48 protein-coding genes, 4 pseudogenes and 2 riboswitches are annotated in these 43,137 nt (G+C 29.1%); of the genes and pseudogenes, 11 read left to right on the top strand and 41 right to left on the bottom strand.

The genetic code is table 11. From position 1 onward, the window contains the following. Positions 1–59 precede the first annotated feature (59 nt). Positions 60–176: riboswitch (SAM riboswitch) on the bottom strand. 71 nt (positions 177–247) lie between these two features. Continuing rightward, a riboswitch (SAM riboswitch) is annotated at positions 248–354 on the bottom strand. A gap of 124 nt (positions 355–478) precedes the next feature. The 6 genes from BM119_RS14875 to BM119_RS14850 are packed head-to-tail and all read right to left on the bottom strand — an operon-like array spanning position 479 to position 4,108. Beyond that, positions 479–1,654, bottom strand: a complete 1,176-nt coding sequence (locus BM119_RS14875; protein ID WP_242948442.1) for an MFS transporter — start codon at positions 1,652–1,654, stop codon at positions 479–481. Next, complete coding sequence (locus BM119_RS14870) at positions 1,630–1,839, bottom strand: hypothetical protein (protein ID WP_090042528.1); 210 nt, start codon at positions 1,837–1,839, stop codon at positions 1,630–1,632. The genes BM119_RS14875 and BM119_RS14870 overlap by 25 nt, the downstream gene beginning before the upstream one ends. Before the next feature lie 26 nt (positions 1,840–1,865). Continuing rightward, positions 1,866–2,081 carry a hypothetical protein gene (locus BM119_RS14865; protein ID WP_090042527.1) on the bottom strand — a complete coding sequence of 72 codons (216 nt, stop codon included), beginning with the start codon at positions 2,079–2,081 and terminating at the stop codon, positions 1,866–1,868. Between the two features lie 22 nt (positions 2,082–2,103). Then, complete coding sequence (locus BM119_RS14860) at positions 2,104–2,796, bottom strand: ABC transporter permease (RefSeq protein WP_090042526.1); 693 nt, start codon at positions 2,794–2,796, stop codon at positions 2,104–2,106. Further along, positions 2,796–3,518 (bottom strand): ATP-binding cassette domain-containing protein, encoded by a 723-nt coding sequence (locus tag BM119_RS14855; protein WP_090042525.1) that lies wholly within the window; start codon positions 3,516–3,518, stop codon positions 2,796–2,798. Before BM119_RS14855 ends, BM119_RS14860 begins: the two co-directional genes overlap by 1 nt. 11 nt (positions 3,519–3,529) lie before the next feature. After that, positions 3,530–4,108: a TetR/AcrR family transcriptional regulator gene (locus BM119_RS14850; RefSeq protein ID WP_090042524.1), complete on the bottom strand. Its 579-nt coding sequence runs from the start codon at positions 4,106–4,108 to the stop codon at positions 3,530–3,532. 520 nt (positions 4,109–4,628) lie between these two features. Here BM119_RS14850 and BM119_RS14845 point away from each other — a divergent pair. From BM119_RS14845 to BM119_RS20610, 4 genes are all read left to right on the top strand, one after another. Then, entirely contained in the window at positions 4,629–4,970 is a 342-nt protein-coding gene (locus BM119_RS14845) for a PadR family transcriptional regulator (RefSeq protein ID WP_090042523.1), read from the top strand. Beyond that, positions 4,960–5,622, top strand: coding sequence for a DUF1129 domain-containing protein (locus BM119_RS14840; protein ID WP_090042522.1), 663 nt, complete (start codon positions 4,960–4,962; stop codon positions 5,620–5,622). Before BM119_RS14845 ends, BM119_RS14840 begins: the two co-directional genes overlap by 11 nt. A gap of 251 nt (positions 5,623–5,873) precedes the next feature. Further along, positions 5,874–6,317, top strand: a complete 444-nt coding sequence (locus tag BM119_RS14835) for an NUDIX domain-containing protein (RefSeq protein WP_090042521.1) — start codon at positions 5,874–5,876, stop codon at positions 6,315–6,317. 88 nt (positions 6,318–6,405) lie between these two features. Beyond that, entirely contained in the window at positions 6,406–6,549 is a 144-nt protein-coding gene (locus tag BM119_RS20610; protein ID WP_423231010.1) for a UDP binding domain-containing protein, read from the top strand. Between the two features lie 58 nt (positions 6,550–6,607). On the opposite strand, the gene BM119_RS14825 is transcribed toward BM119_RS20610, so the two are convergent. From BM119_RS14825 to BM119_RS14800, 7 genes are all read right to left on the bottom strand, one after another. After that, entirely contained in the window at positions 6,608–7,366 is a 759-nt protein-coding gene (locus BM119_RS14825; RefSeq protein WP_090042520.1) for an N-acetyltransferase, read from the bottom strand. Between the two features lie 404 nt (positions 7,367–7,770). Beyond that, on the bottom strand, positions 7,771–8,496 hold the full coding sequence (locus tag BM119_RS14820; protein ID WP_090042519.1) for an MBL fold metallo-hydrolase: 726 nt from the start codon (positions 8,494–8,496) through the stop codon (positions 7,771–7,773). A 76-nt stretch (positions 8,497–8,572) separates the two neighbouring features. After that, positions 8,573–9,358, bottom strand: coding sequence for an alpha/beta hydrolase (locus tag BM119_RS14815; RefSeq protein ID WP_090042518.1), 786 nt, complete (start codon positions 9,356–9,358; stop codon positions 8,573–8,575). Between the two features lie 206 nt (positions 9,359–9,564). After that, positions 9,565–9,729 (bottom strand): response regulator, encoded by a 165-nt coding sequence (locus BM119_RS20000; protein ID WP_177199447.1) that lies wholly within the window; start codon positions 9,727–9,729, stop codon positions 9,565–9,567. A 206-nt stretch (positions 9,730–9,935) separates the two neighbouring features. Continuing rightward, the gene (locus BM119_RS14810) at positions 9,936–10,160 is read right to left on the bottom strand and encodes a hypothetical protein (protein ID WP_090042517.1); all 225 of its coding nucleotides are present in this window, start codon (positions 10,158–10,160) and stop codon (positions 9,936–9,938) included. Positions 10,161–10,195: 35 nt separating this feature from the next. Then, positions 10,196–10,648 carry a hypothetical protein gene (locus BM119_RS14805; RefSeq protein WP_090042516.1) on the bottom strand — a complete coding sequence of 151 codons (453 nt, stop codon included), beginning with the start codon at positions 10,646–10,648 and terminating at the stop codon, positions 10,196–10,198. Next, positions 10,649–10,855: a helix-turn-helix transcriptional regulator gene (locus BM119_RS14800; protein ID WP_090042515.1), complete on the bottom strand. Its 207-nt coding sequence runs from the start codon at positions 10,853–10,855 to the stop codon at positions 10,649–10,651. It lies immediately after the preceding gene. Between the two features lie 414 nt (positions 10,856–11,269). Between BM119_RS14800 and BM119_RS14795 the strand changes: the two genes are divergently transcribed. Next, positions 11,270–11,548 carry a CD3324 family protein gene (locus tag BM119_RS14795; RefSeq protein ID WP_090042514.1) on the top strand — a complete coding sequence of 93 codons (279 nt, stop codon included), beginning with the start codon at positions 11,270–11,272 and terminating at the stop codon, positions 11,546–11,548. 290 nt (positions 11,549–11,838) lie between these two features. Next, positions 11,839–12,498, top strand: a complete 660-nt coding sequence (locus BM119_RS14790; protein ID WP_090042513.1) for a FusB/FusC family EF-G-binding protein — start codon at positions 11,839–11,841, stop codon at positions 12,496–12,498. 428 nt (positions 12,499–12,926) lie between these two features. Here the strand turns inward: BM119_RS14790 and BM119_RS14780 are convergent, their stop codons facing one another. The 12 genes from BM119_RS14780 to BM119_RS14725 all read right to left on the bottom strand — a co-directional run bounded on the left by BM119_RS14780 (position 12,927) and on the right by BM119_RS14725 (position 24,534). Beyond that, a complete protein-coding gene (locus BM119_RS14780) occupies positions 12,927–14,123 on the bottom strand; it encodes an ABC transporter permease (RefSeq protein WP_090042511.1) in 1,197 nt (398 codons plus the stop codon). Between the two features lies 1 nt (position 14,124). Then, positions 14,125–14,835, bottom strand: coding sequence for an ABC transporter ATP-binding protein (locus BM119_RS14775; protein WP_090042510.1), 711 nt, complete (start codon positions 14,833–14,835; stop codon positions 14,125–14,127). Then, the gene (locus BM119_RS14770; protein ID WP_090042509.1) at positions 14,835–15,941 is read right to left on the bottom strand and encodes an efflux RND transporter periplasmic adaptor subunit; all 1,107 of its coding nucleotides are present in this window, start codon (positions 15,939–15,941) and stop codon (positions 14,835–14,837) included. Before BM119_RS14770 ends, BM119_RS14775 begins: the two co-directional genes overlap by 1 nt. Before the next feature lie 296 nt (positions 15,942–16,237). Next, positions 16,238–16,645, bottom strand: a complete 408-nt coding sequence (locus BM119_RS14765; protein WP_090042508.1) for a hypothetical protein — start codon at positions 16,643–16,645, stop codon at positions 16,238–16,240. Between the two features lie 249 nt (positions 16,646–16,894). Then, on the bottom strand, positions 16,895–18,145 hold the full coding sequence (locus tag BM119_RS14760; RefSeq protein WP_090042507.1) for a sensor histidine kinase: 1,251 nt from the start codon (positions 18,143–18,145) through the stop codon (positions 16,895–16,897). After that, a complete protein-coding gene (locus BM119_RS14755; RefSeq protein WP_090042506.1) occupies positions 18,138–18,818 on the bottom strand; it encodes a response regulator transcription factor in 681 nt (226 codons plus the stop codon). Before BM119_RS14755 ends, BM119_RS14760 begins: the two co-directional genes overlap by 8 nt. Further along, positions 18,811–19,350, bottom strand: coding sequence for a UBA domain-containing protein (locus BM119_RS14750; RefSeq protein WP_090042505.1), 540 nt, complete (start codon positions 19,348–19,350; stop codon positions 18,811–18,813). Before BM119_RS14750 ends, BM119_RS14755 begins: the two co-directional genes overlap by 8 nt. A gap of 522 nt (positions 19,351–19,872) precedes the next feature. Further along, complete coding sequence (locus tag BM119_RS14745) at positions 19,873–20,421, bottom strand: DUF4342 domain-containing protein (RefSeq protein ID WP_090042504.1); 549 nt, start codon at positions 20,419–20,421, stop codon at positions 19,873–19,875. 422 nt (positions 20,422–20,843) lie between these two features. Next, complete coding sequence (locus tag BM119_RS14740; protein WP_090042503.1) at positions 20,844–21,947, bottom strand: sensor histidine kinase; 1,104 nt, start codon at positions 21,945–21,947, stop codon at positions 20,844–20,846. Then, positions 21,937–22,629, bottom strand: a complete 693-nt coding sequence (locus tag BM119_RS14735) for a response regulator transcription factor (protein WP_090042502.1) — start codon at positions 22,627–22,629, stop codon at positions 21,937–21,939. Before BM119_RS14735 ends, BM119_RS14740 begins: the two co-directional genes overlap by 11 nt. 20 nt (positions 22,630–22,649) lie before the next feature. Beyond that, positions 22,650–23,363, bottom strand: coding sequence for a M15 family metallopeptidase (locus tag BM119_RS14730; RefSeq protein WP_090042501.1), 714 nt, complete (start codon positions 23,361–23,363; stop codon positions 22,650–22,652). Positions 23,364–23,607: 244 nt separating this feature from the next. After that, positions 23,608–24,534: an Rpn family recombination-promoting nuclease/putative transposase gene (locus BM119_RS14725; RefSeq protein ID WP_090042500.1), complete on the bottom strand. Its 927-nt coding sequence runs from the start codon at positions 24,532–24,534 to the stop codon at positions 23,608–23,610. Positions 24,535–25,118: 584 nt separating this feature from the next. On the opposite strand from BM119_RS14725, the gene BM119_RS14720 reads away from it, so the two are divergent. Next, entirely contained in the window at positions 25,119–25,706 is a 588-nt protein-coding gene (locus tag BM119_RS14720; RefSeq protein ID WP_090042499.1) for a hydrolase, read from the top strand. A gap of 610 nt (positions 25,707–26,316) precedes the next feature. On the opposite strand, the gene BM119_RS14715 is transcribed toward BM119_RS14720, so the two are convergent. Continuing rightward, a complete protein-coding gene (locus BM119_RS14715) occupies positions 26,317–28,170 on the bottom strand; it encodes a glycosyl hydrolase family 18 protein (RefSeq protein ID WP_090042498.1) in 1,854 nt (617 codons plus the stop codon). A gap of 287 nt (positions 28,171–28,457) precedes the next feature. On the opposite strand from BM119_RS14715, the pseudogene BM119_RS14710 reads away from it, so the two are divergent. Both BM119_RS14710 and BM119_RS14705 read left to right on the top strand, forming a co-directional pair. After that, positions 28,458–28,970, top strand: a pseudogene (locus tag BM119_RS14710) (GyrI-like domain-containing protein); the annotation flags it as partial. Positions 28,971–28,982: 12 nt separating this feature from the next. Beyond that, a pseudogene (locus BM119_RS14705) lies at positions 28,983–29,267 on the top strand (DUF5131 family protein); the annotation flags it as partial. Positions 29,268–29,417: 150 nt separating this feature from the next. On the opposite strand, the gene BM119_RS14700 reads toward BM119_RS14705, so the two are convergent. From BM119_RS14700 to BM119_RS14655, 10 genes and pseudogenes are all read right to left on the bottom strand, one after another. After that, positions 29,418–30,161 carry an ABC transporter permease gene (locus tag BM119_RS14700; protein WP_177199446.1) on the bottom strand — a complete coding sequence of 248 codons (744 nt, stop codon included), beginning with the start codon at positions 30,159–30,161 and terminating at the stop codon, positions 29,418–29,420. Continuing rightward, positions 30,148–30,879 carry an ABC transporter ATP-binding protein gene (locus BM119_RS14695; protein ID WP_090042496.1) on the bottom strand — a complete coding sequence of 244 codons (732 nt, stop codon included), beginning with the start codon at positions 30,877–30,879 and terminating at the stop codon, positions 30,148–30,150. Before BM119_RS14695 ends, BM119_RS14700 begins: the two co-directional genes overlap by 14 nt. Positions 30,880–30,930: 51 nt before the next feature. Further along, the gene (locus BM119_RS14690) at positions 30,931–31,695 is read right to left on the bottom strand and encodes a MerR family transcriptional regulator (protein WP_090042495.1); all 765 of its coding nucleotides are present in this window, start codon (positions 31,693–31,695) and stop codon (positions 30,931–30,933) included. Positions 31,696–31,925: 230 nt separating this feature from the next. Continuing rightward, positions 31,926–32,324 (bottom strand): annotated as a pseudogene (locus tag BM119_RS20260) (PD-(D/E)XK nuclease domain-containing protein). 74 nt (positions 32,325–32,398) lie between these two features. Next, on the bottom strand, positions 32,399–32,659 hold the full coding sequence (locus BM119_RS14680) for a hypothetical protein (RefSeq protein ID WP_090042493.1): 261 nt from the start codon (positions 32,657–32,659) through the stop codon (positions 32,399–32,401). 26 nt (positions 32,660–32,685) lie between these two features. Beyond that, positions 32,686–33,603 carry an ATP-binding protein gene (locus BM119_RS14675; RefSeq protein WP_242948441.1) on the bottom strand — a complete coding sequence of 306 codons (918 nt, stop codon included), beginning with the start codon at positions 33,601–33,603 and terminating at the stop codon, positions 32,686–32,688. Between the two features lie 481 nt (positions 33,604–34,084). Beyond that, positions 34,085–34,963, bottom strand: coding sequence for a nucleotide-binding protein (locus tag BM119_RS14670; protein ID WP_090042492.1), 879 nt, complete (start codon positions 34,961–34,963; stop codon positions 34,085–34,087). Continuing rightward, entirely contained in the window at positions 34,908–36,167 is a 1,260-nt protein-coding gene (locus BM119_RS14665) for a hypothetical protein (protein WP_090042491.1), read from the bottom strand. Before BM119_RS14665 ends, BM119_RS14670 begins: the two co-directional genes overlap by 56 nt. A gap of 345 nt (positions 36,168–36,512) precedes the next feature. Continuing rightward, positions 36,513–36,773 (bottom strand): annotated as a pseudogene (locus BM119_RS14660) (lipoate protein ligase C-terminal domain-containing protein); the annotation flags it as partial. Between the two features lie 202 nt (positions 36,774–36,975). Next, on the bottom strand, positions 36,976–37,506 hold the full coding sequence (locus BM119_RS14655; protein WP_090042490.1) for a PadR family transcriptional regulator: 531 nt from the start codon (positions 37,504–37,506) through the stop codon (positions 36,976–36,978). 122 nt (positions 37,507–37,628) lie between these two features. Here BM119_RS14655 and BM119_RS14650 point away from each other — a divergent pair, with 122 nt between their 5' ends. Together BM119_RS14650 and BM119_RS14645 are read left to right on the top strand one after the other, a co-directional pair. Beyond that, a complete protein-coding gene (locus tag BM119_RS14650) occupies positions 37,629–39,026 on the top strand; it encodes an MATE family efflux transporter (RefSeq protein WP_090042489.1) in 1,398 nt (465 codons plus the stop codon). Between the two features lie 43 nt (positions 39,027–39,069). Beyond that, entirely contained in the window at positions 39,070–39,258 is a 189-nt protein-coding gene (locus BM119_RS14645; RefSeq protein ID WP_090042488.1) for a cysteine-rich KTR domain-containing protein, read from the top strand. A 117-nt stretch (positions 39,259–39,375) separates the two neighbouring features. Here the strand turns inward: BM119_RS14645 and BM119_RS14640 are convergent, their stop codons facing one another. From BM119_RS14640 to BM119_RS14620, 5 genes are all read right to left on the bottom strand, one after another. Next, a complete protein-coding gene (locus BM119_RS14640) occupies positions 39,376–39,648 on the bottom strand; it encodes a CD3324 family protein (protein ID WP_090042487.1) in 273 nt (90 codons plus the stop codon). Positions 39,649–39,720: 72 nt separating this feature from the next. Next, on the bottom strand, positions 39,721–40,527 hold the full coding sequence (locus BM119_RS14635) for a M23 family metallopeptidase (protein ID WP_090042486.1): 807 nt from the start codon (positions 40,525–40,527) through the stop codon (positions 39,721–39,723). A gap of 635 nt (positions 40,528–41,162) precedes the next feature. Beyond that, positions 41,163–41,579: a class I SAM-dependent methyltransferase gene (locus tag BM119_RS20515; RefSeq protein WP_341465759.1), complete on the bottom strand. Its 417-nt coding sequence runs from the start codon at positions 41,577–41,579 to the stop codon at positions 41,163–41,165. 360 nt (positions 41,580–41,939) lie between these two features. Further along, positions 41,940–42,395, bottom strand: coding sequence for an AraC family transcriptional regulator (locus BM119_RS14625; RefSeq protein ID WP_090042485.1), 456 nt, complete (start codon positions 42,393–42,395; stop codon positions 41,940–41,942). 134 nt (positions 42,396–42,529) lie between these two features. Next, positions 42,530–43,137, bottom strand: a 608-nt coding sequence (locus BM119_RS14620; RefSeq protein WP_143087334.1) for a GyrI-like domain-containing protein, incomplete at its 5' end; no start/stop codon positions are given.

The following is a 43,137-nucleotide window of genomic DNA, read 5'->3' as shown; positions in this document are numbered from 1 at the left end:
CCCTTTCCCAAAATTACTTTTGACGAAAGAGAGCTACACTTATTAAGTATGCACAATCTCTCTCATCTTTTTTTAGATAAAACATCTAAAATAGGAATTGGCACCATATATGCGAATGATACATACTGGTTGCCGAAGCTTCACAGGGCCTTTCCCTCCACTTCTCTTGATAAGAGTTAAATTATTTAATTTTATCGATCTATCTACCTAAACAAAAAACCTCTTTGTTAAAAGAGGTGGCGTCATCTGCTTATCTTTCAACACTTGTTGTAGGATTTAGCACCATATATGTAAATAAAACATACTGGTTGCTGGGCTTCATAGGGCCTTTCCCTCCACCACTCTTGATAAGATCCATATTTAAATTATTATAACTTTACCAAATTTTATTTAATATGTCAATGATAATTTTAAAAAAATATGGTAAAAAATAATTAAAGGTTTTGATTATTTACCTTATTAAGGCTATATGTATTATCTAAAAATTTGCTCTTTTAGAGCTTAATGTTATCTTTGCAACAAACCCCATAACCAAGGTAAATGCTCCGGCAATTAAGACAGTTATATAAACCCTATCACTAAAGCTATCCAGCAATGTACCATAAATAATTTGACCTAATGGAGTTGCACATGTAGCCGCTGCAAAAAGTATTAGCATAGCTGATACTGTGAAAAAGATAAAGGGTATCCAGAATCCTAAATTTGATGTAACTAGTTTAACGGACAATGCCATTGGAATGAATAAAAGTCCACAAGCAACAAACCACAAATACAGGTTATCTATTTTTAGTTTTTTACTAATAACCCCGATTCCTATGGCTGCCAAAATTGTACTAAAAGATATTGCTCCCTGTGCTATGCCAAATAATGTACTATCAGCGCCCATTACAATCTTCACAATATAAGGTACACCTACTAAAATCATTGGAGCTAAAAATAAGTTTATCCCAGCCACAATGAACATGGTTTTTAAGATAAAACGATTTTTATTTAATATGTATCCTAAACCTTCTTTAATATCCATAAAAATTGCCGTTACAATATTCCCTCCATACGACTTCTTTGTAAATGGTATTTGTATGAATATTTCCATTACTGCTGACAAGAAAAATGCAATGCAGCTAACAATTACAACAGCTTCAAGTCCTACAAGTCCATATAATAAACCTCCTAAAATTGGACCAACGATTCCTGTTAATGCACTTACACCAGATACAATTCCATTTGCCTTTATCAAGTTATCCTCATCAACCAATACTGGAATTGATGCTTGGACAGCAGGCTGATACATAGTGCTTACAACAGACAGCAACGTCATTATCACACCTATTAAAAACACTGAATTATTCCCCCATAACAAAGATAGCATTAAGGCTAAAACAATGGTACTACTTAAAAAATCAAAAATCACCATTAAGTTTCGACGATTGAATCTATCTGCAATAGCACCAGCGATTGGTGAAAGTATTATAACTGGTATAGTTGAAATAGCTAAGATTGTAGCAAAATCTTCCGCTTTACCTGTTAAATCAAGGATATATAGGGATAAAGAGAATTTTAATATCGCTGCTCCAAAAAGTGATATAATCTGCCCTAAAACCATTAAATTAAAATTTCTATTAAATGTTTTCATTTTTGGCGGTTCACCCCCCATAAATTTGATAGGATTACTGCAACACCAAAATAAATTGGAATCTCAATTTTCCTAAACACACCAAGTAAAACAAGGAAAACTCCCACTATGATACTCATAATTGAACCGAAGAATATTATTGAATGTCTGGGCAACTCTACTGATACATGAAAAAAGCGGTTTAATTCATTTACAAATTTATCCATGATATGATTTTCCTCCATATAAAATTCTATATGCGCCATATAATTTGCATAAGATTTGATAAAATTGCAGCAATCCCAATTCCAATACAAATCCATGCACCTGTACTTTTACCTTGTGTTTTCTTTTTTCTTAATAAGCCAAACATTATAAGAAAAATTCCTATTACTATGCTAATGATTGAAGTAATTAATAATAATTGTGGGTCAAAAGATACATTGAAATAATTATCTAAGTTACTCATGGCAGCTCCTCCTCATAAGAATTTAATATAAATCATTGTTTACAATATTTTTTATGGCTATTGTGGCAAAAAACACCCCAATAGCACCTAATGCTAATGAAATTGGTATTATAGAAATTAATCCTCCGGTACCTACTTGCGCATTAACTACTATACTAACAATGAAAATGGATGAAATAATGGTTGCAATAGTGGATTTTCGTATCATTCCAATATACAGGGGTAGCATTCCCAATAAAGTTGCTGTAATTGTTGTTATTACAACATTAAAAACATCTTTAGGGGTAATCCCATAACTAACAAAACTCAATATCTTGCTAATTCCAAATATGCATATGTTTTGAAACAATTCCGAAATAGCAATAGAAACAAATGTGACTAGCAATATCAGTACTAATTTAGTGGCTATCAACTTTTTTCGGTTAATTGGATAAGTAAAAAGTAATGACATTGTTTTACTTCTAAATTCTTCAATGATGATCGTTGCTATTAGAACAGATTCCCATACCAAAAAAGTAGCTTTCATTAACATACTACTAATGCTTATTGTATCGAGTTCAACAGATGGCAAATTGGTTTGTGGAATTTCACCCATTGAAAGCATATATGTCATAAACACACTAAAAAATAAAATAACTATATTGGCAATCATTACACCAAAAACATGATTCTTTAGGTTAAATCTTCTTAGTTCAAGCTTTATCAAATTTGTCATTATTTCCTCACCCCCTCTAATAGCTGCAAATAGTATTCCTCTAAATTAATATTCTTTGCCGTAATATCACTCATTGACACTTCCTCCAGAATAATCCCATTGTTAATAATGCCGATGGTATTCGCAATTTTCTCCATTTCACTTAGAATATGGCTTGATATTAAAATTGTCGTTCCTCGTTCCTTATTAATTTTAATAAGCAATTCCCTCATGTCTGATATACCTTTAGGGTCAAGACCATTAATTGGCTCATCCAATATTAGAATTTCTGGATCTGTCAATATTGCTCTGGCTATTGCAAGTCTTTGTTTCATCCCCAGTGAGAAATTTTTCACCTTTTTATTACCTGTATCTGATATTTCAGCCATTTGTAAACACTTTTCAATGTTTGCCTTATAATCAATTCCCATATAGTCACAATGGAGTTCAAGATTTTGTCTAGCTGTTAGATTTAGGTAAAAAACAGGCATTTCAATAATACTACCAATTTTGCAGAAAACATTGTTACTACTGTCCAGTTCCTGTTGGCTCAATAATTTAATTGTACCGGAGGTTGGCTTTAGTATTCGAAACAATACTTTCATCAAAGTGGTTTTACCCGCTCCATTTGCTCCTAAAAATCCATAGATTTCACCTTTTTTAACTTTCATATTTACATTTGATAATATGGGCTGATTATCAATTACTTTGCATAAATCATGTACTTCTATTGCATAGTCCAAAACATCACCTCCTATTCAAAAATTTCTTCTATCATATTGTCAAGCATAAAGTTAAATACTTCAAAGTGATCGTAAATAAGGTGCTCTTTACGCATGTTTATAGACAAAAGTGTGTCAAAAACTGCCATAGCCTTTTTTTCTTCAACTTTAAGAGTTAGTTTAGATTGCTTAATAATTTCGTGTATGCCGCTTAAAGAATTAAGTTGATGCTTGGATAGCCATTCTTTTGGGACTTTATTTATAAACGCTATAAAATCTGGGTTATCAAAATCAAAGATAAGGTTTCCCTTGTCATACTCCCAATATATTAATTTTAACGCTTTTGCAAAGTCGTATTTCGTAGGTGTTCCAGCCATAGTTTCTTGAATTATCAAAATCAATCGATCTTGAATGACATCAACAACATCGCAAAATAATTCCTCTTTTGAATTGTAAAACAAATAAAAAGCACCTTTGGATATTCCTACTTTTGCACAAAGACTATCAAGATTAGTTCTTTTATAACCAAATTTAGCCCAACTTTTTTCACATTCTGCAATTAATTTTTCTCGTATATTCTCTTTTTCAGTTTCAGTAAAACTTTTAGCCATTATAATACCTCCTTTAAAATTACCGTATGACCAAATAAATTTTATAAGTCATACAGTAATAATAGATCATAGGATTAAACTTGTCAACAAAATAAATAATTTTTATATACCCCTAATTATTTATAAATTATTGGCTGATGAGAGACATTATAAGATTTAATCTGTATATATTGCAAAAAGAAAAAGCACCCATCAAATAAAGATTAGCGTGCTTCTTTCTTAATTTAGCTTGTTCAATTTATTCAATAGCTCTAAAACATAAAACCATCATTTCATCATTTTTTTAAATAAAATATCTCCATTTATATAATAACTCTATTCTTTTTCCTTTAATTTTATTGGAAACAATAAATCTACTTGATGTTCATCTCTTTCTGGCCAATTAAGATTTGAATGATAAACATAAAAAATATTATAATCTTACATTTTTTCTTGTAATATATTTACACCACATCTACCTTGTGCTACAATATAGCTAAGTACTTTACGGTACAAGGTAGTGGAAAGAAGGTGATTAATTTTGAATGATAAATCTCAGCTCATGCGTGGAACAATAGAAGGCTGTATTTTACAAATAATTAATATAAAAACAACTTATGGTTATGAAATTGTAGAAAAGCTTCAACAATATGGCTTTAAAGAAATAAGAGAAGGAACTATTTATCCGCTTCTTTTAAGACTGGAAAAAAAGAATCTCATTAATTCAGAATTTCGACCCTCACCATTAGGGCCATCTAGAAAATATTATTCACTAACAAAAGAAGGAATTTTAACTTTAGAAGAGTTCCATAAAAACTGGACTGAAATTTCTAAATCTGTAAATACAATATTATCTATGGGGGGTATAAATAATGGCAAATGAATTAAATACATTAAAAACACAAAATGAAACTACTACTGAAAAACTAACTGATATAAATCAAGAAATTTTGTCTCGCATTTTAAAATATGTACAAATCTCTAGAATTGGAGCCTTTGATAGAGAAATTATTAGAAAAGATTTAATTGGAATGGCTATAGAAGCTGAAAAACGCGAAAAAACTTTATCTGATATAATCGGTGATGATGAAAAATCTTGGTGCGATTCTATTGTGGATGGCTATGGAAAGGTTTCACTTAAAGAATTAATTCTTTCAATCCTAAATCAAATATCACTTTGGTGGTTTATGTGGGGAATTATGTTCTTCAATTTAACCCCTTCAGTTGTTAAATTTGATGTAGGACATTTATCATTGTTCTTATTATATGCTTTAATCCTTTCTAGTTATACTTTTTTTATATCATATAAATTTGCATTTCAATCTTTAACTAAACGACTTTTAATTAACTCTATGTTTTTTATTGTAGTAACTATATTAATCGCAATACCTTCAAGAACTTTAAAGGGAATTGTTTTATTTTCTATTCCAAATTATGTGATACACTTAGTCTTTGGTACTATATGGGCATCATGTACATTCCTATACAAAGATTTAATTCATAAACAAGCAAAGAAAATAAATTGGATGGAATAGAATATTTACATTATATAAACTATAAAATCAAAGCACAAACCTTGTAAGAAACCCTGTACAAAGTTTGTGCTATTTTTAATGTATGCTTACCTATTCGTACAACTCAATGTTATAATTTATTATAAACCTCTTCGTAAGCGCCAAATAACTCGTCACCTAGCATAAGCAGTAACTTGATGTAATAATATTCCTATATCAATATAAGGCAGTGACTTAGGGTGGCAAAAAGAAGATCTAAGGAAGTGAGAGTATTGTCAAAATTAAGAGCTAGAGCAATTATTCCATATGAAGAGTGCATTCTACTCATACACAGAATAAGAGAAGAACAAGGTGCAAAGTTGGACTACTATGTATTTCCAGGTGGTGGTGTAGAAGATGGAGAAAATGAGGAGCAATGTGTTATAAGAGAAGTATACGAAGAGTTAGGCATTGATATCAAGGTCTGTAGAGAAATTTATAGATTACGCAATAATGGAGAAGTTGAAATATTTTTCTTAGCCGAATATATCGGAGGAGAAATTGGAACTGGAAATGGGGCAGAATTCTTATGTAAAGATAATGGGGTATATATACCAACTATTGTTCCGATTAACAAACTAAAGGATATTCCCCTAATTGATGTGGTTAGAGATACTCTTGTAAGCGACTTGTATAGGTATAAAAGATTTGATTGTATCAAAAAAAGAGAATTATAAGATGTTAACTGTTTTATGAAAATATTGTTTATTCTCTAGAACTTTATAACTAATAGTATAATAAGAAATAAAATGATTATTTCATTTAATGGAGCAGAATGTAGTTATTCTTGGAATAACTTTTAAAGAAAACTGTCCTGACACTAGAAATTCCAAAGTTGCTGATATAATAAAGATATTAAATTTATTTGGAAATTACGTAAGCACTTTAACATATGACATCTATAAATAGCACTTAAGCGGTTAATACCTTGTCTAGGTGACGAGATATTAACCGCTTACATTTAAAATTATAAATTATTTTCATCAAGAAATTTAATAAATTTCTTTTCACTTAAAATTTCATTAGTTATAAAGTCTCCATTAAAGAAAAAGCTATAGGTTGTAAATGGTGATGGAGCATTTTGAGCTTGTTCCTTGTTTTCATACTTATTTATTTGTAAATCTACATCTCTACTATCTGCTATTTCTTTTATTATTTCAACATACTTTTCCGTATAGGGGCATTGATTGCAATAATATAGCTTCAATCCTTGTTCTTCTATTTCACCCTTTTTGGCGCATGATTTAATTGTTGGTACCGTCTCACCTTCTTTAAATGGAAGGTATAAAAGTTCATAATGGGGTGCTACAGTATCTGCTACCTTAAACCCTTTGTGTTTTAAATAATCTCCATCGCTCAAATATGGAACTTTCTTTTTAGATGATAGTACAACTATACCTCTTTTCCCTTGTAGTTTACTATCTTTAATACATTCATCTAATAATAAATTTGAGATTCCTTTACCCTTATATTTCCCTGATACCCAAAAACAATTTATAACCATATATCCATCTGCATTAAAGGGATACCAAGCTTTTTCAGCTGGTATATATTCTATAAAAACCTTACCTCTTACATTTAATTTTTTAAAAATCAGTCCATCCTTCAATCGTTCCTTCATCCAATCTTTTTTGGACTTAATACAACTCTCACCTTTCTTTTCAGTTATTGCACAACATATATGTTCTTTATCAATATTATTTTCAGTTATTTTAATAAATTCCATATCATACTCCTTATGCTTTTTAATAAATTATATAAAACCAAATATGACACCATTATGTCTTATTACAGTAATAAATTACAATACAAACTCAAGAACAAAAGTGGCTGCGCCCTTTTTAGTTGAAAGTGGATAGTGGAGGGTTGAAAGTTTAGGATAAAAATCACAGATTTTCTTTAATAAGATTAAGCCATAAACTACATAAAATAGTCTATAGCTTATTAAAGCTTTATCTAGATTTTTTTTAAAATATGAGAAGGTTCCGTAATATCATTGGCTATAAACCAAGTATCATCGCTCTTCATCCCTACATATTTCTATATTACATATATAAGATTTAGCTGTTAATTTTATATTAGAAAAATTTTTTGTTCGACCTTTTAAAGTAATTTTATCTTCTAACTTTTTTATTTTAGCTTTTTTAATTCGTTTATTAAATATGTAATTGATTCATCCTTCGTTTGTGGTTCATCATGTCCCAAAACATAAGTATTGAAATCTCTTTCTTTTATTAGTGAAATAAAAGACTCTAACTTATCCTTATCATACCGACCATTATTATCATAGTAATCTTCACAATATGCATCACCAACAAAAACCGTTTTTTCTTGGGGTACATAAACCACTACCGAATCTTCTGAATGAGGTGCCTGAATTTCAGTAAGTTCACAATAAATTCCACCTAAATCGATTTTTAAACTTCCGTTAAATTCTATATCTGCATAAGTTACTTTTATTTCTTGTCTATTTGGATACTCCACCTTGATACATCTATCACACATTTCAATATCTTTACCTGTTTCAAGTCTATTTTTCATATCAACATCAGACCATTGCCATGTTGCAACTTCTTTTAATTTATTATTTGTTAATTGTCCTGCAATCGTTTTTCCTACTACTGAATGCATGCCAAATGTATGATCCCAATGCCAATGGGTGATCACTGTATAATCTGGCAATTTCAAATTTGCATTATTTAATTCGGAATAAAATTTTTCTACATGCTTAGATGAATTACCTGCATCTATAGCCAATGAATATTTATCTCCTTTAATATATCCAAGAACTGGTCTGTCAGTTTCTTCTTCGGCAGGTAAATAATAAATTCTATCAGATATTTTTTTAAGTTCCATATTTTTTCTCCTTTAAAGCCTTTTATCTAAACTCTTCATTTCAATATACTTGTCAATAAGTAAAGATTAATTATGATTACCTTTTGTAAAGCAATTCTAGTGCTCTTTTTAATGCTTCATCAAAAAAATAAAAATTATGACTTCCAGTCCATTCCTCATAAACAAATTCAAAATCCAATTTTTTCATTTCCTCATTAAATCTCTTATTGTCTTCTCTAAAACAATCTTCTATACCACAAGATGCATATATCTTTGGCTTAATTGATTGTTTACAAATATTTTTAGCTAGTACTAATATCTCATCACTAGAATTCCATTCTAAACTTTTGCCAAAAGCTGCTTGAAAATCATTAATTAATCTTTCACCATACATAGCCTTAAAATCTTCTGTATCTCCATAGGCTCTTTGATTATCCAGACCTTCTTTTAAAAACAAACATGCAGAAGCAAATGCGCAGCAATAGCCATATTGTTCTGGTTTAGATAAAGTACATTTTAAAGCTCCATAACCACCCATAGAACCACCAATAATTGCAGTATCTTCTCTTTTAGAAGATATATTAAATACGCTTTTACAAATCTGTGGTAATTCTTCTGTAATATAGGTAAAAAATTTCTGACCATATTTCATATCTGTATAAAAACTTCTTGCTACTTCTGGCATGATAAAGATAGTATTATACTCATTTGCATAAACAGGTAACATTGAATTATCCGCCCAGTTCCCATTGTTACCACAAAGGCCATGAAGAAGATACGCAACCTGATATTTATTATCTTCCTTAAATGTATTAGGAATAATCACTGTTATACCTGTCTCCATTTCAAGGGTTTTGGAAAATACACTTCCACGTAAAATCATATTTCTTCACCACCTAATATATTTTTTTCTAATTTTATATTTACTATATTCATATTAACTTTACTCCTTTTTAATTGTTATTTAAAATTGGGCAAAGTTAAAAATAGATACAATTCTACTCCATGCAACTGTATCTTATTTAACTCTGCATGGAGTAAAAACAATGCATAACCTCATGGTAATCCCCCTTATATAACACACTAAAATTATACAAATATAATACCATATTTTTTTATAACATAATATATATCTAACAATAAGCTCAAAATATCAAAATCATTGATTGTAGTTACATGATAATCATATGCTTGTAAATATTCACTAATATATTCTTTTAATTTTATATCATCTTCAATTAATAAAATTCTCATTTATATCTCCTATTATCTAAATATGTAAGGCACATAAAAAAATAACAAGTCAAATATGCCCCCTGCTGACTTGTTATTTTTTGAATATGCCTAAATTCATTATACTATAAAATTAGTAATAACCTCCACATTATACCTAGTTATATCTTCCTTCTCAAATCTATTGTGTATAATCCAATTTTTTTAACATTGATTTAAACTATATACTATTTGTTAATAAAACTTTTAGATTCTTTTATCCTTTCATAAAGATGCTCTGGAATAAATTCAGAAATAACAGCTAGTAGAGATAACCCTACAAGCATACCCATTATAAAATGGATTAAATTCCATGTCTGAATCACTTCCACGTATGATCCAAGTAACCTTAACAATAAAAAAATAATAAAAGCTATCGCTCCAATCTTTGTCTCTTTTCTTTTACCTTTCATCAATTTCACCCCTTATTATTACTACCATCCTCAAATTAATATTTCTTAGAATAATATAGTTTTAAGAAAACTGATACAGTTAGTAAGAATAGTGCACAGCCTATTAGTGAGAAAAATACAATTTCATCAAAATAACCAGATATAATCCCTGCAAAAATAATTATTGTAGAGCTAAATATTATCACATTAGCACCTGATTTTTCTTTAATAGCTTTTCTTCTTTCATCATTTTCAATATTATAAAGTTTCTTAAGCTTTGTATTATCCTTAATTGCCACAATATATCTGAAAATAATTCCTATAGATAATACAATAATTGCAAATAGTAAACCAGTTTGAAATCCAGCTAATGCTCCATTACTAAATGTATCTTTGCTCTCTACCTCAAACATATTTGTTATACCGAATACCCCTAAACCAGTTGCAAAAATAATTAATACAACTAATATTATTGCCCTTTTCTTTAATACCATTTTATACTTTTCCATTTAAATCTCCTCTACCTCTGAAAAATCAAATACTTCTTCAATACTTAGTTCAAAATACTTAGCTATTTTATAAGCTAAAACTAGAGATGCCGTATATTTACCACACTCAATAGAAGTTATTGTCTGCCTTGTTGTTCCTATTGCTAATGCTAATTCCTCTTGGGATAATTTATGTTTTTTTCTTAGTTCTTTAATTTTAGTATTCAATGAACCCTCTCCTTTGCAATGTTTGCTTTGCAAATTTAGTATAGTTTACTTTGCATTTAATGTCAAGCTTACTTTGCATTTATTTTTTAAAAAGCCGATAACCAATTAGCCATTCCTTCTGAAATTTTATTTAGGATGTTATAATTATAATGTCATTTTTAATCACATATTCAAATTTATATTAATTATGATATAATTATCATACAGTATTGGAGGTGTTTTTATGAAGGTCTGTGATACATTCAACTCTAAATCAGCTTGCTCTTTGCAAAGACTACAACAAAGTCAGCTATGCTTTGTTTGGAGCCTAAGCTGTTAAGTTAGCTTAAATATGTACGTGTTTTAGGCTCTGTAACACATAGCCTTTTAGTATTCTTTGCTTTAACACTATAATAAAAGTGAAGGAGTAAGAAAATGAGGTATGTAAAAGCACAAGATGTGTTACCAGAGGAATTTATTAAAATAATACAAGAATATGTAGACGGGGGATATCTTTATGTACCCAGAAAAAATGAAAATCATAAAGCCTGGGGAGAAAAGAGTGGTATAAAGAGTAGTCTTAAGGTGAGAAATACTGAAATTTATAAAAAGTACCTTGATGGGACTACTATTAATGCACTAACTGAAGAATATTACCTTTCAGAAAAGAGTATAAGAAGAATAATTAGTGAAGAGAAACGTCTATGCTCATAATCATTACAGAATTATTTATTAGATTGAATATTTATTTAAAACCATGTTATGCTTTCATTGTGGTAATTCAATGAAAGTTATTATTTCTAATTTAAGATAAGGCACATATATAAAATGATTATTATATATAATATATTTTAAATTTAGATGATTATTGTTACTTTCAGTGGAAGTAATAATAGTCATCTTTTTTCGTTATTTTGATAATAACAAAATAACCCTGTGAGAATATCTTGTTTGATTTCATGAAGAATAAAATAATATTTGTTAGAAAAGAGGTGCTAGATTTTATGGAAACTTTCATAAAAAAACATGAATATAATTATATAAAAAAGTGTTTATTTGATTTAAATAATGCTTTTAGAAACTGTGTAGATATCAATATTGTTGAAGCAAATAAAGGGTATATACAAGATAAAATATTAAGCGCTTTCCCTAATCTATCTGATGAAGAAAAGGAAATACTTGATATTAGTAAAATAACTGATCCTTTACATATAGATAGCTACTTAAAGGACTTGGATCAATATGTATATGGAATGCCAAGTATAACAAATGCACAAATTAGTAAATTATTTAAAAAAGAAAAGAAACTTAAATTACCAGACTTAAATGGACAAGATTCAAAGCTTGTATATTTAGGTTGGATTGATGCATCAATTAGAAAATTACTTATAGTCTATAATATGAATGGTAAATTTATATGTATGTCATGTAGACTTCCAAGCTCTACTTCTAATAACACTAATATATGTGTTCTTTGCAATCATATAGGCTCAGAAAATGAGGTAGCATTTGTTTCACCTCTTTGTAAAGTGTCTAATCCTGGAACGGATGCTTATAAATCACTAGGCTTTCATATATGTTTAAATAGTGCGAAATGTAATAAGCGAATTGTATCTATCGAAAAACTTGAGAAAATTTTAAAGAATGTTAACAATATAAAGTGATAGTAGCATACATGTATATACTCTCTCCATAAAAAAGGCTACGCCCTTTTTTAATTGACAATTGATAATTGACGATTCAGGTTGAAAATCACAGATTTTCTCTAAATTATATTTTTTAAATTTTAAAATCTTCCTTAGAAGATTTATCCTTGAATTTTCAATTTTCAATTTCTTAAACTCTTGCCACTTGTAATTTTTCACTCATTAAAGTTTTCAACTAAAAAATCTATATATTTTAATAATTATCAAAGTTATCCACAGATTCAAAATTTTATAATATCCTATAAAGCAAGTTAAAAATCACTATGACTTATAAGCCTAAAGCTGCTTATATCACGCTTTAGGCTTTTTTAGTGACAAGTTAAAGGTGACAATTTCAGGTTTAAAATTGCAGATTTTCTTTAATTGTCAATTCATTTCAATAATTACTATTCATAACTTAATGCATCGATAGGATTAAGCTTAGAAGCTTTAAGTGCAGGACTTACTCCAAAGGCAATTCCCATACCTATTGATATTCCAAATCCTACAATGAAAACATTAGCTGAGAATACAGGAGATATTTTTATTATCATTCCAACCCCAACACCAAGGCCCATTCCTAGTAATAATCCTAGGATTCCACCTATCATGCATACTACTAATGATTCTATAAGGAATTGAAATAATATTGTTTTCCCTGTAGCTCCTAGGGCTCTACGAATACCAATCTCACGAGTTCTTTCTATTATAGCCATGTACATTACATTCATAATTCCTATTCCTGCAACAACAAGTGATATTGAAGCTATACCTCCTATGAAGCTCGTTATAATTGATGTTATTTTTCCAACCTGTTTACTAACACCTTGCATATTTGGTATTACATATTCACCATCTATTTCACCTTTTTTATTTAAGGTTTCAGTAACCTCTTTTGCTACTGTTTGCATATCATAGCCTTCTTTTATAACTATATTTGCACTATAAGTTGCTTCATCACCAAAAAGAATATTCCATGCTCCTTTAGGAGCATATATTTGATAATTACTGATTCCCATAGCACTCATCATTGCATCTTCTGGTGATTTTAAAACCCCTATAATTCTTAAAGGTTTATTGGCAACTTGGATTATTTCCCCAATAGCATTCTTATCTTTAAATAATTTATTTTTTAAGTCTTCATTTATTACACAAACTCTGTATACATCATTAAATTCTTTATCATTAAAATTTCTACCTGATATAATATCATTTGAATTTAATTTTTCATTGTTCTTTGTATAATTTACAGCTATATGAGACTTTTTACCGTCTATTTCTAACTCAGTGGATCCTGAAAAGTTTTTATTAATTTCTTTTACACCTTTATTTTGTTTTATTGTATATATGACATCATCATTATATGGATTAAACTTTTGCGTGGATTCCATATTTGAACCCTGAAAATATAATTGAACACTTGCATCTTCCCCTTGTGACATAACCTGATCTTGAATTTTACTTCCTAAACCATTTCCAAGAGATACTATGGCAACTAAGCTGCTTATACCAATTACTATTCCTAATAAAGTTAGGAAGTATCTAAGTTTATTGTCCTTTATAGCTTGTAACGCCATTAATATATTTTCTTTAATATTTCTCATATTAACACCCCGCTTCAAGAGTTCTTGCATCTTTTCTTACATCATCAAGAATCTTCCCATCAAGTATAGTTATTACTCTGTTTGCATAAGCGGCAACATTTTTATCATGTGTTACAACAATAACAGTTTTGCCTTCTTTGTTAAGTTTTACAAAAAGCTCCATTATGGCTTTTCCTGTTTTTGAATCCAAAGCGCCTGTTGGTTCATCTGCCAAAATAAATGATGGTTCAGTTACCAAAGCACGAGCAATAGCTATACGTTGCTTTTGACCACCAGACATCTCCCTTGGAAGACTATCTTTACGTGATAAAAGTTCAACGTTATCTAGTGATTTAAAGATTCTTTCTTTTTTATCTTTCTTGCTCATTCTTTTACCATATAGTAGTGGCAATTCTATGTTTCTATATGCATTAATTTTAGGTAAAAGATTGAAACTTTGAAATACAAAACCTATAGATTCATTTCTAAACAATGATAACTTTTCATCAGATAGAGTTTTAACATCTACCCCATTTAATAAATATTCACCTTCAATTTTTTTGTCTAAAAGCCCTAGAATATTCATTAAAGTAGATTTTCCACTACCTGAAGGACCCATTATTGCAACAAATTCTCCTTCATCTATTTTAAGGTTTATATCCTCTAGTGCTTGGAATTTACTTTTACCCCGTCCATAAAATTTTTCAATGCTTTTAATATCTATTAAACTCATTATTTTATAGTCACCTCATCTCCAGCTTTTAATTTAGAAGAAGGGTTGTCCACCACTTTATCTCCATCATTTAAGCCTTCAACTAACTCTAACTTTCCATCATTTTCTTTTACTTTTATTTCTTTTGATACAAGCTTCTTATTTTCAATTGCCCATACAAGCTTTGTTTCTTCATCCACATCTTTATATACAACTTCTTTTGAAATTTCCATTGCTTTAGATTCTTCACCAAGTTTTAGTACACAGTGGAATCCCTCTTTGACAATTTCTTGAACATCACCTGGAACTTCAAATGTAATTTCATAATTTGAAATTTTTGATCCTTCAGCACCCGGTATTGCCCCCATAGTTGCTGCTACTGGGTTGTTGGATATATTTATGATTTTACTTGGTATAAATTCTTCTCCTGTAGCTTTAAAGTTTAGTGATACTGTAGTATCATTATTTATCTTATTAAGTTCATATTCTGTAATTTCACCTTTAACTATTTTTTCGTTTGATTGAATCACAATTGCTGGTGATGTTGCAGTTACACTACTATTAATAGTTGTTACAGTTCCTGATATAGGACTTGTTACATTTAGCTCATTTTTTTGATTTTTCAATTCTTTAAGTGATGATTCAGTTGTTTTTATATCTGATTCAACCATAGATATTTTTTCATTTAAAGAATCTTTTTGGCTGTCAATAGCCCCTGGTATAGGATTATCATTTTTACTATCTTTTAAATCTTGTAATTTTTTCTTTGAACTAGATAGCTGATCCTTTTTACTTTTAATTTGATCCTCTGTAGCTGAAATTTTACTATCTATTGCATCACTGTTATAACTAATAATCACATCTCCACTATTTATGTAATCACCCTTATTAACATTAATTGTATAATTAGTTCCTTTTATAGCATCTACATATATTTCTTTCTTTTCTTGTGAACTAACTGATCCATTAATTGTAATTATATTATCATCACCCTTTGAAAGAGTTATAGCTGATACTTCTTCAATACTACCTTTTTTAACTGTAAGTGCAATTAAAGGTACTAAAATTATGAATAATATACCAGCTATAATAACTATGATTTTTTTAGTTTTTTTATTTATCTTCATATAACCACCTAAATTCCTTATTTATTAAATAACCTATATCAGACTTAATGCACATGAAAGAAAATAACAACGCAAAGATGCTATGTCTATTTTGAATGTGACTAATGTCCAATATAGGCTTTTATTTTTTTGTTTTAGGCACATTCAAAAAATAATAGACCAGTATGCTTGTCTATTTTCCGTCATACTACGTCACTAAATTCAGCTAATAGCACAACTATTAACTGAATTTGCTTCCTTGTTTGACACAAAATATACGACGCATCTTTGGTTTATTATTTTCTTTCATGTGCCTTCTATTCCTCTAATTCGTAATTTTCTTTTTTTACAATTACTTTGTAACTGAAATACGCAATAGTTAAACTAATTAAAACACTAACTACAGCACTTACTATTACAATAACTTCTATATTTTTTGCTATTAAAAAAGATTCTACAAATCCAATAAGACTTAAGGCTACATAAATATATACACCTACTTTTTTCCACTTTAAAATAAGTACAATTGAAATTATACTTATAATTGAAGCTATTATAGTATATGTAAACATTCCTGTACTATAGTCTATGCCTGCTAACGGATTACTAATAAATCCTGCTTTACTTAAAATTAAGCTAACAATAGAACAAATGCCTGCTATCAATTCTAAAACTAATATTCCAGTAAGGAAACACCCTCTTTTTACTTCTTGATTTTCATCCATATTTTTCACCCCCCAACAAATATTATATTAATCCATTCTTGATATTATTTTACTTTTATTAGTTAAATATATCACAAATTGAACATATTCTCAATATTTACACGAATATTCAGCACTAAAGAGTAAAAAAATTTATCTAATTCCCATCCTTCTTCTCTTGTTATCATAATAATATCCTCCTTTAAAAATTATAAAATACAATACCATCATAATTTTTACTGGTGGATACGAAGTGTTACTTTTATTTTACTATCTTTTAGGTAAAAAAACAGTTATTCTTGTACCTATTTCTTTCCTACTTAAAACGCTAAAATATCCTTTATGACTATCAATAATCCATTTAGCAATGGAAAGCCCTAGCCCTGTGCCCCCATTTTTTCTAACTCTTGCAGTATCAGCTCTGAAAAAACGTTCAAACATGTGTAATACATCATTCTCATCCATGCCTATTCCATTATCTTGAATAGAAAAATACGGTTCATTTTTATTATTTTTTCCTGTTCTTAGTATTATATCTTCGCCTTTATCTGTATACTTTGCTGCATTTTCTATTAATATTCTAGCTGTTTGTTTAAGTAATGATATATCACCATAAACATTTATATTTTCTGAATCTATATATCTATATATATGATCTTTATCTATCATCTTAGATTCTTCTAAAACCTCTTTCATCATATCATTAAGTGAAAACTCCGTAACCTTAAGTTGAGTTTTACCATTAATACCCCTGGCTAAAAATAATAACTGTTCTATTAAGTTTTTCATATTTTCTGATTCACTTTTTATGGCTGCAATAGATTCCTCTAATACGTCTTTATCATCTTTTCCCCAACGATCTAACATATTAGCATACCCTTGAATTACAGATATAGGAGTTCTAAGTTCATGGGATGCATCTGAAACAAATCTTGCTTGTTGCCTATAAGAATCCCTCATTCTATCTAATAGGTTATTAATTGCTTCCTCTAAACCCTGAAGTTCACTATCTTTAATATGAATTCTTTCATCATATGTAGTAGGACTTATTTTAGATATGGCATCCTCAAGACTGTGAAATTTTTGCTCATCAAAAGCCATATCACTAAGCCTACTTGCAGCTTCTGCTATTTCATTAAGTGGTTTTAAAATCCTTCTATTTTTTGCAGTACCAAATATCATTTGTATTAATAGCATTATTCCTTCTATAATTCCAATAGCACTAATTACTCTTATAAGAAGGTTTAAAAAAGTGCTAGCCTCTTTTATCATAACCTTTCCATTATCCCAAATGACTTTATAATTTGCTGTTTCTATAGGATAAAATTCAAATGATCTTTGGGCATTTCTTATAATTTCACCGTGAAAATTTATTTCATTTTCAATGCACCAAACTCCAATAAATCCAGCAATTATGCATATATCAATGATAAGAAACTTTAAAAATAAATCTCCTACAAAAACAGAGTTTAATTTTATTGCAATAGATATAACATTTTTTGTTTTATTTTTTCTACTCATCTTTAATTACGTATCCCACACCACGAACTGTAGTTATTATTTTAACCTTAAAAACATCATCTATTTTTGTTCTTAAAAATCTTATATAAACATCTATAACATTGGTTTCTCCAAGATAATCATAACCACATACTTTTTCCATAAGTATACTTCTAGTTAACACTATATTCTTGTTTTCCATTAATATTTGTAACAAATTAAACTCTCTATTGGTTAGTTCTATCTCTGTGCTATCATACATTACTTTATGTCTCATTTTATCTAATGACAATAAGCCACATCTTATTATGTCTTCATCTTTCTTCACTGTAACTATTCTCTTTTTAAGGGCTGTTCTTATTCTTGCAAGTAACTCTTCTATTGCAAATGGCTTAGTTATATAATCGTCTGCTCCTGCATCAAGACCTGATACTTTATCCATAACTGCATCCCTTGCAGTAAGCATTATAATTGGAATATCAGAAGTTCTTCTAAGCCTTCTTAATACTTCAAGACCATTTATTTCTGGAAGCATTATATCAAGAAGAACTAAGTCCACTTCATCTTTTTCTGCAATTTCAAGACCTGTTCTACCATTATTTGCTTTTATTATTTCATACCCTTCGTGTTTTAACTCAAGCTCAATAAATCTTGATAATTTCTCTTCATCTTCAACTATTAAAATCTTAACCATTCTTATCCGCCTTCTTAAATTTTTCTTTTATGACTTTTACATTATCTGAAATCTTCCGTAATATCTTATTAACCTTATCTGTATTAACCTTTTTTGAATATATATATAATTCTATATCAAAAAATAATAAAACAACCATTAAAGGTATAACCATCCAAAAAGCAAAAAATGAAAGTATGATAACTACTGTAAGTGGAATCTTTAGAAACATTCTCTCTTTCTTTTTTATTTCTAAAAAAATATTATTGCAGGTATCTATATACTTACATATAGCTTCGAAAATTCCTTGAAAATTATTGCTTGTTTCATATTTATTTTCTTCATTCTTACCACTTTTTTTATCTTTATCACCATACCTTGCTTCATTAGTATAAAATATATTAACAGAAGGTTTTTTTACCTTTCCATTTTTTTCTAAATACAATAATGCATCTAAGATATCCCAATCACTATTCTCTAAAGCTATTTTAGCTTCTTCATAGCTTACATTTGCTTTTTCCCTCAATTTATCTACTAACTTAAGCTTATCCACAAGCAAACCTCCATATCTATGGCGTAAACAGAATTCTTAGGAGTTTTACTCCTTAGAAGTCGTTATCCAGGGACGTAATCGCTCTTTACTCCCACTTTGAAGAAGATGGGAGTATTAGAGCGAGTAGTCATCGGATAAATAAAATCCTTAGCCATTAAATTATAACATTTAATTATGACTTTAGGCACATTCAAAAAAATAACAAGTCAGTATGATAGTCTATTTTCTTTCATGTGCCTAAATAAGTTGAGAACTTTAATGAGTTACAAGTTATGAGTGACAAGTGACAAGTTGCGGTTAAATCTTCTAAGGAAGATTTTAAAAATATAATTAAAGAAAATCTGTGATTTTCAACATCAATTTGCCACTTGTCACTTTTAATTTGTCACTAAAAAAGGGCGCGCCTTTCGCTCTCTGACACAAAATATACATGACATCTTTGACTTTTTATTTTCTTTCATGTGCCTTATATAAATTTAAAAATAAAGAGATTTTGAATATTTTCAAAATCTCTTTATTATACTATATATTATTTTCATAACCTTTTTTAAAATCATTTTTAACACTATCTGCTGATTCTGACGCTTTTTCAAAGGCATTATTTACACCATCATAGTTATTGCGAGCACCAGATAATGAATATTTATATCCACAGAATAATCCTATTACCAGTAATGCTATAGTTGGTACAGATAAGAATATTAATAAAAGTATGGATATTGTTAATGATATTCTCACTGGCTTTTCATTATCTTTTTTTACCTCAAAATAGTTTTCATTTCCCTTTCTTATTAACTTACCTATAAATTTAAACATCCTACCAACCATTTCTCCAATTCCCCCATACCCTTCTTCATGCTTTTTACTATTTTTCTTTTTATCTTGCTTTTGTTCTTCTTCTTTAATTTCAATTATTGTAGTAGTTTCATTGTTTCCTATCTTTCCGATTTTCTCTAAATATATAATAGAATCTACAATGTCCCAATTGCATTTCTCTAATACTTCTATTGCCTCTTCCCGATTTATATTTGCCTTTGTAATTATAATTTCAATCATTTCATTTCTTTCCATTTGATTTACCTCCGTGTATTTATTAACAATTCATCATGGTTATATAATACTTTTAGAAGATTAATCTAAAATATAAGAAAGATTAAAATTAGATTAAAATTTAAAATAATGATTAATCTCAAAATTATTATTAGGTAGTATAGTCATTATTGTATAAAAAATGTTACAAATATTTTCTTGAAAACAAAAATTACTGCTGACAATAAAATCCAGTAGTAATTTCCAATTACAAAAAGCCCGTATTTATTTAATTACACAAACTTATGCATATTCTCAAAATAAGAGTTTGTTGCACTAAGTACAATTGTACCATAGCCACTATAACTTATAAGCCTAAAGCTACTTATATCATGCTTTAGGCTATTTTTTTATCAACTTATAGTTATTATTTTACAAGTAAATATTTAACAAGAAAATCTCATTTATTTAACTGGTAATCTTACTTCAAAGATAGTCCTATCCTCATCACTATAAGCTAATATCATTCCTTCATGTAGTTCTATAATGTTTTTTGTTATAGCGAGTCCTAATCCAGATCCACCTATATTGCTATTTCTTGATTTTTCTACTCTATAGAATCTGTCAAATATATATGGCAAATCTATTGATGGTATTGATCCACCATAATTTATAATTTGAATTACTGCCATATCTTCTTCAATTTTTGTTACTACATCAACATAATAACCATCTTGCCCATACTTAATTGCATTGGATAGTAGATTTTCAAATGCTCTCACTAATTTTCCTGCATCTGCATTTACTATTAGCTTATCATTTGAAAAATTAATTCTTGATTGCATCCTTGCACTCTTAAATTGATATTCAAAACAAGCAACTACTTGCCCTAATAATTCTACTAAATTAATATCAACTTTATCTAGATTAATAGTGCTATTTTGCATTTTAGTAAGTTCAAACAAATCATTTATAAGCAAATTTAAACTCTTAGATTTTTCATATGCTATATTAGCATAATATCTAAGTGCCACCTCATCTTTATATTGATCAGTATCAATAATTTCTAAATAGCCCATTACTGAAGTTAATGGAGTTCTTAAATCGTGAGAAACATTAGTTATCAAATCATTTTTAGTTTTCTGTGCGTTTCTTTCTGCTATTGTTATGTCTTTAAGTTGCTTTGATATATTATTTATATTTTCTGCTAGATTTTTGATATCACCTTTTGACTTAACTTGTATTACTCTACCTAAGTCACCATTAGCCATTATTTCTGTTTCATTTATAATAGCTACTAAACTCTTAGTTTTTCTATATGTTATAAGTAAATAAAACACTGAAAATAAAATTGCCCCAATAACTATATTGATTGATTCTCCAAATATTCCATACTTAAGCCTCTTCCAAATTTGCCAAAAATAATAAACAAATTGACTTGTAGTATACCTCTGTAAATAATCCAATATTTTTTTACTTATAACTAATGTCATATACGTTAATACTATGGCAATTAATATATCAATTAATGATGCTAAGCAATATTTATATAATCTTTTATTTTTCAATTTTATAACCAACTCCCCATACAGTGTGAATTACCTTATTTCCTTCCATATGTTGTTCTATCTTATCCCTAATTCTACTCATATGTACCATAACAGTATTGTTGGATTGATAATATCTTTCTTTCCATACCTTTGCAAAAATTTCTTCTGCACTAAAAACCCTACCTCTATTAGTAGCTAATAAATATAAAATTTCAAATTCTCTCGCCGTTAAATCTACTTCATTATCATCTATTGTTATTTTGTGTTTCTTCTTATCTATAACCATTGACTCAATTCTTATTATGTCATCTGAAATTTGCATTTTAGTATTTAAAAAATAGGCTCTTCTAAGTAATGCTCTTATCCTAACTGTAAGTTCTAAATGATTAAAAGGCTTACATACATAATCATCTGCACCAGTCATAATGCCTTGTATCTTATCCATATCCTCTACTTTTGCACTTAGCATAAGAATTGGTATGTTATACTTTTCTCTTACTCTTTTGCAAACTTCTAAACCATCCATATCTGGCATCATTACATCTAAAACTATTAAATTAATTTCTTCTCTATCTAATATTTCTAAAGCTTCTTCTCCCGAGCTTGATTTAAATACATTATATCCTTCATTTTTAAGATTTATTTCTAACAAATCTCTTAATTCTTTTTCATCATCTACTACAAGAATATTATTGTTCATTTTCTCCTCCAATTATATAATTATTTACCTAAGTATTCCTCTAACGTACTTCCGTTATCATAAATATATTTAGCAACTTCTTTCCCAACATATCTAATATGCCAAGGTTCATGTTCTATACCTGTTATACTTTTCTTTTCCTTAGGGTATCTTATAATAAAACCAAATCTATAGCAATTTTTTGCAAGCCAATCTGCTTCTTTTGTTCCTTCTACAAAATATCTGTCTTTATTAGTGATATCAATACATAGTCCTGTTTGATGTTCACTAAATCCTGATTTGGCTACATATGCATCTGCAAGCTCTTTTCCTTGAGATTTCACTCGATCCTTATAAACATTTGTTTGTGATTTATAAGATCTATAACCTGAGTTACCAAGCAATATTATACCTTCATCTTTAGCTGTGTTTATCAATTCTTCTAATGGTTTTATAATAATTTCTGCTACATGTTTTTCTTCATCCTCTGATTTATCTGAAAATGCTATATTGGGTATACTTAACCCTTCTGGTATATAATTTTTATCCAAACTATGCTTACTATTTACTAATATTAGCTCCGTCTTTACATTAACCTTAGGTGCTTGTATTAACTTATCTTTATCATTTAAATTAATATTAATTCCTTTAATGCTTGTGTCCACCAATCCTAGCATTGTATTTCCTATGATATACCAAAATCCACAAATTATTATTACACTAAATATTAAAATCTTTTTAAATCCTTTTTTCATATCTTCTACTTCCTCTCTAATATCGTAATTTCATTGTAGAAGATAGAGTTTACAGGAATTATAAAAATTTCTTAAGAAACCTTAAGTTTATATATTATCACCTTTCACTGAAAATCTCTTAAGATTAATTATGGCATACTGTTTTCTACATTTACATAACATGAAAAAAGATGCCTATCTTCAAATGATTAGCATCTCTTATTCGAATTATTTTTTTATTAATTACTTAAGGCTTATAACAATCTTAACTTCTTAACTTTTTAATTTCTTCTATACTTAATCCTGTTTTTACTGCTATTGTTTCATCATCTAAAACATCTAATAAATTTTTAGCTATCTCAATTGCTTTTATTCTTTCTCCTCGTTTTTCTGCATTTTCTTCCATTTCTTTGATAATAAATGCATTATTAGCAACCATTTTTATAACCTCCTCTTTACTTGCTTCTAACACCTCAGTAGATTTCACTGCCAAACGTTCTTCTGTTGTATTTTTAATCCAATGTTTTATAGCCTTTAACTCTTCATTGCTTAATCCATCAAAAAATAACGCAATTAATTTAACTCTATCTAAAAATTCTTGTGGTGTTATTTTTTGATCTAATAAAAATATCGCTGCTGTCACATTCTTACTATTTACTAATTCATCTTTTGTAAATCCATTGTTTACATCAAATATATCATACGTGAAATTTAAAACTCCACTATCAAATTTTTCTTCATTATAAAACATATTTCTAAGTTGAGTTGGAACATCCCATATTTCTTTACCGTTATATAGTACTATTGGTATTACTGCTGGTATCTTTATACTTTTATCATTTTTATCATGTTTCTCATTCTTTGAAAATTCTCTTAATATTTCGCACATATAGAATAGCAATCTTAATGGCATTCTATAATCAACTCTAGATTGAAATTCTATTAATATATAAAATATTGCTTCTGTATCTCCAATTTTAGCTTTGTAAACTATATCACTTTCTGATTCTTCATAATCTGATGAAATATAAGACTTGTTAACTAAGGTTAAATCTTCTGGCTTCAACTTCTTAGTAAACTCCTTATTAACAAAATTCTTTAATAAGTCTACTGCTATTTCTTTTTTGGAATATAAATCCTTATAACTTTTATCATGAATATGATACATCTCTTTTTTTACATTCTTACTCATATAATACCATTCCTTGCATCTTCTTTTGTTTAAATTATTATCTTATATTAACTTTATTATAACATTAAATCAAAACTTAATTAATTAAATTTCATCTCTGGAAACTTCATATTTAAGCAACATTACAAATACAATAAATATAAGAAAAGCACCCATCCTGCAATGATTAGTGCTTTAATCTCTCAAATTTAACTATTAAATTTATCCAATAGCCCTAAAACAAAATAAGCACTCTGTGAAATCAACTAACACCAAATCTAAGATTTGGATTATCTGCTTTTGTTCTAAGGATTAGCTTAGTGTTAGTGCACTAAGCTTTTATTATTTATATAATATCAAATTTTTATGAAAAATAAACCTATATAATTTTTTATATTTAAACTTATGTTTTTCTGCAATAATAAAATGTATATTCCATTCATGCATATCTGCCTATAATCATATTGACAAACATAATTTGCAAAAGTAAAATATTTTTAACATTAATTATATCTTACTTTGGTAAGCTATTATATTATATACACTTAAGGCAAACAATGATATTAAAAAAATACGAAAGTTATATTTTAAAGGAGGCTGTTATTATGATAACAAGAGAAGAAGCATGGAAGTTGCTTACTGAATATAATAAAGGGGCATTTCATATTCAACATGCTTTAACAGTTGAAGGTACTATGAACTATTTTACAAAAAAATTAGGATATGAAAATGAATCAGACTTTTGGTCTATGGTTGGATTGCTTCATGATTTGGATTTTGAAATGTATCCAGAAAAACATTGTAGTAAAACTCAAGAAATTATGAGAGAACATGGTATTGATGAGAGATTAATAAGAGCGGCAGCTAGTCACGGTTATGGTCTATGTTCAGAAGAACAACCTAAACCAGAACATGAGATGGAAAAAGTATTATTTGCAGTTGATGAACTTACAGGATTAATTGGTGCAGCTGCAAGGATGCGTCCATCTAAGAGTGTTATGGATATGGAACTTTCAAGTTTAAAGAAAAAGTTTAAGGATAAAAAATTTGCCGCTGGATGTTCACGTGACGTAATTAAGCAAGGTGCAGATATGCTTGGTTGGGAATTAAATAAATTATTTGAAGAAACAATTCTAGCTATGCGCTCTTGTGAAGAATATATTAATAATCAAATGGAAACCTATAATAATTAGTAGCTGTGTATTTCAACTTAGGGTGGTTCAAAATTAAATAATTTTTTAATTAATTGAGCATGCTATTTTCCCATATTAAAACACCTCCGTCAGGTTCATTTTATCAATGAATTCAATGGAGGTGTTTGTATTTACTTATCATTTTCTCTGTCAATTACCATAGTCATATTAGTTAATTCTACATTTTCCATATACTCAACCTCTTAAAAATAAGTTCTATGTAATAATATTAATGAATATTCTAACTTTTATTTATGCAATAATAGCACTAAATCTTCTGCCATTAATTATAATTTTAAATCGTTCATTCCACCATTCACTATCACTCATATATTGCATTTTAAAATACCTCTCTCTATTTCTATCACAGATAATTTACTATTTAACTAATTATTTTCTACAAATTTTATTGGCAATCCTTCAGAACAAATAGGGATCTTCATATCAATAGGATTGTTCTTTTGATGCTGAATATGTAAATGTGGTTCTTAAGCAGTACCAAAATTACTAAACCTTGAAAGAATTGTACCAATTTTTCTTTTAGCTTAAATCAATAAAACAGTGCCATTATTATATAGTCTGGCACTGTTTTATTTTACTTTTCTGCTATCTATTTTTGTTGAATAATTTTTTGATTTCCTACAGGTTTCATACAATTAAATTTAATATTTCTAACGTCTGAAAAGCATAGTCCTATCATTCCTTGAAGGTTAACAGTAGCACCCTCATTAATATTTTGCCAGTTACCAGATTTTATTGTAACTGTTGTAAAATCTCCATTGTCTTTTAAAGTGTACGTTCCTCCCCAAGAAGACATATATAATGCTGATTTTGGTAAATCAAAGTATACTTCCCATCCCCCTTTAATTTCCTTACCTGTATAATTTTTTACATTTATATCATAAGTGTAATTTGGATGATCATAACTACCACCGAAGCCCACTGAAACATTTATAGGCTCTAGGGAATTATTAGAATCCTCTGGCGTTTTACTGCATGCTCCCATATTGGACAAACCACTGCTTAGGCGCTTAGTTAAAGTATCACCAAAAGTATACTTACCTTTGTTTATATCACTTGAACCTTCTTCATAGTTAGGATTTAATCCATAATCACCGTTCATAACCCAAATTAATGCTCCGCCTAGATTTTTATTTTTAATATAATTAAGTCTTTCATCCATAGATCTTTCATTTTCAAAGGATAAGAAAACTTTCTCTTCATTTTGCCATACATATGGTACCTTTTCTACATCATCCCAATATACTTTTAAATTCTTATCCTTTTCCATAAGGTTTAATACGTGCCATAATGGATTAGCACCTGCTGGCTCTAGCTTTCCATCATTATCTAAATCGTCTCCCCAAATATTATACTTACCAGATGCAGGGGTTCTACTTGATCCATGAAGTCCATTTTGTCCACCTTGTACATTTTCCCATCCTCTAGTATAGTATGGTATGCCCATTAATATTTTTTCAGGTGGTAATACACCTCTGTAATACCTATAAGCCCAATCCATACAAAGTGTTGGCATAATTTGACTTGCAGTTTCCCTGTCTTTTGGATCTGGATAAATACCTGCTAGATTTTCAACATATTCATTCCATCCACCATGATAGTCATAGGACATAACACTTAAGAAATCTAAATACTTAGCATAGGTGTTATCTTTAACTCCGCCCAGTACCCAAGGTGATGCTGTAACTGCAGCAGATAATATATAATCTTTATTATCCTTTTTAGAAGCTGCATCTATTTTTTCTCTTAGTGTTTTCATGAGTATATTATATCTCTCATTTAATTTAGCCCTTCTAGGTTCAGATAAGTCAAAATCCGCTGGATTTCCTGATTGACTTATTGAAGATGGATATTCAAAGTCAATATCAACACCATCAAAGTTATATTTTTCTATAAAATCAACACAAGAATCTGCAAAGGTATTTATTCCTTCATCTGTATCAATCATTGTATAGAATCCTCTACTTCCAGCCCATCCACCTACTGATATAAGCAAATTAACATCAGGATATTGTTTTTTCATAGTCTGTAATAAATTAAAGTGACCTTTATAGGTCAGGTTAGGATCCAACTCTACCTTTTTCCCTTTATAATATAAATTATAATTTTTAAATTCCTCTTCCAGTGCGGCATGTTTGTCCCCTAATTTAATTTTATTTGTAGCTTGATCCACCATTGCAAAGGAATATTGAATATGAGTTAAAGAATCCCATTGCAAATCAGTAACTTTAAAGTATCCCTGAGCTTCACTATTATAGGCCCACTCTGGGAAATATCCAATTAACTTTCTTTCTAAATCTTTATTATTAATAGTTTGTTTAACTTCATTTTTAGTATTTTTATTTTCAATATTTTTTGCCTCTACCCTTGTGGTTAAAATCGACAGTGAAAATGTAGCAGCCATAAAACCAACTACTAATTTAATCAATTTAGTGTTTTTCATTTGTATACCCTCCTATCTTACTTTTATATTTTAATACTATGCTATGATAATCTTGCCATTTGGTTTCAAATATGAATTTTGGTTATAGTGTTTCAGTAACTATTGAAATTAATATTACTCATATATAACCACCTCCATTTTTTAATATACATATTTTCTCGAACCACTTCTTGATTCCTTTACATAAATAACCATAAAAACATATTTAAATAAATTTATACATTATATTTAATTAATTATGAAATATGGGACAAATGCTTTATCCGATGACTACCTGCTCTAATACTCCTATCAGCTTCAAAATAACAATAAAAGGAGATATTGAAATGAATTACAGACTTGAAAAGAAGGAATCATTTAGAATTGTAGGTGTTTCAGAACCGCTAGAAACAGAGATGGAGAAAAACTTTGAAATTGTACCGAAAATGTGGGGCACAGCTGTAATGAATGGAACAATACCAAGACTTACTGCCATGATGGAGGGAATGCCTATGGGTATGCTCGGAGTAAGCTCCTGTAATGAATTAGATAATTGGAGATACTATATTGCAGTTGCAAGTAGTAAACCAATAGAGAATAATTTAGAAGAATACATTGTTCCTAGCTCCCTGTGGGCAATATTTTCAGGAGAAGGAAGTGCTCAGTCTATACAGGAACTAGAAAAAAGAATCCTAACTGAATGGCTTCCAACTTCAGGATATGAATATGGAAATGCACCAGATATTGAGGTGTATTTAAATCCAGACCCGGAGAATGCCCAATATGAGGTATGGATTCCAGTTTCAAAAAAAGAAAATTAAGTATGGTACATTAGGAATGTAATTTGCCAGCCACTTATTGAAAAGATAAATATAGCAAAATATCTGGATAATGTTGAATTGGTGGTAGTTTGTGGTGAATCCGATAGAAATGCAAAACCGCTGAATTACAATTGGGTTTTATCTATTGGAGAGCAGTGCATAACTAAAGGAGTTTCTTTTGAATTTAGGCAATGTGGAACTCACTTTATCAAAGATGGTAAGAAATACACACTTAATGTCAAAGATCTATGCAGTCAGATATTAACTGATGATAACTCGTTTAAAGAGAGGCTATAGGGTATGAGTATAATGTGAAGTTATGTTAGTTCGCCTTCTTTAAAAATGTATAAAGGATTTACCTTATTACAGTAAATCCTCTTTTTTATGCCTATATCAACACTATTATAAGGCTGTTTAAACTATTAATATTTATTCATAAGTTTTAAATTACTCCCACCTAAAAAGCTTAATAGACACCCCAATACATATTACAGCAAGTATACTTACAACTAAAATCGGTAGTATCGCATTATCTATGCTTAAATTAAGTGATGCACTTTTTAAAAGCTTTATTCCATGAGTTAAGGGTAAAATATCTGCCACTTTTTGAAGGGCTGTTGGCATAACCTCATATGGTAATGTTGCTCCTGAGAATATAAGCATAGGAAAGTATATAATACTGGCAATAACACCTGCCATTTTAATATTTTTCGCTATTCCTCCCACCATAAATCCAATGCTGAACATTGATATCATTACTAATGTATATGCTCCTAAAAAGTTTATCCATGAACCTCTAAATTGAAACTTGAAAAATATTTTTGCTGTTAAATAAACAAGAATTAATGAAACAATGGCATATAAAGCATAGATTACTCCTTGAACTACTAAAATCATAGATGGGCTAATTGGTGTTACTCTAAATCTTTTTAATATCTTTCTGTGACGATACTCAGATAATACTAATGGTAACCCCATGACACCGCCTGCACATATTGCAATGGTTGATACAGCTGCAAAGGATTGTTCCATGAATGTAAAATCTGCTCCAGGAAATGCGGGTTTATTCCCATAAATAACGCCTAAAATAATAGTTACCAAAACTGGCATACAGATTGCAAAGATGAACATATCCATACCTCTTAGTGATAACTTTAATTCAGTTTTTAACATTGTTTTAAATACTTTCATCATCCAATTCCTCCTCATCTACAAACCATAAATAAGCATCCTCAAATTTTTTATATGGACTCAGTGCCACGACTTCTTCAGCTGTTCCATAAAAATCTATTACTCCATTTTTTAAAATACATATTTTATTGCACAAAGCTTCAACCTCATCCATGAAATGAGATGTTAAAAAGAGTGTTAGTCCTTGCTTCTTTAAGTTTAATAAGCACTTCCATACATCTCTTCTAACCTTTACATCTAGTCCTGTTGTAAGCTCGTCTAGGAATACTACCTCTGGGTTAGGAATTAACGCTAGGATAATAAATAATCGTTGCTTTTCACCTCCAGATAGTTCGCTTACTAGATTTCTAACCTTATCTTGAAGGTGAAATTGCTCTAATAATTTATTGCAATCTAATGGATTTTTGTAAAGAACTTCAGTTATTTCACACAACTCTTTCACTGTAATCTTATCTTGATAATTAGATTCTTGAAACTGAACCCCAACCTTCTGAAATAGCTGTTTTCTTTCTTTTTGAGGATTCATACCTAAGATAGATACCTGCCCATCATCAAAATTCTTTGTACCTAAAATGCACTCTATGGTAGTACTCTTCCCTGCCCCATTTGCCCCGAGCAATCCAAATATCTCACCTTTCTTTACCGTTAAACTAATATCCTTCACCACTTGAACATTACCATAAGATTTATAAAGATTATGAACTTTTATTACTTCCATGTGTTATTACCTCCTTTTGATAAAAGAATAACACCATCACAAAGTATGGTGTTAAAGTGTAGAGTTTGTATTAAATTCATTTTTCATAAATTCTAATTGCTTCAATATACTATTTGCATTTTTTTCTGCATCACTTAAGGAAGTAAGAAGCTTATCACATGCTGTAATAATATCATCATCCTCTTTTGCTTTATTGATTACCTCTCTAATATCAATTTCCTTACTTTCTGATATGGCACTAAGCATTCTTAAAATTGCTGAAAGGGAATAGTTAGCACAACGTAATGTCCGTATTATTTTCAATCTATTAATATCACTTTCAGTATAAACTCGATATCCATTTTGCTTTCTCTTAACAGTAAGTAGACCATTCATCTCCCAATTTCTTAATGTGTCCATTGTGACTTGAAGATGGTCTGAAGTTTGCTTTCTTGTAAAAAATATATAATTATCTTTAGCATCTATCTCTAATAAAAGCCTCTTTGAAAGTTCTATGGCTTCCTCTGCATTTTTTCGCTCTTGCTTTATCTGATCTATATAATCATTTGTACAGTTAATTGCTTCCTGAAACTCCCCCTTAGCAGATAACTTAACAACATTGATTATCTTCTTTCTAAGCCCATTTTGTAGAACCTCTACTTTAAAGGCAGTTCTAGCAAGGTTAAACTGCTCTATATGATAGTCAGTAAATACTCTATAACCATTTGGTAATCTATTCACCTTTGGTATTAATTCAAGCTTTTCGTACAAACGTACAGTGTTGGGATGTACCCCAGTTATTTTAGCTACTTCTGCTGTTTTATATATCTTACCCATACCATTTGCACCTCCATGTTATTATCATAACACTTATGGAAAGTCTGGTGATATAGTGGAGAGTCTTATTTGTTTCATAAATATTAGTTATCATAAACATACACCCCCTGAACTATTGGTGAATATTTCATCATAGTTAGGGGGGGTGGTATTGGATATGCTAGAGCTGACTATAAAAAGCTTTTTTGCTACTTATGGATTTAAAATTTCACTAGCTCTGAATGCAATAACTATATATTTATTGATTGATTCACTATTGCTTCTACATTTTCTCTCTTATAATTTCTTATAAATGCATCTGCTACTAGTTCTTCTGTTAAATTTCTTTCAGTCATACTTTTTCGTGTACACTTAACCTCTATTACTATGTTATATTAATCTATTTTTATATCATATCTTATAGCCTTATAACTTGCATCATCTGATACTTCCACTCTAGCTGTTGGAAATATAAGGCGTATAAGTGAATATAAAATTCTCTGTACATCATATTCATTACCAAGTTGAATTGCATCTAAGTCTTTCTTTTTTATTGTTCCATTGCCATGCACTTCTTCTTGATACATTACTTGAATATGTTTATAGAAATTTTGTAATATTCTTCTTATAATAATTAATGCTGAATTCACATCCAAATAATTACTATTTTCTTCATTCTTAGGTCTATCATTTTTAAGTTCTTCTATTAATTCTTGAATAAAATCTATACTCTATTAGTACCTTCGGTAAGTATATTGATAGTATCTGCTTTAGAAAATTTGTTAACGTCTTTATCTGTTTTAATTAAAAACAACTTACCATTTTTGTTATCGCCAAATATTTTAAATAAAACTGTTTCCGTTTCTCTTCTCCAAAAAATGAATAATTTATTCATTTCTTCAATTGAGTAATTACCTTTTAAATAATCAATAAACTCACAACCTTTCCTTATCTGTGACTCTAACTTTTTTAGTGAGTTTATCATTATTTTCTAAACAATTATTACCCATTTTATTTTACTCCCCATCTAATATAAAATAAAAACAATGGTTCAACAATGTAGATTTGATCATCTTTCCATTCAAATGCTTGATATATTGCTGCACTGTTGGTCATAACATCCTGAATTGCTTGTAATTTTGTTTTAAGTGTATTTTTATCAAGCTTATAATTTGAAGGTTCTATTAATTCATCAACTCTATCTTTTAATTCGTCAATTGTTATACTAATTAAAGGAGGATCTAATGCAATTGCCTCTAATATAATTCCATAAACATCAAGTTCATCTCCACTGTTAATTCTATATTTCTTTCTTTTCTGTCCTCTAGTAGATGGGCCAGCTTGAAGTTTATTAAAAACGTCTTTATATGGCAAATTTATAGTAGTAGCTTTATAACTTCTTTCAATTAAAGTAGTATCTAATTTATTAGCTTCATATATATTAGATATCAATGATAAATTTAAACATATAGATTGCATAAGTTGTGGAGATGTAAGGCTTTCAATTGCTATTCTTTGTGCATCTAAATCTTCTATATTTACTCCCAACTGCTTGAAACCAACTACTGCAATTTCCTTTAGTTCTTCCTTTTTCCATGGCTCTATATTTATTAAATTCAATCTTCCACTTAAATCAGCATTTTTTCTAATTGCGTCATCTGCTCTATGTGGTAATGAAATTACTATTGCTTTAAATTCTTTTCTAATAGCATCCTTCAATTGGTATGCTATATCAAATTGTAACTCCTCTGATGCATAATGAAAATCATCCAAAACTAAAACTAAGTTATTGCTTTTAAAATAATCAATAACCAAATCTTTATTTGATATATATTTTTCTCTAGATGTTGAACTCTTTATTTGAGCATTCTCATCATTAATATTTTCCTTTAAAGTATTAACCTTTGAATATTCACCTTCAATTGCCAATCCAATCTTTATTGCTACTATACTCCAAAAATCTGTTGATTTTTTAAAATCACTTCCTGTTATAGATACAATATTATCTATACCTACAACTTTTTAACATAAAACAGTTTTTCCAGTTTTAGATGGTCCAATAATTGAAGTAAGATAACCTGGCGTCTTTAGAGCTTGTTCTAGTCTAAACTCATAGCTAAACATAATTTCTCATGACATTCTCGATACATAAGTGTATTCTGGAAATAATCCTGGCTTAAATACTTCATATGACTTTAACTTATTCATTATTAGCCTTATTACACCTTTTTATACCTATACCACGTCTTATGTTACCTTTTTTAAATCTTATTACGGTGTTTTTACCTATAAAAATAACCCTAACCAAGTAATATCAATGATTAGGGCTATAAATCTACATTACTTATGATACGCTTCTCTGTATCACCCATAAGTTATGTTTTGATTTTATATAATAATATGATTAGAATTATACATTTAAACTCGCTAACCAGTCTTTCAATTCCGCCTTCATATGATATTCTGGTTGATCTGCATCAATATAAGTAACCCCATTTAAATCTGAAGCAATCTTAGGTTTATTTTTACAGATAAATACAACATTGTTTCTCCCTTTTTTCCCCATAAACAATCCATATTCAAATAATACATTATCTCTAGTTGTTTTAACCGTAACATTATCTGAACTATACCAAGTCTCATCATCAGAGTTAAAAATAAAGATAGCAGCACAAACTCTATCTGCTACATTTATTAAATTCTCCATAGTAAAATTTGTTGCTCTAAAAACTCCTTTGCCACGTGAATTCCATGGTAGCGCTTTAAACCCTTTTTCTTCTACAACTAATGCTATTTCTTCTATTTCATTTGCTGCCTGAGTAGAACTCCCAATAAATATTTCCATATTATTCTCCTTATTTTTATTTTCAGTTTTTATAACTTTCAATTCTCTTATTTCTTTAATTTCTATAATCTTCTTTATTGAATAGTTTTTAAAATCTACAGATTCATCTAATGATAGTATTTCATTCTTATCAAGAAGTAAAAGCACACTGGCTCTCTGTAAATAATTGTTAAAATTTATTATTTCTCCACACTCGTCACACTCTTTATTGCCCTTTCTTATCTCATTTTCATATATAGTGTGATTAGATTGGCAATTTAAACAACTAATATTATATTTATAAATCATAGCTCCTTTATCATGTAAATAATCTATTAGTTCTTTAAGTTCTATATCTGAAATTCCTAATTTATTTTTTAAAACTTGTGGCTTTATATTTTTTAATTCATCAACTGATTTGCTCCTGATGTACTCCTGAAGTTGACGTAAAATCTCTATTTTCATTTACATTATACCTTTCCCATATTGTTATAAAATCTTCCTCATTATAATTACGATGACTTAGAACTAAAATCTTTAGACAATCCTCTGGCTCAGCATCATATTTCACTCTCATACTTCCTCTATTTTTTTTATATGCTATACTAAGTGATTTTACATTCTTAACAACTTCTAATGCATTTCTTAAATCCATAAACGCCTTTGAATTAAATATGTGCTTACTTCTATTTTCTCCACTCAAACTTGCTGTTGCATTCTTACTATCATTAAATCTAATACATGTTATTATTGTATTAATTCCTGTATCCCAAATATTATCCTCGTCTTTATTAAACAAATAATCAGACACGGTTAAATTTTGTAACATATTATTTAATTCATATTTAATATCCATGACTCCTTTAAGGATTGATATTCTTCCATTACTTTCTTCAATGTTTTTTAATGTAATATTATCTGTTACTTTATTTATAAATATGTTAATATCTTCTTCTAGTCTTGGTATATCATTATATCCAGCAATATTCTTAAATAATTCATCTAAAATATTTCTTGACATTTTATACAGTGCCTCTTGATGATCTATTACAAATGGAGTAATTGATATATTCATTTTTGAAATTAATTCTTTATAAATCTTTTCTTGAAATTCATGTGGTTTATTTCCTGGAATAATTTTATTTCTAGGTCTGGCTTTAATAATCATAATTTTCATTTTAAAGTCTAATTCAACTGGTATATAACTATATGTATACGATATCCCTGATGCATGTACTTGTCCCGTATGTACAACAAACAATATCCTTAACTTTTCTATTTCTCCATGCTCATTTTCTATATAATCTACAGCCGCTATCTTTTTATTTTCATCTTTATTTACTTTAGTTTCTACTATATTATTAAATGGTATATCATAAATTCCAAGTATATTAAATAAATTTGTTTTCCACAAATTAATATTCTGCAATCTTCTTACCCCATTAATTTTATATATATAAATTGACCTATGCATTCCAAAAAATAATTCCTCTAATAAATATTCATTAAGTAAACTTAACTTAATTCTTCCTTCTTCAAGCATATTAGAAATCCAATAATTAATATCCATTCCAGCTTCTTCTTCTCTATATTCACATCCCTGTTCCCTTAGAAACCTAAGCAATTGCGAATTATCTACATTATCAAGCATTGATAAACTTACATGCATAATTGACTCCTTTACCTTAAATAAAAATCTACAGTTCTCTTTCCAATATTATACCATGTATTTTATTCCCTTTCCATATACCTCATAATGTAAAAAATGTTATACATTTAAAAGCCGTTAATTTATCAGTCATGCTTACTTATGATACGGTATCTTCACTTATAAAAATAGACTTAGACAAGTGATCCCAATGCTTAAGGCGCAACCCCTAATTTATTTGTGGCACGGTTCATCATATCATATTCTAAACTTTTCTAACTATTAAATCTAAAAAAGAATCTATTCTTAAGTATTTAACAGCGTTAATCACTTAAAAAACAGATTCTTTTATACCTTTTTATTATATTAAAATAAGCTTATAAATTCTTCCATAGTGATTCTAGAAAAATACTCATCTATGTTAACATTTTTTATTATATTCCCTATTTTTCCTTTGTTGTGCTCGATGTCCTTTAATAAATCCTCTATTTCTTTTATATCCTTAACACCAAAGAAATCTCCAAATATCTTTATATCTTTAATTACATCTTTTTCACTTTTTAAACTATAATCAAATATCTTATTTTTAAAAGTTAAAACATCAATTTCCAAATTTAAATGATCATTCTAATTATATTCCTATAGTATCATTTATAAACCAAAGCATCACATATTTCACAGTTTGATTTGATACTTTAAAAAAATGGTAACCGGAAGATTGTAAGATAAATCAAAAGCGTGCATTCCTCAAATGAGATCTGCACGCTTTTATCCACCAAGAATATCCATACAAAAAGAATTTTGTACTACCATACTCAATATTTCATTATTAATTTTCAAAGGTTTTTTTTATTGAATTAAGCCATTGTTCAATTGCTTGTGCCAGTATAAATTGTTGCTGTAAAACTGCCTTTGCTGCTCCAGAAATCTCTGGTATATTCTCTTTAGAATTAATATTTTCTTCTATCTGTGATTTCAAAATTTTCACATTATTTTCAATATCACTTAAACAAACCTTTTGATTTTCTAATGAAAGATTATTCAAATTCACTATTACAGCATTAAAATCCAAAAAAATATTAATCGGTTTAGAAGCAATTCCTAACATTAATTTTTCAAATTCTATTTCTCCAGCATTGGTTAGGGAATAAACTGCTTTCTCTGCCATTTTTCCCTCTTTAACCATAGTGCCCTTAACATATCCTTTTTTTTCTAGCTGAATTACTTTTTTATATATTGATGGTGTGCTAATTTTCACCCATTTAGATATGTTACGATACTCTACCAATTTTTGAATATCGTAAGCACTTAAAGATTCTTTTTTAAGTATTCCTAATACAATTAAATCTATTGTTGCCATAATCTTCTCCTTTTCTTATTGAAAACTACTATAATTTATAGTAGTATAGATTTCATAGCAAAAATGCTATAATTTATACTACTATATTTTATATCTTGTGTCAACAGAAAGGAGATTTCATCATGAATGGACATAACAAGAAAATGGAACTGCTAGGAAGTGCTCCAATACCAAAAGCACTTTTAGCAATGGGTCTTCCTATCATGATTGGTATGATGATTAATGCATTATACAATCTGGTAGACGCTTATTTTGTTGGAGGACTGGGAACCAGTCAAATGGGGGCAATATCTGTTGCATTCCCACTTGGGCAGGTTGTCGTAGGACTAGGACTGTTATTTGGAAATGGAGCTTCTTCTTACATTTCCAGATTATTAGGGCATGGTGATAAAGAAACTGCAAATAAGGTAGCCAGCACCGCCCTATACAGCAGTATTTTTGTTGGAGCAGTAATTATTATCTGCACTATTATTTTTCTAAATCCAATTCTAAAACTTTTAGGTGCAACTGAAAGTATTCTACCTTATGCAATAACTTATACAAGCATTTATTTAATTTCATCAATCTTTAATGTATTTAATGTTACAATGAACAATATTGTGACAAGTGAGGGTGCTGCTAAAACTACAATGTGTGCTTTACTAACGGGTGCTATATTAAATATTATTTTAGACCCAATTTTTATTTACGTTTTAGATTTAGGGGTAGCTGGTGCTGCAATTGCCACAGCTATTTCACAGATTGTTTCTACATTGGTATATTTACGCTATGTACTCAGAAAAAAAAGTGTTTTCAGTTTTAGTATTAAAGAATGTTGTTTTTCAAAAGAAATTATGTCTGAGATTTTGAAAATAGGTATTCCGACCCTTGCATTTCAGCTATTAACTAGTCTTTCAATTACGCTTATAAATATGCAAGCAAAAGAATATGGTGACTCTGTAATTGCTGGAATGGGAGCTGTAACAAGAATTATTTCTATGGGTAGCCTAATGGTATTTGGATTTATCAAAGGTTTTCAACCAATCGCAGGATATAGCTATGGAGCCAAAAAATACGAACGCTTATATGAAGCAATTAAGACCTCTATAAAATGGTCAACAATATTTTGTGCAATCTTTGGATTGATAATGGCTTTATTTCCTACAACAATTATTTCTCAATTTACAACAGGTGATATGGAATTAATAAATATCGGTCAAAATGCATTAAGGGCAAATGGTTTGTCTTTCTTGCTCTTTGGTTATTATACTGTATATTCATCACTTTTCCTTTCTCTAGGAAAAGCTAAAAAAGGCTTTATCCTTGGAGCTTGCAGACAGGGGATTTGCTTTGTACCTGTTATTCTAGTTGTTCCAATGATTTTAGGGATAAATGGTATTCTTTACGCTCAACCAATTTCTGATGTAATCTCTACCATTATCACTATATTCATGGCAGTTCATATTCATAAGGAATTAAATGCAATAAAATCAGACTCTATTTCTACCATTGATGAACGTCATAGTTCAACTTTGAATTAACTTATTATTGATAATTCCATTATGGAAAAAGAGGTGGTATTTAATGTTAAAAGCAAATTGGTTATATTGTCCTATATGCCAAAACAAAACCAGAGTAAAAGTAAGAACAGATACAGAATTAAAGAATTTTCCACTATTCTGTCCTAAGTGTAAAAAGGAAAGTTTAATCAGTGTTAATGGATTAAAGATGACCGTTATCAAAGAGCCAGACGCAAAGACGCGGAGCCGATAATTTAGAGGACGTTGTACCTCACGAATTATCGGCTCATTTTTATTCGCTTGCTCCATACTCCGTATGGTCTGCAAGCAATAAAAATAAGCTAAAACTTAATAGTTTTAGCTCATAAATCTATTCCAATTTTTCTTTTAAAATTATTCTATCTATGCTTTTCTTTGATAAGAAATATTTCTCTGAAAGCTCTTTTCTGCTATCCCCATTCATATATTCCTTATAAATATTGCAGTTCCTTATATTTATTTTCTCCCTAGTATTGTTTCTAGTTCCCCAGCCACTTCTAGTATTATCCTTCTTAGGAATATAAATATATTCTCCATCTACATATTTTTGAATTAACTCAATTATTTCAATAGGTAATACTTCTTTTGCAGTTATATAGCACATAATGCCCCCCTAAATTTATTATTCTTATTTAGGGTAGCAAAGGCTATTTTTCTATATTTTCAAAAGTAGTTATTAATTATTTTCTACAAATTTTATTGGCAATCCTTCAGAACAAATAGGGATCTTCATATCAATAGGATTGTTCTTTTGATGTTGAACATGTAAATGTGGTTCTGAAGTAGTACCAGAATTACCAACCTTTGCAAGAATTGTACCTTGTGTAACATGCTCCCCAATTGATACATTAACACTGTTTTTCTCTAAATGTGCTAAAACAAGATAGGTTCCTGTTTCTTCAACTTTAATAAAGATGTAATTACCAAGTGAACTTTGGAAATCTTCTGTATTTGGCAATATGTCTTCTTCTGTATCTTTTGAATAAATTACAGTGCCTGATATAGGACAATAAACATTAGCCTGATAAATTCCATAATCACTTAATTTATCAGAATTAATATCATATGGTTCCTTCACAATATCGTATGCATAACATTCAGATGGCCATACTGCATGTATTTTATAGTCTTTCCCACCAAGTAGGATGGAATCTTCTACTGGATTAATAATCTCAATAGTTTCTTTATCACTTAAATTTGCTGGATACGTTAATATGGATATTCCAAAAAGTATTGTAATCGGATAGGCCATAATTAAAGTTATTATAATATATAGCATATTCCATTTAATATTTTTCCTTTTACATCCTCTTACAACACCAATTACAATCTGAACAACAAGTGCTATACTTGCAATTGGTGCAATAATAAATATACAACCTGACCATATCCACGGTGATACTTGTCCACCAACAACATATACTCCAATAATACAAATTATTTCAATTAATAATAAAATTACTAATCCAACTTTCTTCTTCATTACTTTCTCCTTGAATATATTATTTTCTTATTATATAAATAATCTTTGATACAAATTACTATTTATCTTTCATTTAAAAATTAATTATCTTTTTTTAATTTATAATACTTAAATGTTTCATCTTCATAAACATATTCAAATCCTAATTTTTTCATAATATATTGACTTCTTGTATTTCTAAGAACTGCATCAGCATACAACTCTTTTTCCCCTTATATCCATTCTTACATCTCCAATTCATTCACACTACTTTAATAAATTTCAATTTATAAGCTTTGTGTTGCACGTATACTACAAGGTTATGACTTCCTTGCCAAATATAAAACTATTGTATCATAAAGGGTTACAGTATTACCAAAACTCAAAATAGCATCTCTGATTCCTTCATAAAACTTTGATTTGTACGGCTCCTGGAGAGTTATATGAGAAGCATGTGTGCTTACCCATGAGATGTACTCATCAGCATTAAGTTCTCTTGTTTTATGATAATGATGACATTCAATATCAGTAAAGCCATATTTTTTAGTATTATTATAATTTAAATTACATTTATATTCTGTTTCTGACTGAAAATATTTAGCGTATATTTCTTGTATCTTTAAATATAAGGATTCATTAGCACTTTTTTCATCTGTTCAAGTTAGCATCATGGCAAATGTTCCATTGCTTTTTAACATATCATAAACTTTTGGAAAACCGATTTCTTCTGGTATCCATTGGATTGTTGCCGCTGAATAAACCAAATCGAATTGATTATACCCAAAATCATATGTTTCAAAATCAGCATTTACAATTTGAAAGTTATCATATGAACTAAATTTATTCTTTGTATATTCTGCGAGATTTTCTCCCAGTTCAATGGCCAAATACGAACAGCCTGTTTTCAATATTGGTTCTGTAGCCTGACCTGTTCCCGAACCAATTTCAAGAGCTGTTTTACTAAAACCAAGTTTTGAATATTCTATAACATCGGCAAAAAGTTCATCACAATAACATGTTCTCCATTTGTCAAATTCTTCAGGAATACTGTCAAAAACCTTTCTAAAATCCATAATAATCCCTCACTTTATAATATAGAACGAATCTTCCATCAGATAAATAATAAGCAAATTAAATTACTATTTACCTTATACTAAAGATGCCCCTTCAAATTATTATTTATCTCTCATGATGAATAAATTATAGCATATTTTTAAACATTATTTTACAATTTTTATATTCATAAGATTTATCATTAACCTTATTATAGAAATAAAATAAAAAGGAGAACCTCCTACATCTGGACTTGGTTCTCCTCCGCTGCTTAAATATATATTATCAAGTTGATTCCATATCTCTAGTCTTATTTATGGTTATTTTAGAGATTAACATATACAGTAATTTTATTTAATCTGATGGCAAATTAGAATTTGTTATAATATTGGTACACAAATTTCACAATAATGCTTATTTATCATCTGCATTGCATAACGTTCAAGAATAGGCCTTCTATCATCAAATTCATAATTTCTTTTTGATAACTCCGAAAATATCTTCATCCATGCTTTTTGCATAGCATCTACTGTATGACTTATTTTAAATACGCAATATTTTCCACTAAGGGTTTTTCCAAAATTAATATACTTATTATCAACCTTGAATTCATCCGAAACAACTAAACATGTATCATAACGACAATCTTTAGGCTCTGTGAATTGAGGGTTATCTTGGGCTATTCCTAATATAATTGAATTTTCATTAAATAAGTTTTTTTCTCTAGCCCAACTTTTTAATTGTTCCATAATTTGTACATTCTCTGAACCATAAGGACCTGTTCTTCGTATATAAGCAATTTTATATGATGGTATCATTTCAATATTAATATCCATAACTTACCTTCTCTTTTAATAGAGTACATCGATGCCTGAATTCATCATATAATTCTTTAAAATGTATTTCAACTTATTTTTTAAAATTAACAAGTTGGAATTTAATGAACTCCCAATTATGCTCTTTTGTGCAGTTATTTTTTCTTAACAGGAATCCAAATTTCACTATAATAGTTTTCATCTTGAATACCTTGCGGATAATCAGCCACATTGGTATACATTTCAATATTATAACCTGCTGCAATTTCATAATCCTTACAATTAGGTAGCCATTCTGAGAAGATTTTTCTGTTCACATCTTGCAGAGATTTCGGCATTCCACCCTTGCAAGCAAAAACAGCCCACGTGTGTTTAGGAATAACCTTTGTAACAAAACCATTAGGAATTTCCATAGACGGATTATAATTGTCTGCAATCAAATATTCAAACTCATCTGAGCCCATTTTCTCATCTATGCATACTCCATACATTCCACATACAAATTTACCCTTTCCTGTTTGATAATGCTCTGTCCAAAACTGAGGAACTTCTGTAATTGCATTATCATATTTAAAAATCCTTGATACACACATAACAGTAAACGAATCTTTTTCAACAATTTTGTAATCCATAATATAACCGCCTTCCAATGAAAATTTGATTTTCAACGGAGCAAATGATTTAATCATTGCTCCATCTTTTCGAACAGCAGTAGGTGTGACACCATGAAATCGAGTAAAAGCTTTTGTGAAACTATCTGGTG

This window comes from Clostridium frigidicarnis, from assembly GCF_900111985.1.
Taxonomy (GTDB): Bacteria; Bacillota; Clostridia; order Clostridiales; family Clostridiaceae; genus Clostridium_Z; species Clostridium_Z frigidicarnis.
The sequence above is the reverse complement of the archived record's forward strand: the minus strand, read 5'-3'. Positions and strand labels throughout refer to the sequence as shown.

Coding starts and splice junctions, on each gene's coding strand:
- BM119_RS14875 (WP_242948442.1), bottom strand. CDS start 1,654: ATGGGGGGTGAACCGCCAAAAATGAAAACATTTAATAGAAATTTTAAT.
- BM119_RS14870 (WP_090042528.1), bottom strand. CDS start 1,839: ATGGATAAATTTGTAAATGAATTAAACCGCTTTTTTCATGTATCAGTA.
- BM119_RS14865 (WP_090042527.1), bottom strand. CDS start 2,081: ATGAGTAACTTAGATAATTATTTCAATGTATCTTTTGACCCACAATTA.
- BM119_RS14860 (WP_090042526.1), bottom strand. CDS start 2,796: ATGACAAATTTGATAAAGCTTGAACTAAGAAGATTTAACCTAAAGAAT.
- BM119_RS14850 (WP_090042524.1), bottom strand. CDS start 4,108: ATGGCTAAAAGTTTTACTGAAACTGAAAAAGAGAATATACGAGAAAAA.
- BM119_RS14840 (WP_090042522.1), top strand. CDS start 4,960: ATGGCAAATGAATTAAATACATTAAAAACACAAAATGAAACTACTACT.
- BM119_RS20610 (WP_423231010.1), top strand. CDS start 6,406: ATGGAGCAGAATGTAGTTATTCTTGGAATAACTTTTAAAGAAAACTGT.
- BM119_RS14825 (WP_090042520.1), bottom strand. CDS start 7,366: ATGGAATTTATTAAAATAACTGAAAATAATATTGATAAAGAACATATA.
- BM119_RS14820 (WP_090042519.1), bottom strand. CDS start 8,496: ATGGAACTTAAAAAAATATCTGATAGAATTTATTATTTACCTGCCGAA.
- BM119_RS14815 (WP_090042518.1), bottom strand. CDS start 9,358: ATGATTTTACGTGGAAGTGTATTTTCCAAAACCCTTGAAATGGAGACA.
- BM119_RS20000 (WP_177199447.1), bottom strand. CDS start 9,729: ATGAGAATTTTATTAATTGAAGATGATATAAAATTAAAAGAATATATT.
- BM119_RS14810 (WP_090042517.1), bottom strand. CDS start 10,160: ATGAAAGGTAAAAGAAAAGAGACAAAGATTGGAGCGATAGCTTTTATT.
- BM119_RS14805 (WP_090042516.1), bottom strand. CDS start 10,648: ATGGAAAAGTATAAAATGGTATTAAAGAAAAGGGCAATAATATTAGTT.
- BM119_RS14795 (WP_090042514.1), top strand. CDS start 11,270: ATGAGGTATGTAAAAGCACAAGATGTGTTACCAGAGGAATTTATTAAA.
- BM119_RS14790 (WP_090042513.1), top strand. CDS start 11,839: ATGGAAACTTTCATAAAAAAACATGAATATAATTATATAAAAAAGTGT.
- BM119_RS14780 (WP_090042511.1), bottom strand. CDS start 14,123: ATGAGAAATATTAAAGAAAATATATTAATGGCGTTACAAGCTATAAAG.
- BM119_RS14775 (WP_090042510.1), bottom strand. CDS start 14,835: ATGAGTTTAATAGATATTAAAAGCATTGAAAAATTTTATGGACGGGGT.
- BM119_RS14770 (WP_090042509.1), bottom strand. CDS start 15,941: ATGAAGATAAATAAAAAAACTAAAAAAATCATAGTTATTATAGCTGGT.
- BM119_RS14765 (WP_090042508.1), bottom strand. CDS start 16,645: ATGGATGAAAATCAAGAAGTAAAAAGAGGGTGTTTCCTTACTGGAATA.
- BM119_RS14760 (WP_090042507.1), bottom strand. CDS start 18,145: ATGAGTAGAAAAAATAAAACAAAAAATGTTATATCTATTGCAATAAAA.
- BM119_RS14755 (WP_090042506.1), bottom strand. CDS start 18,818: ATGGTTAAGATTTTAATAGTTGAAGATGAAGAGAAATTATCAAGATTT.
- BM119_RS14745 (WP_090042504.1), bottom strand. CDS start 20,421: ATGGAAAGAAATGAAATGATTGAAATTATAATTACAAAGGCAAATATA.
- BM119_RS14735 (WP_090042502.1), bottom strand. CDS start 22,629: ATGAACAATAATATTCTTGTAGTAGATGATGAAAAAGAATTAAGAGAT.
- BM119_RS14730 (WP_090042501.1), bottom strand. CDS start 23,363: ATGAAAAAAGGATTTAAAAAGATTTTAATATTTAGTGTAATAATAATT.
- BM119_RS14725 (WP_090042500.1), bottom strand. CDS start 24,534: ATGAGTAAGAATGTAAAAAAAGAGATGTATCATATTCATGATAAAAGT.
- BM119_RS14720 (WP_090042499.1), top strand. CDS start 25,119: ATGATAACAAGAGAAGAAGCATGGAAGTTGCTTACTGAATATAATAAA.
- BM119_RS14715 (WP_090042498.1), bottom strand. CDS start 28,170: ATGAAAAACACTAAATTGATTAAATTAGTAGTTGGTTTTATGGCTGCT.
- BM119_RS14700 (WP_177199446.1), bottom strand. CDS start 30,161: ATGAAAGTATTTAAAACAATGTTAAAAACTGAATTAAAGTTATCACTA.
- BM119_RS14695 (WP_090042496.1), bottom strand. CDS start 30,879: ATGGAAGTAATAAAAGTTCATAATCTTTATAAATCTTATGGTAATGTT.
- BM119_RS14690 (WP_090042495.1), bottom strand. CDS start 31,695: ATGGGTAAGATATATAAAACAGCAGAAGTAGCTAAAATAACTGGGGTA.
- BM119_RS14680 (WP_090042493.1), bottom strand. CDS start 32,659: ATGATAAACTCACTAAAAAAGTTAGAGTCACAGATAAGGAAAGGTTGT.
- BM119_RS14670 (WP_090042492.1), bottom strand. CDS start 34,963: ATGAAAATAGAGATTTTACGTCAACTTCAGGAGTACATCAGGAGCAAA.
- BM119_RS14665 (WP_090042491.1), bottom strand. CDS start 36,167: ATGCATGTAAGTTTATCAATGCTTGATAATGTAGATAATTCGCAATTG.
- BM119_RS14655 (WP_090042490.1), bottom strand. CDS start 37,506: ATGGCAACAATAGATTTAATTGTATTAGGAATACTTAAAAAAGAATCT.
- BM119_RS14650 (WP_090042489.1), top strand. CDS start 37,629: ATGAATGGACATAACAAGAAAATGGAACTGCTAGGAAGTGCTCCAATA.
- BM119_RS14645 (WP_090042488.1), top strand. CDS start 39,070: ATGTTAAAAGCAAATTGGTTATATTGTCCTATATGCCAAAACAAAACC.
- BM119_RS14640 (WP_090042487.1), bottom strand. CDS start 39,648: ATGTGCTATATAACTGCAAAAGAAGTATTACCTATTGAAATAATTGAG.
- BM119_RS14635 (WP_090042486.1), bottom strand. CDS start 40,527: ATGAAGAAGAAAGTTGGATTAGTAATTTTATTATTAATTGAAATAATT.
- BM119_RS20515 (WP_341465759.1), bottom strand. CDS start 41,579: ATGGATTTTAGAAAGGTTTTTGACAGTATTCCTGAAGAATTTGACAAA.
- BM119_RS14625 (WP_090042485.1), bottom strand. CDS start 42,395: ATGGATATTAATATTGAAATGATACCATCATATAAAATTGCTTATATA.